We start from the raw sequence: 57671 nt of genomic DNA on the forward strand, positions 1-57671 counted from the left end.
GTTCGATTCGCTGCCGATGACGGCTTCCTGCCATGCGGCCACGTTGCCGTTGGCCTTCAGCTTGATGGGCAGGCTGGCCGTCTGCGGCTTGGCCGTGGTGACGGTGAGCGCCGGTTTTTGCGCCGCGTTTTTATCCTTGGCGTCGTCGGCCGCCGTGGAGGAAGGGGAGTACAGGGCCACGCCGGCGCCCAGCGCCACAACGAGGGCCGCAAAGGCGAGCGCCATCGGTTTCAAGGTCATTTTTTTCATGTTGTCGTATCCGTCAGGGGGCGTTGTTGGCGATGGCGCTGCTGGTCCAGCCGCCGCCGGCGGCGCGGTACAGCGCTACCCAGGCGGCGCTGCGTTCGCGCTCGAGGTTGACCACCGTGTTTTCGGCGGCCAGGCGCGTGCGGCGCGCGTCCTCCAGTTCGATCAGGCTGGCCAGGCCATTCTTGTAGCGGTCTTCCGTGGCGACAAACGACACGCGGTAGCCTTCCAGTGCCGTTTTCGCATGGCTGCTGCGCTCGTCCGTGCTGGCCAGGTTGACCAATGCTTCTTCCACTTCGCGCACGGCCTGGCGCACGCCGGCGCGGTATTTCACCACGGCTTCGTCGTAGCGCGCCGTGGCCGCATCGATCTGCGCGCGGCGCGTGCCGCCGTCGAAGATGGGCAGGCTGACGGCCAGCGGGCCGATGCTCCAGGTGCTGGCCGTGATGCTGGTGCCGCCGGCGCGGATATTGCCCTTGCCGATGGAGCCGGCCAGGCTCAGGCGCGGATAGCGCTGCGCCTGCGCGCCGCGCACTTCGAAGCTGGCGGCCGCCACTTCGCGTTCGGCGCTGTAGACATCGGGGCGCTGGCCCAGGGTTTGCGCCGGCAGTTCCGCGATCGCCACGGGCGAAGGCAGGATGGCGGGGCTGGCGGCCAGCTTCTCGCGCAGCGACGCTTCCGGCATGGCCGACAGGGCCACCAGCGCCTTGATATTCACGTCGCAGGCGGCCCGCTGTTCGATGGCGCGGCTGGCGCCTTCGGCGGCGCTGGCGCGGGCCAGCGCTGCATTGGCGGGCGGCTGGAGGCCGGCGCCGGCGCTCAGTTCCGTCAGGCGCGCCGAGTCGCGGCGCGAGACGGCATCCTGTTCGGACACGACTTGCAATTGCTGACAGGTGCGCAAGGCGTAGTACTGGTTCGCCACTTCGGCGGCCACCGAGACGCGCGCTTCATGCCAGAGCGCGCGGGCGCTGTCGTAGCGCTCCTGGGCCGCATCGCGCGTGGCGCGGTTGGCCCCAAACACATCGATTTCCCACGACGCCTGCAAGGCCGCCTGCGAGGTGGTGCCGCTGGGCTGGGCCGATTGCTGGCTGGTGCGTACCACGCTGCCTGTCGCGTCCAAGGTGGGCGCCAGCGCGGCGCCGCTGGCGATGCGGTCCGCGCGCGCCTGCACGATGCGCGTGCCGGCGGCGGCGATGGTCGGGCTGACCTGCTGCGCGTCATTGATCAATTCCACCAGCAGGCTGTCGCCCTGGCCCTGCCACCAGCTGGCCAGGTCCGTCAGCTTGCCGTTGTGCGGCAGCGGCGCCTGCCACTGCGCGGGCGCGCTGGCGGCAACCGCCGCGGGCGGCCCCTGCAGGGCGCAACCGCCCAGCGCCAGCACGATGCTGGCAGTCAGGACGCGTTGAACGGTGCATCGAATAGTCGTCATGCTGGTCCTTCTGCTTGTCGTTGAGGTGTAGAGGGTGAGGGGGGGATGGCCAGGCGCCGGCGCTCGACGTCGGCCATGGCCAGTGCGTAGTCGGTCAGGCGCGCCAGCCAGGTGTCGATGGCGTGCGGCGATTCCAGCAGTTGCGGGCGCAAGGTGTGCAGCACCTCGGTGCCCACCATGTGCTGCAGGGCCAGCGAGGCGATGGAAAACGCCAGCCGGTGCATGTCGTCGCTGTTGTCGGGCGCGCCCAGGTGGCGCGCCAGCACGCGCGTGAGCGCTTCGTGTTCGGGGCGGATGTTCTGGTCGATCTCGCGCGTCCACAGGCCCGTCGGTTCGAGCATTTCGCGGCACCACAGGCGCATGCAGTCGCGCGCGATGTCGCCCTGCTGCATGGGAGCGAGCAATTGCGCATAGAAGCCTTGCAGGCTTTGGCGCAAGGTGAAATGCGGTTGCTCGTACAGGGCGATATTGTCTTGCGGGTCCGCTGACTGCTGCGCAAAGGCGGCGCGGTACAGTCCCGCCTTGTCGCCAAAATAGTAGCTGATGGCGGCCGCGTTGGTGCCGGCCGCCTGCGCCAGCTCGCGCGTGGACGTCTTGGCGTAGCCTTGCTCGGCAAACAGGCGGATGGCGCTATGCAGCAGCCGCTCGCGCGACTGCTCGCCGTCGGAACGGGGCTTGCGCCCGTCGTCGGCATGGGAAGTGGGGATGGCGTTTTTTTCAATCATGCCGGGGATTTAATCATATATCTCAAACGATTGATATAACTAAGCCGGTTGATTTAGTTAAGAAAGGATGAAGATAATGAAAAACGCAGGCAAAAAAAAGCCCGCGGTTGTATTCGCGGGCTGAATCCAATGTTCGGAGAACGAATTGGAGGAGACAGTTCTACTATAGCGCTGAAAATGGTGCGGTGCAATACCGTAGAACTACTGTATCGGTCTCTTTTCGAGGGCCAAAAGCCCGTATTCCATGTTGCGGCGCACAGAAGCTCAGTCCTTGCTGCGCAGGGCCAAGGTAAACGTGCTGCCCGAGCCGTAGTCGCTGTTGAAGAACAGGGCGCCGCCGATGGCGTTGGCCAGGTTCTGGCACAGGTACAGGCCCAGTCCCGCGCCTTCCACGTGGCGCGTGGAGGTGGAATCGAGCTGCGAGAAGGCCTGGAACAGCTTGGCCTGGTCTTCTTCCTTGATGCCGGCGCCGCTGTCGGCGATGCTCATTTCCGTCACCAGCACGCCGTCTTCGTCGCGCTGGGCCAGGCTGATGCGCACCGTGCCCTGTTCCGTGAACTTGATGGCGTTGTTGAGCAGGTTGATGAGGATCTGTGTCAGTGCGCGGCGGTCCGTGTCGATGATGGCGGGAGATTGGCCCGGCTCGCCCAGTTCGAGTTCCAGCGCCAGGCCTTTTTGCTGGGCCAGGGGACGCAGGGTGTCGGCCACGTCGGCCATCAGTTCCTGGCAGTGCACGGGTTCGATCGACAGGGTCAGCTTGCCCGCCTCGATCTTGGCCACGTCGAGGATGTCGTTGATCAGCGAGAGCAGATGGCGCGCGCTGGCGCGGATGGTGTTCAGCTGCTTGTCCTGGTCCGACGTCAGGGGGCCGGGCAGTTTCATCAGCAGTGCGCCGGTGAAGCCGATGATGGCGTTGAGCGGCGTGCGCAGTTCATGCGACATGTTGGCGATGAAGGCGGACTTCATGCGGCTCGCTTCGGCCAGTTCCAGGTTTTTCAGGGCGATTTCGCGGTTGATGGTTTCCAGTTCGGCCGCATGGTGCGCCAGGCGCATGTTCAGCTCGATCACCTGGCGTTCGCGCGCCTGCAGTTCGCCGTTGACCTGCACCGCCTGTTCATACGTGGAGATCAGCAGGTCGAGGATTTGCTGGCGTTCCGCATTGATGAAATGCTTCTGGTCGCCCAGGTACAGGGCGATGCCGATTTCCACGTTCTGGTTCTTGCGCAGCTTCTGGTTCATCAGCATGTGGCTGATGCGGTTGAGCAGGTAGTCTTCCGCGTAGGGCTTGCGGATGAAATTGTCGGCACCGCACTCGATGCCGCGGATGATGTCCTTCGGATCGTTGAGCGAGGTGACGAGGATCACGGGGATGTCGCGCAGGGTCGGATCGGACTTGATGGCGCGGCACAGGTCGTAGCCATTCATTTCAGGCATGACGATATCGGACAGCACCAGGTGCGGCTTGCGCTCGCGGATGGCGGCCAGGGCCAGCTGGCCATTCGCAGCCACGCGCGCGTTGTAGTGCAGCGACTGGATCAGGCGGCGCAAGCGCTCCGCCTGGGTCGGGCTGTCCTCGACGATCAGGATCTCGATTTCGTCAGGCTTGATTTGGTTGTTGGAGTCCACAGACCTCTCCTAGGATTTCAGTGTGGTGATGCTGGGCGCCGTGAGCGCGCAATATCGACATCGTATGACTATATCGGATTTAGGTCTGCAAAAGTAACTTCCAAGTAACTATTTTGGCCACAGGCAATGCTGTGGCCGCCTGTCAGTTTTCGCCCTGGAACTGGCCTGCGCGATAGGTCAGCACGAGAGTGTCGCGGTGGCCATGCTCGCCGACGGGCTGGATCGGCGTCGATTCGTGGATGACGGCAGCGTCGTCGAGCAGCAGCAGCGACCACGGCTCGGTCAGGGTAAAACGCTTGCCGTTGGGGCCATCCGCTTCGAAGATGCGCGTCTCGCCGCCCTTGACCTGTTCCCGCCCGATCAGCAGGACGGCGACGAAATCGACGCCGTCGCGGTGTGCGCCTTCCGGCGTGGGGCGGCCGATGCCGTCGGTCGTATCGATGCGGAACTGGTGCGCTTCGATGAACCACGGCTGGCTGCCCTTGACTTGCGAGCAGACGTCACCGAGCGCGCGAATCAGCTGCTGCCAGGCCGCTTGCGCGACGATAGCCGCTTCGACCGGTTCGAACAGGCGGTGCATGCCGCCGTGCAGGGCGTTGTATTCCACCGGCTGCCAGTGCGGACGGTGCGCCGTCTGCGTCAGGCGCCCGCCATCCTGCACGAAGCACGAGTGGCGCCGGCGGCGATAGCGGCCGCCATCCTTCAGGTAATTGTCCAGCGCCAGGGTATTCCAGCTCCCTTCCAGCGCGCGCAACGCGTCCAGCGGGCAGCCGGCCAGCGCGGCCACGTCCTGCGGGCGCAGGACGGCATAGCCGTCATCGCGCAAGGCTTCCTTGACGTGGGACGGGTCGGTAAAGATCGGTGCGGAAGTGCTCATGGCGGTGCGGCCGCAACGCGGCCTGTCTCAGTTTATCCAGCCTGGCATTCTACGACTTCGCGGCGTTTCCTGTGCAGTCCGATAAGAATTATTCTTGTTTACTTAAAAATTCTTTACCAGGGTCAGGCGCAGCGAGCGCGATTCCACCGGATGGAAGTGGATGTCGTCGACGGGCTGCGCTTCGCCGGGCAGGCGCGAGGCATAGTAGTAGTCGATGGCCGAGTCGCGCCGGTTGGCCAGGTTGTAGCCTTCGACTTCCACGCGCAAGGTCTTGTCGATCTGGTAGGCGATACGCCCGTTCAAGCCCACGCTGGCCGACGAGCGCACGCTGTTGTCTTCCATCAGAGGGCGCGGGCCGAAGTAGCGCAGGCGCAAGGAGCCCGACCACGGCCCTGGCGGCGTCACTGTCAGGGCCAGCTGGGCCACGCCTTCGATGGCGCCGGGGATGAAGTCGCCCGCCGGGTCGCTGCCGCGCGAGCGCGCGCGCGCATACGCGAGGTCCAGGTCCAGCGACAGCCATCTGGCCGCCTTGTAGTAGCTGGAAAACTCGATGCCGTAGCGGCGGCTGGGGCGGCCCGCCTCGGTGGCGCCCGCGTCGCCGATGAACAGCAGTTCGGAATCGAAGTCCAGCCGGTACAGCGACAGCGACGTTTGCAGGCCGGCGATGGCGGCGCTGCGCAAGCCCAGTTCCAGTCCGCGCGAGCGCACCAGTGGCGTGACCTTGTCGGCCGCTTCGCCCGTCTTCGGGTCGACCGTGATCGTCGTGCCGCGCGCGTCGTTGCTGTGAAAACCATTGCCAATGTTGATATACGCTTCCGTATCGCGCCACGGTCCGGCGATCACGCTCAGGCTGGGGCTGAACAAATGGTCGCTGGCCTTGCCCGAATTGGCGGCGCGGTCGCTGCGCACGTCGAAGCGGTAGGCATCCGCGCGCAGGCCGGCCACGGTGCGCAGCCAGCGCGACCAGCGCGTGCTGTTTTCGCCATACACGCCGATGCTCGATTCGACGATATGGTCTTGCCGCGTGGTCGACATGGTCTGGCGCTGCCGCGTGTTGTACAGGCCATTGTGGATATTGTCGTTCTGTAGCTGCAGGCCGATGGTGGTGTCGCTGCTGCCCCTGTCCGTGTGGCGGTGCCAGGTGTGGCTGGCGTGGAGGCCGGCCGTCACGCGCCGGTCGGGCTGGGCGAACTGGTCGCCGTTATCGGGGTCGTCCATCGCATACGTAAAATTCGAGAACAGGGCCAGGCGGTTGGCGATCACATACGCGCTGACCCTGGACGACATGTCGTCCGTCGTCTGGCGCCAGGCGCCCGACAGGCTGTAGCGCTGGGCCTTGCCGCCGTCGCTGGCATCGACGGCGTCGAAGCGGCCCAGGGTGCCGTCCTGCACGGCGCGCAGCGGAATCTGGTTGGTGGCGTTCCAGCTGGCGTCATACGCCATGGCCGTGACGTTGAAGCCGTTGTTGGCATAGCCTTCGCTGTAGCGCAGCACGCCATTGAGCTTGCGGTAGCGGTCCGGCTGCGTGAACGGGCCGTCGTTGCGCTGCGCTTCGAGCGCGTACAGCAGGCTGCCGTCGCCCGCATCGAGCGTATCGGCCAGCAGGGCGCGGCGAAAACCGTTTTGTCCGACGCCCATGCTGGCGATGCCCTGCGTCAGGCGGTTCGCGTAGACGACGGACGCCGCGCCCGCCGAGGAAAAATCGCCTTGCGCCGCCGAATACGGCCCCTTTTTGTATTCGAGGCGCATGGCCAGTTCGGGGATCAGAAAGTTCAGGTCCGTCCAGCCCTGTCCGTGGCCATGGCTGCGCTGGTTGACGGGCATTTCGTCGACCGTGGTGCGCAAGTCCGTGCCATGATCGAGGTTGAAGCCGCGCAGGTAGAACTGGTTGGCCTTGCCTTCGCCGCTATGCTGGCTGACGATCAGTCCCGGCACGGCTTCGAGCAATTCGCCGGGCCGGTAGCTGGTGCGCGCATCGAGCTGCTGTTGCGTGACGCTGCCCGCGTTGGCCGAATCGGCCACGCCCAGCTGGTTCAGGCGCGAACCGTCGATCAGCACGCGCTGGAAGATGTCGTCGGCGTGGGCGGCGGTGGCTGAAAACAGGGCGGCGAGGAGCAGGGGAAGAGAGCGTGGCGTCATGGATGTCTGGGTGTGGCAGGGCTTAGCGGATCGGCAGTTCCGTGTTCTGGCGGTCGAAAATCAGCGTCTGGATGGTGCCGCTGTCCTGCACGTTGAGGGTATTGCGCTGGCTGGGCAGGAAGTCGATCAGCAACTGGTTATGGATGCGCGTGGCGGGGGCCAGGCGCGTGCGTTCGATCTCCTGGAAGATGACCACGTTGTCGGCGTTGACCTTCATGCCGACCCAGTTCAGGCGCAAGCGTTTGCCGTCCGGCCCCACCAGGTAAAACTGTTTTTCGACATAGCGGCGCAGCGCCGCTTCGCTGTCTTCCTGGCCCAGGTCGAACTGGCGCTGGTACAGGTTCGTCAGCAGCGCCTCGACGTCGTGGCCCGTGTAGGTGTGCACCACTTCCGTGCTGCCGCTGGCCGCGTTGTAGCTGATGTCGGCGATACCCATGTGGAAATTATGGGCGCCGGCCGCCATGCTGGCGCAGGCCAGCAAGGCGGCGCCCAGCGCGCGCCAGCGCTTCATGCCTCGTCGCCCTTGGACGAGCCGCCGTTCTGGCCTTTCAGCGGCGTATGGAAATCGCGCATCAGGTTATCCTTGGGCGACTTCTCGCTCTTGAACAGCTCCAGGCGCGATGGCGTGATCTTGCGCGGCCAGCTGTTGTTGCTCGTGTCGATGTCGGCCGTTTCCCAGTACGGGTCCTGCACCAGGCCCACCATCGGCTCGTCCGTGATGACGACCTTGGTGATTTTCTTCGGCGAGTAGCGCCACACTTCGGCCGGCACGCGCTCGACGTATTTCTTGCCGCTTTTCAGTTCGATCTCGAGGATCAGGGGCATGACCATGCCGCCCACGTTCGACAGGTCGACCAGGTACAGGTGCTTGCCCTGTTTCAGCAAGTCTTTTTCCCACGGTTCCAGTGCGGCCAGCGCTTCGGCGTAGGCGTTGCGGTCTTTGTTGGTCACTGTGAAATCGTCGTGCTGATTATAGAAATCCTTGAGCTCAGGATGCGCATCGACGCGGCGCGGCATGCCCTTGTTGGCGCGGCTCGTGACGGATTCCGGCTGGGCCTCTTTCTGCGCCTTTTTCCACGCTTTTTCCGTTGCCGGATCTTTCGAGCTCACGCCGTATTCGCTGATGCCGTCGATGCTGATGTCGACCGGCTCGGTCGTATAGAACCAGCCGCGCCAGAACCAGTCCAGGTCCGTGCCGGACGCGTCTTCCATGGTGCGGAAAAAGTCGGCCGGCGTGGGACGCTTGAACTTCCAGCGTTGCGCATATTCCTTGAACGCGTAGTCGAACAGTTCGCGCCCGAGGATGGTCTCGCGCAGGATGTTCAGGCCCGCCGCCGGCTTGGCGTAGGCGTTGTTACCGAACTGCAGCAGGGACTCTGAATTGGTCATGATGGGCACCTGGTCGCGGCTACGCATGTAGTCGACGATCTCGCGCGGTTCACCCCGTGAGGCCGGATAGTTTTCTTCCCACGCCTGCTGCGCCAGGTATTGCACGAAGGTGTTGAGGCCTTCGTCCATCCATGTCCACTGGCGCTCGTCCGAGTTGATGATCATCGGGTAGTAGTTGTGGCCCACCTCGTGGATGATCACGCCGATCAGGCCATACTTGGTGCGCTTCGAGTAGGTCAGCTCGCCCGTCTTCTTGTCTTTCACCGGACGGGGGCCGTTGAACGAGATCATCGGATACTCCATGCCGCCCACGGGGCCGTTGACGGAAATGGCCGTCGGGTACGGATAGTCGATGCTGTACTTGTTGTACTGCTCGATCGTGTGCACGATGGCTTGCGTGCTGTATTTTTCCCACAGCGGATTGCCCTCCTTCGGATAGTAGGACATGGCCATCACATCGCTGCCGCCCTTCTTGTAGCTCTGCGCATCCCAGATGAACTTGCGGCTCGAGGCCCAGGCGAAGTCTCGCACGTTGGCCGCCTTGAAGTGCCACGTCTTTTGCGCGCGGCTGACGGATTTCTCGGCCGCTTCCGCTTCCTTTTGCGTGACGATGACGACAGGCTTGTCGCTGCCGCGCGCTTTTTCCAGGCGCTCGCGCTGCGCGGACGACAGCACGTCCTGCGGGTTTTGCAGCTGGCCCGTGGAGGCGACGATATGGTCGGCAGGCACCGTCAGCTGCACGTCGTAGTCGCCGAACTCCAGCGTGAATTCGCCCGAGCCGAGGAACTGCTTGTGCTGCCAGCCGGCCGCGTCGTAATAGGCCGCCATGCGGGGGAACCACTGCGCCACTTCGAACAGGGCGTTCTTGTCGTCGAAGACTTCATAGCCGGCGCGCCCGCCCAGCACCTTCTGTTCGTTGATGCGGTAATCCCAGTCGACCTGGAAGACGAAATCCTGGCCCGGTTTCAAGGGCTGCGGCAGGTCGATGCGCATCATGGTGCGGTTGACAACGTACTTGAGGGGCTGGCCATCGGCGCTTTTCAATGCGCGGATATTGAAGCCGCCCTGGAAGTCGCCGCGCGCGAGGATGCCGCGCAAGCCTTCGAATTTCATCGTGTCTTCGCCCGCCGTCTTGGCCCACGCCTGGCGCGAGGGCGCCGTGGCCATGCGGCGCGCGTCGGAATCGGGCTTGTAGATATTCTGGTCCAGCTGCACCCACAGGTAGCCGAGCGTGTCGGGCGACTGGTTGTGATAAGTGATGGTGCCGCTGCCGGCGATTTCGCGTTTGGCTTCATCGAGGGTGGCGCGGATCGTGTAGTCGGCGCGCTGCTGCCAGTAGGCGTGGCCTGGCGCGCCGGAGGCGGTGCGGTAGGTATTCGGGGTCGGCAGCACTTCTTCGAGCTGGCGGAACTTGTCGTCGAATGGCTCGGCGGCAAAGGCCGATACGGTAAAGCACAGAGCCAGCGAAGCGACGGAGCCGAAAGGTATGCGCATGATCACCCTGATGTTGTTGTAAGGAAATAGTGGCAACTATTCTATACGCAGGGTGGGGCCATCCATGTATCGATTTGTAATAAAGAAAGGCGGATTTCGCGCCAGCTTTTGCGTGGCGCTGTCAGGGCGATGCTTTGCCTGATTTTGCTCGGAAAAGCGGTGCTTTCACTCACTTTTCATCAGGCTGTCGCGCAACTGGTTCAGTTGTTGTTTCATGTCCACAACCTGCTCCACGCTGCAGTGGCTGGCCGCCAGGATGGCCTCTGGCAGCAGGGCCGCCTCGTGGCGCAGCTGGTCGCCCTGCGGCGTGAGGGAGATGATGACCTGGCGCTCGTCGCTGGCGGCGCGCGTGCGCGTGAGCAAGCCCGATTGCTCCATGCGCTTGAGCAAGGGCGTCAGGGTGGCCGAGTCGAGGAACAGGCGCTCGCCCACTTCCGACACCGTCAAGCCGTCGCGCTCCCACAACACCATCATCACCAGGTATTGCGAATAGGTGAGGCCGAGCTTGCGCAGCAGCTTGCGGTACAGCTTGTTCATGGCAAGCGAGGTCGAGTACAGCGCAAAGCATAGCTGGCCGTCCAGGCGCGGCACCTGGTGCAAGGGGTTGGGAGCGGTAGTGGTATCCATGGGTACAGTATATATAGTGCGCTACTTAGTTGCAAGCGACCTCAATGCCGCCAGCGCCTGCGCATCGAGCCTGAGCGCGCCGGCCGCGACGTTTTCGCGCAGATGCGCCACCGATGAAGTGCCGGGAATGACCAGCATGTTCGGCGCGCGCTGCAGCAGCCAGGCCAGCGCCACCTGCATCGGCGTGGCTTGCATGGCGGCCGCCACCTGGTTCAAGGTATCGGACTGCAGCGGCGAAAAGCCGCCGAGGGGGAAGAAGGGCACATAGGCGATGCCTTGCGCGGCCAGGGAGTCGATCAGCGCATCGTCCGCGCGGTGCGCCAGATTGTAGTGGTTCTGCACGCAGACGATGGGGCTGATGCGCTGTGCCTCGGCCACCTGGGCCGCATCGACATTGGACAGGCCGATATGGCGCACCAGGCCTTCGCGCTGCAGCTGCACCAAGGTGTCCAGCGGCCCGGCAAGCGACGAGCCGTCCGGGCCGGCCATGCCCGGTGCGCGCAGGTTGACCACGTCGAGCACGTCCAGGCCCAGATTGCGCAGGTTGTCGTGCACGGCGTCGCGCAGCTGCTGTGGCGATGCGGCAGGCAGCCAGGACTGGTCGGCGCCGCGCATGAAGCCGATCTTGGTGACGATGGTCAAGCCGTCGTGGTAGGGATGCAGCGCTTCGCGGATGATCTGGTTGGTGACGTGCGGGCCGTAAAAATCCGACGTGTCGATATGGTTGACGCCCAGTTCGATGGCCTCGCGCAGCACGGCGACGGCGGCGGTGCGGTCTTTCGGCGGTCCCCAGACGTGCGGGCCGGCCAGTTGCATGGCGCCGTAGCCGAGGCGGTTGAATACGATGTCGCAATGGGCGGGCGTGAATTGGTCGCGGGCGGGGGAAGGCGTGTGCATGGCAGCTCCTGTGTGGTGGTCGAGTAAGGGAGCAGCCATCGTAAGGCCGATTGCGCTGTATGATAATCGGGTCAATCCGGCACAGGCTGTACTCATTTACGCACAATGAAAGCGCTACTCATGCATGCAGACAACCCTTCCATGGCCGATCTGGCCGCCTTTGCCCTGGTGGCCCGGCACCACGGTTTTCGCCAGGCCGCGCGGGCCAGCGGGCAGTCCGCGTCCGCCATGAGCGAAGCGCTGCGGCGGCTGGAACAGCAGCTGGGCATCCGCCTGCTGGAACGCACGACGCGCAGCGTGACGCCGACGGCGGCCGGTGCGCTGCTGCTGACGCGTTTGCGCCCGGCGCTCGATGAAGTGAGCAGCGCGCTCGATGTGCTGAACGACTTGCGCGACAGCCCGCGCGGCACCTTGCGCCTGAACGTGCCGGTCAACGCGGCGCGCTTCTTTTTGCAGCCCATGGTCGACCAGTTCTTGCGCGCCTATCCGCAGATCAGGGTCGAGCTGGTGGTCGATAATAATTTTGTCGATGTCGTCGCCAGCGGCTGCGACGCGGGCATCCGCTATGGCGAGCGGCTGGAGCAGGACATGATCGCCATCCCCATCGGCCCGCGCACGCAGCGCTTCGCGGTGGCGGGCTCACCGTCCTACCTGGCGCAGCGCGGCGTGCCCGTGCATCCGCGCGACCTGCTGCGGCATGCCTGCCTGCTGGGGAAATTCCTCAGTGGCGCGGTTCCACCGTGGGAGTTCGAGCGGGACGGGCAAAAGGTCAGTGTGGAGCCGGACGGCCCCGTGATCGTCACGCCGACGGCGGCTGATTTTGCGGTCAGCATGGCCATCGCCGGCCATGGCCTCGTCTATCTGTTTGAAGAGTGGCTGCAGCCATATATCGATGCGGGTCAGCTGCAGCCCGTGCTGGAAGACTGGGCGATGCCCTTTCCCGGCCCGTTTTTATACTATGCGGGCCGGCGCCATTTGCCAGCGCCGCTGCGTACCTTCATCGATTTCGTGCAGGCCAATTTTGCGCAGTTTCCTTAATCCGTCGGATAGCGCTGGCGTAAAAGCTGCAGCATCGCGACATTCTGCTCCCACGCGTCGCTCACGGGCTGCTGCGTCCAGGGCAAGGTTTGCGTGTACGGCGCGGGGCCGAATTCCGGCGTGAACGTCATGCGCTCGGCGCCGGCCGCGCGGCGCAGGGCGACGATGGCGTCCCACCAGGCCAGGTGGGCGTCGAGCGCAGGTTTCGCTTCCGGTGCGCGGAAGTCGGCTACTTGCGGACCCTGCGCATGGCCCACGCGCGCGTGCACGTGGCGCACCAGCGGCAGCACTTGCGCCAGCGTGTGCGGCTGGTCTTCCAGCAGCGATTCGCAGGCGCAGCACCAGTGCGACAGGTCGGCCGTCAAGGGCAGATCGGGATACTGCTGCAGATACGGCAGCAGCAGCATCGGGTGGCCGCTGAAACGGCTGCGGTGGATTTCATGCACGATGGGCACGCCGTGCCTGGCCGAGATGGCGGCGGCCAGGTCGAGCAGTTCTGCGTTTTGTGCCTGCGTATAAAAATCCTTGCCCGTGTGCGTGTTGACCAGCACGGGGCGCGCCAGGCAGGCGTTTTCCAGCAGTTCGGCGAGAGCGGCGCGGTGCAGCTCGAAGTCGCTGTGGAACACGGTTTCCCACTGCGCGGCGATCAGTTGCAGTCCCGCCTTGGCGATGCGGTCCGTCCATTCCTCGCGCAGGGCGGCGTCCAGCGGCAGCGACATCTCGATGCCATCGAAGCCGGCATCGAGCACCTTGTCGATGAAGACGTCGGGCGGCAGCGCGTTATTGCCCCAGTGGGCGGCGAAGACGTCGATGCGCATCAGACGAAGCCCCGCACGGGGAAGGAGTCGTCGCGCTGTATCCAGTTGTGGGCCGCGTACTGTGTCCGGCCGTCGGTGGCGTGCAAGGTGTAGGCGTGGCGCGACACGGGCGAGCGGTTCGGCGCGCTGTAGTGGGGCAGCAAGCCGTGGAAGCAGACGAGGGCGCCCGCCTTCACTTCCAGCGGCACGGCCGTGCTGTCGTCGGGCCACGGCGTGGCGTCGAGTTTTTCCACTCTTACCTGGTCGCCGTTGCGGATGAAGCGTTCGCGCAAGGGGCCGCAGTGGCCGCCCGGTTCCGCCCACAGGCAGCCGTTGTCCAGGGTGGCGTCTTCCAGCGCGAACCAGAACGTGGTCACGCTGATGGGCGTGGTCTCGAAATACGTGGCGTCCTGGTGCCAGCGCACTTCGCCGCCGATGCCGGGCTGCTTGAAGATGTACATCGATTGCCACACCTGCGCATCCGCCAGGCCCAGGTCGCGCGCCACTTGGGCCAGTTTCGGATCGGCCGAAAAAGCGCGGAAGACGGGGTCCAGATCGTGCATGGCATGGCCGATCTTGTTGATCGACAGCGATTTCGCCTGTTTCAACTGGCCGTCCGGACCGAACGCTTCTTCCTCGAAGAAGCAGCGGATGGTGTTGTCGGACGCGAGGAAATAATCGTTGGTGTTCTTTGCCTGGTCGCGCGTGGTGAAGATGGATTGACTCTGGCTGGGATCGAATTCGTTGACAATCTGCTCGGCGCGCGCGCGCAGGGCGGCGATGTCGTCCGCACCCTTGAAACCGGGCAGGATGATGTAGCCGTCGCGTTGATACTGTTCTTGTTGTTCGATCGTTAGCATGGCGGCGGCTCCTGAAGTCAGTGGAAAGCGCCATTGTAGGATGGGCGAGGGCGGCAAACAATCGCCCAGCGGTTGACAGATTGTCGCCAAAACGCAGACAATCTTTGACATGGATCAATTAAAAGCGATGGAAATCTTTGTCGAGGTGGCGCGCCAGCGCAGCTTCACGCTGGCCGGGCAGCGCCTGGGCCTGACGCGGGCCATGGTCAGCAAGACCATCATGCAGCTGGAAGAACGCCTGCATGCGCGCCTGCTGCACCGCTCCACGCGCGAAGTGAGTCTGACGGACGCGGGCCGCGCCTACCTGGCGCCGTGCATGGCCACCGTCAGCCAGGCGCAGGAAGCGGCGCGCATGGTGGCGCACGTGGCGCAGGCGGGAGCGGGAGCGGAGCTGGCCGGGCCGCTGCGCATCCAGGCGCCGTCGAGTTTCGGCAGCGCGTGGCTGGCCGATGCCGTCGCCCGTTTCAGCCTGCTGCACCCGCAGGTGCAGGCCGAGTTGTTTGTCGACGATGCGCTGCTCGACCCGATACGCCACGGATTTGACTTGACGATACGCGTGGGAGGTATCCCGGACAGCAGCGCGCTGGCCATGCGGCCGCTGGCGCCGTGCCGCGCCGTGCTGTGCGCCAGCCCCGCCTACCTGGCGCAATGGGGCGTGCCGCATACGCCGCAAGAGCTGTTGCGGCACCAGTGCCTGCATTTCAGCCACCTGACCGATGGCACGAACTGGCATTTCCAGCGTGGAGAGGGAGCGTCGCGCGAAGACGTGAGCGTGCGCGTGCAGGCGGGTTTTACAGCGAATAACGGGCTGGTGCTGCACCAGGCGGCGCAGCGGGGTCTCGGCATCGTCTACAGCACCACCTTCCTCGCCTGGCGTAATCTGCTCGATGGCAGTCTGGTGCCAGTGCTGACGGACTGGGAGCTGCCGCTCAATCACCTGAGCGCCCTGTATCCGGCCAGCCGCCAGCCGTCGCCCAAGGTGCGCGCGCTGATCGATTTCCTCGTGGCCGAATACCAGCCCGTGCCGCCATGGGACCGCGAGCTGGAAGCGGCGGGTTTTTTTAACTGAAGGCGACCGGCTCCACCGTCCACGCGCCATCGGCGTACACGCGCTCGTCGTCCAGATAAACTGCTTCGGTGACGGCGAAGATATCGACGTGGTAGCGCGCATCCTTGCGCTTGAATTGCGGTTTCGTGTAGACGCCGTGCTTGGCGCCCAGCGACAGATGGATGCCGCACATGCGTTCATACGTGCCGATGTCGTTGACCAGCTGTTCGCGCGAAAAGGCGCGGTTCATGCCGAAGCCCAGTTCGCGCACCCACACTTCGCCTTCGTGCGCGCGGATGATCTCCAGCATGGCGGTAAATTCCGGCGTGGCGTTTTCCGTCCCCGTCACTCTGCCCTTGTCGATAATCAGCGTGATCGGCGTGTCGGGGCGGTTGACCATGAAGTGCGTGTCGCCAAAAACAAAGATGCGCACGCGCCCGTTCACGGCTTCCAGGTCCTGCGCTTCCGTGAATACTTCGCCCAGCGGGAACTGGCCGCCGATATTGTTCATGCCGCTGTAGTCGCCGATATTGAGCTTGGCGCCCTCGAATGGCGAGGCGAACACGAGCTGTTCGCCGCCGCTGTCGACCATGCCGTGGCGGGCCGTGTCGATGCGCGCTTTCAAGGCGTGGCCGACGCCGCGATAGTAGGCGGGGTCGTAGGCCAGCGAGGCGATGTAGTGCAGTCCCTGCACGCCGGGCATGCGCGACAGGTGCACGTGCTCGATCACTTTCAGGCCCCGTTTGAACAGCTCGATGCGGATGCGGAACGCTTCCAGGCGGAAGCTGGTCGACTGTATCAGCACGACGAGGCTGCCAGCCGGCAGTTCGGCAAACGCGGCCAGCACGGCGTCGGGCGTGACCTCGTCGAAATCGATGAAGGTGGCGTCCGGCAAGGCCTGGCGATACGCTTCCGTCAGCACGACGTTGAGCCAGCTGCGTTTGTCGCAGACGATCAGGGACGGTTCGTCCGGGCGGTGGCAGATGGCCATGGCCAGCAGGTCGGCCACGTTTTGCGCGGCCACTTCGGTGGCGGCGGCGCTGATGGCGTCGAGCCGGCTGGTGTCATTCTCGGGAAGCGTCATGGTGCGAAGGTGGGGACGTGAAGTAAACACGGCATTATAAGGCGATTGCTGCGGGTGCCGCCATTCGCCATCGGGCGTAGGGCCGCTTGCCTGTGGCGCGGGTGATCTTGTGTAGTGCCACACGGCAATGTATTATTGATAAACCGCTTGACGGCGAGCTTGGACAGAGCGGGAAGCAGCGGTAGAGCCCGTTTGCGCCCGGCGCGGTTCCACAGAATCATATCAATACAACAGGCTGACAAGCCAGAATTAAGAGTGTGATGCGATGAGCATAATCGGACAAGATATTCCCATGGAGCGGCCGGATACGGATGGGCGCGCCGCCGTCTTCGTTCCCGTCACGGGCGTCAAGGAAGATGTCCTGTTGACCATACGCAAGGGTGCGGCCATCGTCGGCTTTGCCAACCACGACCGCACCATCACCGTGTATTTTGAAAGCAACCGCTTTGACGACCCCGTGCTGGCCAAGTGGGAGCACAAGGCGCGCAAGGCCTACGACCGCCTGGTTGACAATGCGCCCACCGTGTCGAAACTGACCACCAGCCCCGCCAATTTCGAGCAGATCGGCTATATCAATGGCAAGGGCATCACGATTCGCCGCATGGAAAGTCTGCAACGCTGGCTTGCGTATTCGGATGCGATGGATACTTGCCCGGCGACGGATATTATTCCGCGCACCCTCATTGCCAAGGCTGAAAGCGTCAAGGTGTAGGTGTGCATACGGGAGCCAACAATGTTGTCGGATTACGCGGGGCTTTGCCCCGCTAATCCGACCTACTCGACCTACGCCTGACCTCGCTTCTTACTACACCACGACGATATTCGCCTGCGCCTTGAGCGGGCAGGGCAGGGTGTCGTCGAAGGTGATTTCGATGGCGCTGGCGACGAACATGCCGCCGATGTGCTGGGCGGCGATTTCGGGCGGCGTGCCGGGCTTGGTCAGGTTGACGTCCTGGGCGAAGACGAAGACTCGCCACGTGCCATAGACCTTTTGATCATATTGCAGCAGGGTGCGGTAAGCGCGCTTCAAGTCCAGGCTGCCTGCGTAGACGCCATCGTTGGCGCCCGGGTCGAAGCCCAGGCCGTCGTCGGTCAGCGATTCGACGAAATACAGGCCTTGCGGCGCCTGGAACAGCACGAAGGCATACAGTTCCGTGCCGCGGAAGACATTGCCATTGTCGCGCTTGAAGCTGGCGCGTATCCACAGCGGTTCGTAGGCCTGCACGACGGCGGGCGTATCCGTTTCCACGGGCCCCGCCACGTGGATGTTGACTTGCGTTTCGGTGACGGCATGCTGGTAGGTGGCGCCCGTCGTGAAACGCTGATATTCCCAGCTGATGTCGGCCGTGTAGGGCAAGCCCGCGTTCGGCGCTTCCGGCAACACCCATTTCGCTACCACGCGCTCGGCCAGGGTCAGTTCGCCGGCGGCCGGTGGTGTTGCTTCCTGGCCACGCCAGAACGGGTCCGCGATATCGGAGCAGGCGACGGCGATGGCGCCCGAGGCGATGGCCGAAGCCACGCCCGCCACCGTGAATTCGGGCTGGCCCGAGCCGGCCCCCTCGAGTGAGCAGCAATCGACGCTGGGATCGGTTTCCTCGAAGGTGCCGCCCACGCTGAAGCTGGCCTTGCCCGAACCGAGCGCGGCGGCAATGATGGCCACCAATGCGGCGATGATGGCAATGATGATGGCGAGCACTTTCCACCACGGGTCGGAAAACGGCAAGTCTCCGTGCGTGCCCGCATAAGCGGGGTTCGGCGTCCAGACGAGGGTCATGCCGGTCGGCACGATGGGACCCAGGCCGGGCGGGCAGCGGCACTCCTTCCCATCCGTGCCCGTGCTGCCCCAGCGCTTGCCCGGCAGGTGGCCTTGCGGTTTGGACAGTTCCAGCGTGCCTTCCTCGACCGTGCACGTGTAGGTGTTGGTGGCGCTGTCGAAGCGCGTCTGCGACACGAAGATTTGCTGGATCGAGCGGTGCGGCGTGTGGCCGTCCGCCTTGGCGACAAAGCTGACCAGGCGCTTGCCGGGCGCCGCATGCTGGAAGTCGGCATCCCACATGACCAGCATGGCCGCGCCGGCGGGAATGCTGGCAAAGAAAAAGGTGTGCGCCACGGGCACGATGCCGGGGTCGCCCACGCTTTCCAGGTACACGGTGACATTCGTCAGGGCGCTGCCGGACATATTGGTGACGTGGGCGGCGATGCGCAAGCCATAGATGGCATTGTCGAAGATGCCATCGGGCAGCATGATATTGGTGACGGGCTCGATCGCGAACGGCCGCGTCAGCACCTGCAGGGGGGTATCGCTCATGATGCTTGCTCCTCGGGGCTGTGCTGTTCTTGCGCGGGCTCTTGAGCTTGCTCGTTCTCGAGATCGGTGACGACATACGTAACGCCACCCATGACCTTGCCGTCGCGCGTTTCCAGCACGCGCAGCAGCGCATACTGGCGTGGCGGCAAGGCTTCGGCGCGCACGCTCAGGTACACGGCCTGCGCCTGGCCGCGCGGCACTTCCAGCACCAGCTTTTGCTCGCCGGGCGCATCGCCATTGCAATGGGGCGTGCGCACCAGGCCCGCTACCAGGCGTGCGTCCCTGGCCGGCTGCCACCGCTCCAGCCCCAGGGTGGCCAGCAGGCGCTCGGGCAGCTCGCCGCCATATTCAATCTGCAGCTCCACTTTTTTCGTCGCACGGGGCAGGGCCGCCACCGCGATGCTCAGCAATTGCGCGCGTCTTGCCGCCAGCACCACGGTGACATTGCGCTGGGCGATCTGCTCGTGCTGCTTGGGCTGAAAGGGAAAGCCGTTGGGCAGGGGATCGGGCAGCGGGTTGACGTCGCCCGGGCCATGGGCCACGGCCAGCAGGCATTCGTGGCCGCCATTGACGATGACGGGGATCCACGGCACCAGACACAGCACTTCCTGCGTGGCGCCGGGCGGCAAGTCCGCAAACGCGGAACCGACCTGCGTGGCGGCGCCGACGGCGATCTGGCCGGAAGGATCGGCCCAGTAAAAATCCACGCGCACGCCGTTCGAGGCGCTGTTGCCCGTGTTGTGCACGCGGCCCCACAGGTAATTGCTGGTGCCGGCGATGGGCGCACCCGGCGGGCCATTCGGATCAGTGCCCGGCACGACCCAGATATCGGCGCTGTCCCACCAGGGCTGGCCGTCTTCGATGATCAGGTGGGCTGGCATGGCGTTCTCCTTGTCCTTGGCCGGTGCTTCCAGCTTAGGCCGCGGCGGCCGATGCTTTTTGATCGGTATCAAGGCTGTGGAACACGGTGCGGGTGCGCCGTTGTGATGCTTGCGTAAGGTAATATTGCGGCAGAACGCAGTGGAATGACTCCAGGAAAAGGTTGGAATGTGCTTGAAACAGTGAATGACGTTTGCATCAACGCCGCGTGCGGCCAACCCTTGCCGCTGCGCGTGGCGCATTGCCCGTTTTGCGGCGCGCGCCAGGTGGCGCAAGCGCCTGTTCTGGAGAAGGCAGTGGCGCCGCCCCCGGTGCCCGTAGCTCCGCCCATTCCCATGCCGCAGCCCGCGCCGCAGCCCGCTGCCGCGCCTGCTCCCAAGCCTGTCCCTCCAGTACCCTTGCCGCCAGCGCCTGCCGCGCCGGTCAAGGCGCCGCCCGCCAAGCCTGCCGGCAAGGGTTCGGTGCCGCCGCCGCGCCCGCCCGTGCGCTTGCGCACATGGATTGCGGCGGCGGTGGTGCTGACCGGTATCTGGTTTTATAACAAGCCCGCCGACAAGCCGGCCAGCGTGGCGGAACAGGTCGAGGCCGCCACTGCGCTGGCGGCGCAGTGCGACCTCGATGGGGCGCGCAGCGCGCTGGCCGTGCTGAAAAGCGCCAAGGCGCCCGCCGCCCACATCAAGCGCTTGCAGGCGAGCATTACCAAGTCCGCCGCTACTTGCGAGAAGCAACAGCAGCGGGCGCAGGCGTGGACGGCGCTGCAGGACAGCGTCAAGCAGGCGCTCGATGCGGGCAAGCCGGATCTGGCCGCCACGCGCCTGGCCATCTACGTGAAACGCTGGGGCGACGATCCCGACACCCTGGAACTCGACGCCAAGGTGAAAGTGGCGCAAGCGAGCGCCCAGCTCGACCTGGCCGACGCTTGCCTGGCCAGGGGCGACCGCGTCTGCCTGGAAAACAGCCTGATCGCCGCCGAGCGCTACAAGCGGCCGGAACTGGCGGCGCGCACGCAGGCGCTGCGCACGGCGCTGTCGCAATTGCTCGAACGCTCGCTGCTCGATGCGTCACCGGGCCAGTAGCGCCAACAGGTAAAACGCCCGCCGCGGTCAAACCGGGCGGGCGAATTTTTCAGCCTTACTCAGCCTTACTCTTGCGGCACCAGCGCCAGCGCGGCGCTGAAGTCGCCCATCGGCTTGCCGCCATTGGCCACCAGCGCCTTGTCGCGCGTGCTCAAGCCATCGAGCACGGGCAGGGCGAAGCGGTGCGTGATGGCGCGCAGGATCGAGGCTGAATCGTATTGCGTATGGTCGACCAAGCCCTTTTTCACGTATGGCGAGACGAGGATGGCCGGCACGCGCGTGCCCGGACCCCAGCGGTCGCCCTTCGGCGGCGCGGCGTGGTCATAAAAGCCGCCGTTCTCATCGTAGGTGACGATGACCAGCATGTTTTTCCATTGCGGACTTTTCTTCAGCTGGGCGATGACGCTGGCGATGTGCGCGTCGCCATCGGCCACGCTGGCGTAGCCCGGGTGCTGGTTCAAATTGCCCTGCGGCTTGTAGAAGGTCACGGGCGGCAGCTTGCCGGCGCCCGCGTCGCTGAGGAACTGGCTGTCGAAGTCGCGCAGGTGGGCGGCGCGGTAGGCGGGCGCCTTTACGGGGTCCATGTTGGCAAAGTAATTGAACGGCTGGTGGTGGAACTGGAAGTTCGGCGGATTCGGGAAGCTGCCGGCGCGCGCGCCGGCCGTGGCCAGGGCCGTCGTATCCTTCCAGGCGCCCGCATACCAGGCCCAGTCGATGTTCTTGCCGGAGAGCAGGTCGCCGATATTCGTCTGCGTTTGCGGCGGCAGCGTGTTGGCCTTGCCCGTGTCCGCATACAGCTTGCTGCTGTCGCCCGAGGCGGGCGCGTTGCTGCTGGGCTGGAACGGCGGCTGCATGGTATTGACGGCGTAGAACATGCCCGAGCTGTCGGCCGGCGTCAGCGCGCCGTCGTTGGCATAGGCGGGCGCGCCGTTCAAGACCGTGCTTGGCGCCGAGGCGGATGGCGTCAGGCGCACGAAGTTGCCGTTGGCGTCGACGTCGATCTTGGCGATCGAGCCTTTCGCCACCGAGGTGGCGGCGTTCGGGTAGGTGGGCGCGCAGGCGCAGATCAGGTACTGGTGCGTGAGGAAGGAGCCGCCAAACGCGCCGATGAACAGGTTGTCGGCCAGCGCATATTGTTTCGCGATGTCCCACAGCTGCATCTTGCTGCCGTCGTAATAGCCCATCGACAGGCCGCCCGCATCGGAATACGCGGCGAACTTATCGTTGGCGCCGCCGTTGATCTGCATCTGGTTGTTGTAGAAGCGGTGCACGAGGTCGCGCGTGATCACCGATTGCGGCAGGTACAGCGGGCTGCTGGCATCATCGATCTGGAATGGCTTGTTGGGCAGGTTGGCCGATTGCGCCTGCGTGATGACGGTGCTCTGGCCGGCCGCCGTCATGCCGCCCCAGGTGGGCGGCAGCACGGGCAGGGTGCTGCCGTCGATGTCTTTCTGCGGCACATAGGCGGCGCTTGACGTGGGGTTGACGCCCGGTACGCCGTTCGCGCCGGGGAACAGGCCGTACAGATTGTCGAAGCCGCGGTTTTCCGCATAGATGACGACGATGGTCTGAATATTGTTCAGCGCCAAGCTGCTATTCAGTGCGGTCAGCGCATCGGCGGGCGCTGCCTGCGCGCTGGCGCTGGCGATCAAGGCCGTCACGCTGGCGTTTTCCGCCTTCAGTTTCGCCAGTTCGTCGCCGCTGGCCTTGTTGAAGTCCGACGCCAGGCCCGCTTCGGACACGCCGATGCGCGCGGCCAGCTTGCCGCTGGCGGACGCAAAGTCGCCGCCATTGCCATCCATGACTTGCGCCAATTCCGTCGACAGGGCGCTGACGAAGGCGCTGTGCCCGGCGGGGGCGCGCAGCAGCAGTTTTTGCGTGACCTTGGTGCCTGCGTCGCCGACGACTTCATGGCGGATGGCGTCCGTGCCGATGGTCACCAGCACGGCGCCCTGGCCGTCGAGTGTGTAGCTGCCGTCGGCGGCCGTGCGCACGGGGCTGGATGCGCTGTCGCACGTGAGTTTGGCGCTGGCGCTTTCCAGGCACACCTGGGCGTTTTCATAATAGCTGCCGATCACCTGGCCTGTGGTGCTGGGCGTGATCGCATAGTTGCTGCCGCAGGCGGCCAGGCCCAGCGACAGCAGGATAGGCAGGGGACGTAAGACAGGGTGGGAGTGCGGTTTCATGTGCATGCCTTTTGGGTGGAAAACGTCGCATGCTAGGCAGGCAATATGTCAGCTGCGTGACATGTCAGCGCCTGTTACATGACGTAATGTACGGACCTGATACATTAGGTTTTGCAGGGTTTTGTCACGCAGCTGTCACATGCCATTGCTACGCTGCCAGCCCATGATGAAAACGAACTCCACCTTGCTGCTTGCCGCCGTGGCCGCCTGTCTGCTGGCCGCCTGCCATCCTGCAGCGCAAAAAGAAGCCGTCGCCAAGCCCGCCTATCTGTCGGGCGCCTACGCGCCCACCCTGCAACGCCAGCCTTCCGTGGCCCAGATGACGGCCATGGGACGGGCCATGTTTTTCGAGCCCAGCCTGTCTGTCTCAGGAAAAATGTCGTGCGCCAGCTGCCACAGTCCCGAGCACGCGTATGGCCCGCCGAATGGCTTGGCGGTGCAGCTGGGGGGACCAGAGTTAAAAGATGCGGGCACGCGCGCCGCGCCCTCGCTGCGCTACCTGCAGACGGCGCCCGCCTTCACCGAGCACTATCACGACGACGATGGCGATGACAGCGTCGACGCGGGTCCCACGGGCGGGCGCAACTGGGATGGCCGCGCCCAGTCCGGCCACGAGCAGGCGCTGGCGCCCTTGCTCTCCAAACGCGAAATGGGCAACCGCGATGCGGCTGCCGTCGTCGCCAAATTGCAGGCCGGCCCCCTGGCGGCGCAGTTCCGCCAGACGTATGGCGCCGATATCTTCGCGCAGCCGGGCCAGGCGCTGCGCTGGGCGTTGATGTCGCTGGAAGTGTTCCAGGAAAGCCCGTTGGACTTCTATCCATATACGAGCAAGTACGACGCCGTGCTGCGCAAGCAGGCCGTTTTGAGCCCGCAGGAAGCGCGCGGCCTGGCCCTGTTCAACGATGAGCTCAAGGGCAATTGCGCGTCCTGCCATATCAGCCAGATTACTTCCGGCGGCGCCTTTCCCCAGTTTACCGATTACGGCTTGATCAATATCGGTGTGCCGCGCAATGGCAAGCTGCCTGTCAACGCGGACCCCGCGTACTTCGACATGGGCTTGTGCGGTCCGGACCGCACCGACTTGATGGAACATAAAGAGTACTGCGGCAGCTTCAAGACGCCGTCCCTGCGCAACGTCGCTCTGCGCAAGGTGTTCTTCCACAACGGCAGCTTTACCAGCCTGGAGCAGGTGCTGCGCTTTTACGTGCAGCGCGATACGGCGCCGCAAAAATGGTATCCGATGGATAAAAACGGCAAGGTGCGCAAATACGACGACCTGCCGCCCGGCCTGGCGGCGAACGTGAACGTGGAAGCGCCGTTCGACCGCCAGCCGGGCCAGGCGCCAGCCCTGAACGACAGGGAGATCGCCGACGTGATCGCCTTCCTGCACACCCTGACGGATGGCTATCGGGAACCTCGCCCGGCACAGGGAAAACATGGCTAAAAGATATCAAGATACCATTGCTTACAACTACGCCACAAAAGCCTGTTTTTATGTGCGTTAGCGCACGCTAGAAAATTTTAGGCAGGTGTATATTGCGAACTGATCTGTGTCTTTTGATAACAACGAAAGGGAATACCATGAAAGCAAGCAAAAATTGGATGACCGTGTGCGCCGCCGGGATGATGGTTGTGGCACTGGCTGCCTGCCAGAAGAAGGATGATGTCGCCGCCGCCGGTCCTGCGGAACAGGCTGGCCAGAAGATCGATGCGGCCGCCGCCAAGGCTGAAGCCGACATCAAGGATGCCGCTACCAAGGCCGACGCTGCCGTGAGCCAGGCCGCTGCCGATACGGGCGCCAAGATGGACCAGGTCGCCGCTGACGCCGACAAGAAAATGAGCGAAGCGGCCGATGCCGTGGGCAAGAAAGTGGAAAAAGCCGGCGAAAAGATGCAGGACGCCGCGCACAAGTAAGCACGCCATCAGCGCTCCCCGCAGCTGCCGTCAGGTGATGGCGGCTGCGGCGACGCCTTCGCTGGCCTGGCCGCCTGATACGGCCGTCCCTGTCTTGTCCATCCCGTCCGTTCCCCCCAGCACCACGCTCAAATCGACAAAGCCGTCGCGCCATGCGCGTTCCAGGTCTTGCTCCACCGCTTCCAGTGTCGTTTTTTCCACCTGCCGAAAACCGCGCAAGCCATACGCCCGGTTGCGCCCGTGCGCCTTGGCCAGGTACAGCGCCATGTCGATCAGGTTGACGCTGCGCTCCCACGTGAGGGGCCGTCCCAGCGGCGCCAGCGGATAGGGCGCAAAGCCGACGGACACGTGCACCTGGATGGCCTGTCCCTGGTAGTCGATGCTTTGCGCCGCCATGCCGTTGAGGATGCGCCGTGCGATGTCGTCGAGCCCGTCGCGCGCGACGGCCGGCAGGAAGGCGAGGAATTCCTCGCCGCCCCAGCGCACGATCATGTCCGTTTCGCGCAACACGTCGTGCAAGGTTTCGGCGATCGTCGTCAGCACGAGGTCGCCCGCCGCATGGCCGTAGCCGTCGTTGATGTGCTTGAAATGGTCGACGTCGAGCAGGAACAGCGCGCCCACGACATCGCCGCCGGCATAGGATGGCTGCGGCTTGCCCGCATGGCTGCGCATGAATTCCTGGAAATGGCGGCGGTTGTACAGGGCCGTCAGCGGGTCGCGCGAACTCTGGCGCTTGAGTTCCTGGTTTTTCACCTTCAGCTGCACGTTCGCGTGGCGCACCTTGCGGTATAGCAAGCCGACGATGGCGGACGCCATGGCCAGTACCAGCGCCAGCAGCCACCACACGCGCTGCTGCAGGCGGCGGTTGTCGATTTCCGTGCTCTTCAGCTGATTTTCGCGGCTCAGCAGTTCGATCTGGCGCTGTTTCTTTTCCGCCTCATACTTTTCTTGCAATTCGTACACGGCCTTTTGCCGCTGCTTTTCGAACAGCTGGTTGGAAATGCCGCGCTCGCGGTGGTACGCCGTGACGGCGCCGCGCAGGTCGCCCGCCTTTTCCAGCGCCATGCCGTATTCCAGTAACACGGCCTGCATTTCCGGCTGGTTGGCCGTGCGTTCGTAGTAGGCCAGACCCGTGGCCACGCTTTGCTTGCCTTCCTGCAACCGTCCCTGGCCGATCAGCGCCTGGCCGATATTGAGCCTTGCCGTCGCTTCCACCTGTTCATCGTTGACGAGGCGCGCCGCCGTGATGGCTTCATTCGCGTAGCGCAAGGTTTGCGCGTAGTCGTCTTCCTTCAGGTAGCTGTCCGACAGATTGACGAGGGTGACGGCGACCATGCCGCGCGCGCCCAGCTGGCGTTCCAGCGCCAGGGCCGCCAGCAGGGCGCGCTGGCCCCGCCGAGGCTGCTGCGCGTCGAGCGCCAGCCCGTATTCCGTATTCTTCGCCTGCGCCATGCGGCCCGGCGACGCCAGGGTGCTGGACACGGCCAGCAATTCATCGAGCACCTCGAAACCCTTGTCGTATTCGCGCATCTGCGTGTACAGCAGGGTGAGGGCATTCAGGGCGGCGGCCAGGCTGGACGGGGATTTGCTCTGGCGCGCCAGGTCGACGGCCGCCTGCAGCTTGGTCAGCGCAAACGGGAAATTGCCTTCCTCGGCCCACGACTGCCCTGCGCTGATGGCCGCCTGCACGCGCACGGGCAGGTCGTCCGTGCGGTTGGCGATCTTTTCCGCTTCAAAGGCCAGCAGGTGCGAGGCGCGGCGCTCGTTCCGGGCAAACGTGATGTAGGCCTTGTTGAGCATGCCCTTCGCCAGCGCCACATCGCTCTTGTTCTGGCGGGCGTAGGCGATCAGCTCCTCGGCCAGCTGCATGGCGATATCGTTCTGCCCCAGGCGCATGCGGGCGTGGCTCAGTTGGGTCAGGAATTCCGCGCGTACGGGCAAGGGAGCGCTGCGCGCCTGCGTTTCGACTTCTTGCAGGCGCTGCAGGGCGCGCGCGGGCACGAAGCGGCCATCGTCGCGCACGGCGGTCAGATACTCCTCGAGGTTGCTGCCGGCCTGGGCGTGCGCGGCAGGCGGCAGCATGCAGGCCAATACCAGCAGCCAATGCGCCTTTCGCCATGATGCCCGTCTCTGTCTGCCTGCCAACGTCCCGCTCCCGCAATGACCACCTGTCTGTAACAGATTATATTCTGTTGCAATCAAGAAATATCATGCGCACCGCAGAAATTTGCGAAAGTGCACACGGCGGGCGTTGACAAGGCGCCATTACTGCGCCAGCTGCTGCAGCAGGTACAGGCGCTGGTACAGGCCGCCTTCAATCTGCATCAGGGCGTCGTGCGGCCCCGCTTCCGTGATGCGGCCGTGATTGAGCACGATGATACGGTCGGCTTCGCGGATGGTCGACAGGCGGTGGGCGATGGCGATGATGGTGACCTTGCCGCGCAACTCGTTGAGGGCCAGCTGCACGATCTGCTCCGTCTGGCTATCGATGCGCGACGTCGCTTCGTCGAGCAGCAAAATGCGCGGCTGGCCGGCCAGCGCGCGGGCAATGGCGATCAGCTGCTTCTGCCCCGACGACAGGCGCGAGCCGCCTTCGCCCAGCGGCGTATCGTAGCCGTGTTCCAGCGCCGCGATGAAGTCGTGCGCATGCGCGGCGCGCGCGGCCGTCTCGATCTGTGCCTGCGTGTAGCCGCGGCCCATGTCGATGTTTTCGCGCGCCGAGGCGGCCAGCAGGAACGGGTCTTGCGGCACCAGGCCCACGTCGGCGCGGAAGTGCTCGTTGTCGATGCTGTCGAGGGCGACGCCATTGATGGCGATGCTGCCCTGCGTGACGGGGTAAAAGCGCAGCAGCAAGGACAGCAGGGTCGACTTGCCGCTGCCTGTGTGGCCGACGATGCCAAAGAACGCACCTTGCGGTATCGTCAGCGACAGCTCGTGCAGCACGGGCTGGTTTTCCACGTAGGCGAACGTCAGCTTCCTGATGTCGACGGCGGGCAGTTCGCTGCCCGTTTGCGCCTGCCGCAGGGCCGGAGTTTCCCGCCCCTGCGCATGTTCGAGCGCCTGTGCTTCGTCGAGCAGGGCCGAGACGCGCGCCGTGGCCACCACCGACTGCTGCAGCTGGCTGAACTGCATGGTGATCTGGATCAGCGGTTCGATCACGCGCGCGATGTAGCTGATGAACGCATACAGCACGCCCACTTCCACGGCGCCCATCTCGCGCCGGCCGAAGCTGAAGATGACGACGGCCAGCAGCACGATGTTGAGCATGTCGAGCGCGGGGCGCAGCAGCCAGGCGTTGGCGCGCAATTCCTGCATGCGCGCCGTGTAGTGGTCCTGGTTGATGCCCGTGAAACGCGCGCCGAAGCGCTTTTCCGCGTTATTCGCCTGCAGCACGCTCATGCCGCCGATCGATTCGGCGATCTGGCCGTTGATCTCGCTGCGCAGGGCGCGCGCGCGCGTGACGGCCGGCGCGCTCCAGCGCTGGTACAGGAAGACGATGACCAGCACGGCCGGCAGCAGGGCCAGCACGATCAGCATCAAGCGCCAGTCGAGGAAAGCCATGGCGGCCATGGTGCCGACCAAAACGATGGAGCTGTCGAGGATGACGAACAGCACCTGCACGTACAGCGATTTCACGGCTTCCGTGTCGTTGGTGACGCGGCTGACCAGTTGCCCCGTGATGGCGCGGTCGAAAAAACTCATCGGCAGGCGCAGCACGTGCTGGTACACGGTTTCGCGCAGGCGCTGCACCGAGCGCATGGCCAGGCCGGATAGGCGCACCAGCTGCAGATAGCGCAGGCCGGACGCGACCCAGCCCGTCAGCAGGCAGCCGCCCAGCAGCAATGACATGCGCGTCCAGTCGAGGTGGCGCGGCAGCAGATGCTGGTCGATCAGGGCCTTGCCCAGGATCGGTCCCGTCACTTCGAGGGCGGCGGCGATGATCAGCCAGAACGTGGCCCAATACAAATGGCGCAGGTCGGGCGCGGCGGCGCGGCGCAGCAGGCCGATCGCTTGCGCGGCCTGGCGGCGCACGGATTGGGTGGCTGTATCTGTTTGTACTGTCTTAGATGGCATCGAGGCTGGCCTCCAGTTGTTGATAGCGCCACTGGCTGGCATACCAGCCGTCGCGCTGCATCAGCGCGTCGTGGTTGCCCGTTTCCGTGACGTGGCCGTCGCGCAGCACCAGGATCAGGTCCGCGTTGACGACGGCGCTCAGGCGGTGGCTGGCGATGATGGCGCTGCGCTCGGGGCGGCGGGCGCGCAGTTCTTCCAGGTGCTGCAGGATGCGCGTTTCCGTGCCCGTGTCGACGGCGGACAGCGCATCATCGAGCAGCAGCAAGCCGTTGTCGGCCAAGAGCGCGCGGGCAATCGCCACGCGCTGGCGCTGGCCGCCGGACAGGGTGATGCCTTTCTCGCCCACGTGGGTGGCATAGCCTTCGGGAAATTGAAGGATATCGTCGTGGATGTCGGCCAGCTGCGCTGCCCGTTCCACTTCCTCGCGCGTGGCGCCGGGACGGGCCAGGGCGATATTGTCGGCGATGGTGGCGGAGAACAGGAACGACTCCTGCGGCACCCAGCTGATGGCCGCGCGCAGCGCGTGCAGGGTGTAGGCGTCGAGCGGCTGGCCATTCCACGTGGCTTGGCCTGATTGCGGCGTCACCTGGCGCAGCAGCACGCGCAGCAGGGTCGACTTGCCGCTGCCCGTCGGGCCCACCAAGCCCAGGGTCTGGCCCGGCTGCAAACGCAGCGAGATGCCGGACAGTGCCGGCACCGTCTGGCCCGCGTAGGCAAAGCCGACGTCCTGCAATTGCAGGGGGCCGGGCGTGAGCGTGGCGATGGTGCCGTGGTCGTCGATGGCCAGCGGCGCATCGAGCATCGGCTGCAAGCGCTGCCAGGCGGCGCGGCCCCGTTCGATCAGGGACAGCACCCAGCCGGCGGCGAACATGGGCCAGATCAGCTGGCCCAGGTACATGGAAAAGCTCGTCAGCGCGCCGATGGTCAGCTGGTCTTGCCACACGAGGTAGCCGCCCAGCCCCAGGGTCAGCGCCGTGGCGGCCGTCAGGGTCAGGCCGACGGCCGGTTCGTACGCCGCTTCCCAGCGCTGCGCCGTCAGGCTGGCGTTGGCTGCATGGCCGGCCAGGGTGGAGAACTGCTTGCTGCTGCGCTCTTCCAGGCCCAGCGCGCGCAAGGTGCGCACGCCCGACAGCGATTCCTGCACATGGTCGTTCAGCGCGGAAAAACGTTTGAGTGAATCCGTCGACGCCGTGTGGATATGGCTCGAGATGCGCCAGAAGGCCAGTCCCATCAGCGGGAAGGGCAGGAGGGCGATGCAGGCCAGGCGCCAGTCCACGCCCAGCAGCATGATGCCGAGCACCATCAGCAGGGTCAAAGTGCCATCGAAGCCGGCCAGCATGGCTTCGCCGGCGGCCATTTCGATGGCGTCGATGTCGTTCGTCGCCAGTGCCATCAGGTCGCCCGTGCGCTGGTTCTGGTAGAACGACGCGCCCTGCTGCGACATGCGCGTGTAGAAGCGCGTGCGCAGCATCACGCCCAGCTGGTAGGCGGCCTTGAACAGGGTGATGCGCCAGCCCACGCGCAGGAAGTAGATGACGACGCCGACGGCGAGCAGGGTCAGCAGCTCAAGCCACAGTTCGGCCGCCGTCATGCGGTGCGCGGCCAGCGCGTCGATGATGGCGCCCACGCGGCGCGGGATCCAGACGGTCAGTGTTGCCACGCCTGTCAGCATGACGGCAGCGGCGGCATACGCCGGCCAATGCTGACGCACGAAGCCGGCGATGAGCCTCGATAAACTCATGGTTACCTTTTGTTTTTAGTAATGGGGTGTCGCGGGGCGGAAGGACGGGCACGCGGACGGAAAGTACGCGTAGGATACAACAAGGTGGAAAAGCGCGCTGTGGACGGGCACGCAAAAAACGGGCCGTAGCCCGTTGTTTTGCTGCGTCAGTGCTGTGCGCGAGGCTTACTTGCGGCCGCTGCCTTTAGCGCCACCCAGCATGTCGAGCTGTTTCGATGGCGTGCCTTTGGGCGCTGCCTTGGCTGCCGGCTTGGCGGCTGGCGCAGGGGCGTGCTTGACGGCGGCCTTGGCTACGGTCTTGCCGGCGGCACTGGCTGGCTTGGCGGCCGGTTTGCTCGAAGGAACTGGCTTTGCAGCTGGCTTGGCCGGTGCCGGCGCGGTGGCTTTCGCCGGTGCTGCGGCGGTGTGCGCCTGTGCGGGCTTGGCCGCTTCCGGCTTGGCTGCCGGCTTGGCTTCCACCGCTTTCACGGCTGGCTTGTCGGCGGCTTTCTCGGCAGCCTTGGCAGGCGCTGCTTCTGGTTTGGCCGCCGGCGCGGCGGCAGGCTTGGCGACAACGGGCGCTGGTGCCGCTGCTGGCGCTGGCGATGGTGCAGGCACAGCGGCAGGCGCAGGTACAGCTGCCAGCGCAGGCTTGGCTGCGGCAGGAGCGGGTGCGGGTGCGGGTGCGGCGACAGGCGCGGCTTCGTCGAGGCGGGCCTTGGCCGAAGCCAGTAATTCCGCCTGGGTGCTCGAGGCGATGCCGAACAGCTGGCGGCTGTAGGCCAGCACGCTCTCGATGTTCGGTTGCGCCTGGCTGGTGCTGTAGCTGAAAAAGTCGCGCGGGTCCTGCGTTACCAGTAGCTGCTGCGCCGTTTCCGCCGTCTGCGAGATGGCGGCCTTGCCGGCGTTCAGGTTCAGCGCGATGATTTTCTCGGCGCTTTCAAAGACTTTGCTGGTGAGGGTGCTGAAGATTTGCAGCTGGCTTTCCAGTTGCGACTTGGCGGCGCTGGAAAATTGTTCAGGAAGCGGAAACATATTTACTCCTTTGTACGGATTAAAATGCTGGCAAAACGCTCTGCAAAATCCCGAAAACCAGAGTTGGCCGCGTTTTGTAAAGTAGGTAGCGTGCTAAACAGCTGATCATAGACTTTTTATGATGCAACGCAATATGAATATTCTAGCGGTGATTCGAGTTAGTTGAAAGCTATTTTCTCAAGGGCGTGTACCGCGTGCCGGCTTCATTCATGCGCCTGGCAGCATTTGCGGTAAGTTTGCGCGTGCGCAAAGCGTTGTCAGGGAATCTATGGCTACGCTTTTGCCAGTGACTGTATTCTTGCACTGCAGCATGCTTGAAAAGATACGATGACAATGCACTCGAAACACCAGGTACCGTAGTCAACCGAAGGAGTGTCCGCATGGACCTTGTCATCCGCAATGCCAGCCTGCCCGACGGGCGCCGCGCCATCGATATTGCCATCGAGGGCGGCCGCATCGCCGCCGTCGGCCCCGCCTTGCCTGTGACGGGCGCGCAAGAGATCGATGCCGCCGGCGACCTCGTCACGCCGCCGTTCGTCGACGCCCACTTCCACATGGACGCCACGCTCAGCTATGGCTTGCCGCGTGTGAACGCCTCCGGCACCCTGCTCGAAGGCATCGCCCTGTGGGGCGAGCTGAAACCGCAATTGACGCAGCAGGCGCTTGTGGATCGCGCCTTGCAGTATTGCGACTGGGCCGTGGCGCGCGGCTTGCTGGCCATCCGCTCGCACGTCGATATCTGCGACCCGCGCCTGCTGGCCGTCGAAGCGCTGCTCGACGTCAAGCGGCAAGTGGCGCCATATCTCGATTTGCAGCTGGTGGCGTTCCCGCAGGACGGCATCCTGCGCAGTCCCGGCGCCTTCGATAATCTGAAGCGCGCGATCGCCATGGGCGTCGACGTGGTGGGCGGCATCCCGCATTTCGAGCGCACCATGGCCGATGGCGCGGAATCCGTGCGCCTGCTGTGCGAATTCGCCTGCGAACGGGGGCTGATGGTCGATATGCATTGCGACGAATCGGACGACCCGCTGTCGCGCCACATCGAAACCCTGGCCTTCCACAGCCAGCGCCTTGGCATGCAGGGCAGGGTGACGGGCTCGCACCTGACGTCCATGCATTCGATGGACAATTATTATGTGAGCAAACTGCTGCCCCTGATCCGCGAGGCGGGCGTGGCGGCGATCGCCAATCCCCTCATCAACATCACCCTGCAGGCGCGCCACGATACGTATCCGAAGCGGCGTGGCATGACGCGCGTGCCCGAGATGCTGGCCGCCGGCATTCCCGTCGCCTTTGGCCACGACTGCGTGATGGACCCATGGTACAGCCTCGGCTCGGGCGACATGCTGGAAGTGGCGCACATGGGGCTGCACGTGGCGCAGATGACGGGACAGCAAGCGATGCACGACTGCTTCCTTGCCGTGACGGAAACGCCGGCGCGCATCCTGGGCCTCGATGGCTACGGCATTGCGCCCGGCTGCCATGCGGACTTGCTGATCCTCGATTGCGGCAGCACCGTGGAAGCGCTGCGATTGCGCGCGGCGCGGCGCCTGGTGCTGCGGCGCGGGAAAATCGTCAGCGAAGCGCCGCGCGCGCAATCGCGCCTGCACCTGCCGGGGCGTCCGGACAGCGTGAACTTCCGCCTGGGCCGCTGATACAATCAGCCATCACTTGTTATCGGGAGCACCGACTTGAAAGAAATTGATATCCGCCCGGCCAGCGAAGCCGATTTCGACGCCATGTGGCCGATCTTCCAGACCCTGGTGGCCGGCGGCGACACGTATTCCTTCCCCGCCGATACCACGCGCGAAGCGTGCCACGCCTACTGGTTCGGCCCCGGCGTACAAAGCTTTGTCGCCACCATGGGCACGGAGCGCCTGCTGGGCATGTACAAGCTGGTGGCGAACCAGCCTGGCCATGGATCGCACGTGGCCAATGCCTCGTTCATGGTCGACCCGGCCGCGCAGGGCGTGGGCGTGGGCCGCCTGCTGGGCGTGCACTGCATGGAAGAAGCGCGCCGCGCGGGCTACCTGGCGATGCAGTTCAACTTCGTCGTCAGTACCAACCTGGCCGCCGTCACCTTGTGGAAAAAACTGGGCTTCACGGTGGTCGCCACCTTGCCGCTGGCCTACCGCCACGCGCAGCTCGGCTATGTCGACGCCTACGTGATGTACCAGCTGCTGACCGACCCGATGCAGTGGCCGGCATGAGCGGCGCCGTCACCGTGATCGAGACGCCCCGTCTGCGTCTGCGCACCGCCAGCGTCGATGACGCGGCGTTTTTCCTCGGGCTGGTAAACGAGCCGACCTGGCTGGCGACCATCGGCGACCGTCAGATCCATACCGTGGACGCGGCGCGCGCGGCGCTGGAAACGGGGCCGATCGCGCAGCAGCAGGAACTCGGCTACTCTTTCTATATCGTCGAGCACCGCGCTGACAACGTGGCAATCGGCATGTGCGGCCTGATCAAGCGCGCCACCATGCCGGGCCCCGATATCGGCTACGCGCTGCTGCCCGCGTATTGCGGCCAAGGCCTGGCCTGGGAGGCTGCAGCTAGCGTGCTGCGCCATGCGCGCGACGTGCTGTGCCTGCCGGCCGTATATGGTCTCGTGTCGCCGCAGAACCAGCCTTCGATCAACTTGATCAACAAGCTCGGTTTGCGCTTCGAACGCTTTTCGCGCCAGCCCATCGTCGGCAAGGACATCAATATCTATCGCAAGAGTTTTTCTTAATCAATTCTCAGGCACCGCGTCCAAGTCGAACCATCGAACTGCATGACATCCTTGGCTCCGATGGACCACATGATGCCGTCGGCCGCGCTCAGGTGATAACAGGTCAGCGGCACGTCGTCGCCGAAGTCGACGGGCCTGAGCTTGCCGTCCTCGAGCCGGTAGACGCAATGGGTGGAAGACACATAAAGCTGTCCATTGAACACCTCCATGCCCCAGAGGTCTTCCTGCGTGCTTTCATGTTCGATCATTTCCCATTGGTCATGGCGTCCGCGTAGCAAGGTGCCCAGCTGTCCGCAGGCGTAGACAAAGCCATCGGGTGCGCAGCGAACCTTGTGGAGAGCGAGCTGGGTCGGGCTGTTCTGCCGGGTGAAGAGGGCGCCGTCGTATTGCCAGATTTCGCCTTCCCAGCCGACGGTGTAGATTTCCTGTTCGCTGTAGCCATCGATGGACTCGAAGCTGGTGTCGGTGATCGGGGTGTCGCCGACCTGGGCGCTCTGGTCGATGCATCGCCACTGGTCTTCGCCTTCGCGCACATAGGCCTGCCGGCAGGTGCCCACGGCATAGGCCCGACCGTTGGCGATGCCGCGGATTTCACGCAGCGGGCCGCGTTTTTTGGGGTCTGCGCCACAGCTGGCAATGGATTCTTCCAGTACAGTGCCGCCACCACTGGCTTCTACTGACCCATCGGTCCCCAGCGCCAGGTAACGTTCGGCCGGCACATGGCAGACTGTTCCGGAACAGGCGAGCCATGGCACTGTGCCGGCGCCCCAGGTTCCACAATCCAGAGAAATCAGTAACGAACCAGTGTAACCCTCGCTGATAGAGAGGTCGTCCGTGGTAATCAAATAGCCGAGGTCTGAGTAGCGAACGACTCCGGTACCAATGCTGAGTCCGCTGAATCGCGGGTCTCGAGAGTCCATGTTGGTCTCCTGATATGAGTAATTAAGTTCTTGCTTTCACGAAACCTTGACGGACTCGGTGGCGTGACAGCACCGCGTCCGTCTTGATCGGTATAAACCGCATGCCGGGCCGGGTCACCGCTTCGCAGATCGCTTGCGCATCGGCAGCATTGTTCGTCTTGACGTGCGGCTTGACGAATTGCGGCGCCATCAGCTTCCATCTTCATGGTAGCCGCTTCTTTCGTTTGGAGCCGGATACGCCCCCTGTTTGGGCACCTCAATACCGTTTGAAGGAGGGCGTCCGGTCCATTAGAACATTTACTTGAGGAACAGGTCCCGGTCCGGTGCGAAATGCGCGTACAGGGGCAGGAAGGCGCCGCCAACGGCGCGCGCGTCGGAGCCGACGGTGCCGCCGAGCACCTGCGGCCGGGCGATGCCCTCCCAGCTATAGCATTCCAGCGCGCGCTCGACCTGGGCCAGCAATTGTTCGAGCAGGCCGCGGTCGAAGGAGCCGTCGATAATCACCCCCTCCAGGTCGAGCAGGCAGGTGGCGCTGGTGATGCTCAGCGCGATGGCCCGCGCCGCGTCGTCGAGCCAGGCCGCGGTGTGCGTGACGAACGGTTCCTGCAGCGCGCGCGCGTCGTGGGCGGCGGCCGGATCCAGCCCGGCCAGGGTGTACAACTGCTCGAGGTTGAACAGGGAAGCGTCGCCCAGCAACTGGCCCGGCGGGTTCCTGGCGCCTGCCGTGGCCATGCCGAGCGGCAAGGAGCCGACCGCGCCGGCGTTGCCGTGCAGGCCGCTGTGCAAATGGCTGTTGATGACCAGGCCGCCACCGATGAAGATGTCGACGAAGATGTACAGGAAGTTCTTGATGCTGCGCCCGCGCCCCAGCACCAGCTCGGCGACGCAGGCGGCGGCCGTATCCTTGGCGAACTCGACCGGCAACGCAGTCATCGCCTGCACGCGCTGGCCGATGTCGATGCTGTCCCACGCGTTGGCCTGCTCCGGCGCCATCTCGAGCAGATTCTGCCAGCCGCCCAAGCCCAGCGGCGCGGCGATGCCGACGCCGCACAGGCGCGGCAGCAACTTCGGTCCCAGCAGCACGGCCATGCTTTTGAGCGCCGACTCGATCTGGCCGAACACGGTGTCGGGGACGGGAAAGGAGTAGGGAAACGACAGGCGCTCGCGCGTCTTGCCGACGAAATCGACCAGCAACACGTCGAGGCTGCGCCGGCCGATCTTGATGCCGATCGAGAAGGCGCCGTCCGGATTGAGCATGATGGGCACCGACGGCTGGCCGACCTTGCCGCGCACAGGCGCGCGCTTGCTGACCAGGCCGTCGTCCAGCAGGCGGTTGATGATCAGGGATATCGTTTGCGTGCTCAGATTGGTCAGCCGGGCCAGGTCGGCCTTGGGCATGCTGCCGTGCAAGCGTACGGCCTGCAGCACCACCCGCTCGTTGAACTGGCTCATGCCCATCTGGTTCGAGCCGCGCGGCTGCAGCCATGGAACATCGTCGATGGCTGCTTGCGGCGCGCACGCCTCTTCGGTAAAGCTGTCTGACATGGCGGGGCGGGTCCGGTTTCTACAGGCGTAAAGAAGGACATTTTATTACATATCCGACGCCCCGCCAGTGAAGCAGCTTTAGCGCTTGGCCCAGATCGACTTCAAAGGCCAGATGGTCAGCTCTTTCAGTGTTGCCGCGCCGCCCACGGCGAACAGCGCGACACCGTTGCTGGACGGTTGCGGGAAGATCTGGTCGGTCAACACCACTTCGTTGCCCGCAAATACCATCACCGACGAGGTATCGACCACGATGCGCAGGTCCACCGTGCCGGTGCGCAGGGGCAGCGGGGCGGTATGGCGGGCGGCAAAGCTGGCGTTGAAGCTGGCGTCGCCCGATTTGCTGCGGTCGATGTAGACCTCGCCCGCCACCGCGTCATAGCCGATGACGGTTTCTTCGCCATTCGTGCCGGTGCGCACCTTCAGGCCAAAACCGGTGGCGCTGCCCGGTTGGAATTTGGCCACGATGTCCAGGGCCTGGCCCGGGGCGGGGGCGATAGCGAGTGCTTGCACGCCGGCGGCCACCGAACGGTCCTGGGCGCTGTACAGCGCTTTGCTGCGCAGTGTGCTGAAGTTGTCCACCGGCTGCTGCACCAGCCGCACCTGGCCGGCTATGGTGCGCAGCGTGAATTCCCGGGCGAAGGTCTGCGCGCTGCGCCATGGGGTGGTGGGCGTGTTGCCGGCGTAGTCCCAGTTGCTCATCCAGCCCAGGCCGATGCGCTTGCCATCGGGTATGCCGTTCCAGGTCACGGCGGCATAGAAGTCGGCGCCGTAGTCGAGCCAGTTGGCCTCTTCCTTGGCGCTGTCTGAAAAGACGATATGGTCGACCAGGATATGGCCCCAGCCGCCCGTGTTGTTGTCCACCACCTGGATCTGCGCGCTCTTGCCGCGGTAGGCGTCCACGTTCCAGCTGCGCCAGTTCAGGGTTTCGGCATTGGCGCCGGTTGCGCTTTTGACCACCTGGCCGTTCACCAGCAGGTTGACCGTCGTTTCATCGCTGACGGGCTTGGCCGGCTGGTCCGATGCCTCGAACACGTCGGCAAGGATGTGTCCCCAGGCGCCGTCGTTGTCGTCGATGATGACGATCTGGGCCTGCTGTCCGGCGAACTCGCGCACGTCCCAGTTTGTCCAGTTCAGTTCAGAGTCCGCCCCGGTGGCGCTGCGCACCACCTTGCCGTTGACCTTGAGCACTACCGCCACAGGATTCGGGCTGTCATAGGGATGGTTGCCGCCCCCGACGAGGAAGTTGATATAGGCCCTGGAAATGGTGAAGGTGGGCGACGTCAGGCTGCCCTTGGGCGTGTCGCCGGCACCGAAGAAGGAATTGAACACACCCGCGCCCAGCTTGCCAGCTGCCGCTTGCCGGTCGGCGTCGCTTCCGGCGGCAACCTTTTGCCCCACCAGGTCGCCGGCGGGCGTCCAGCCCAGGTCGGCGTAGGTGGCATTGGCCGGGCCTTCAAAACCGGCGCCCGGGAACAGCAAGGTTCCCGCAGGCACCGTGCCATCGCCCGCACCGGCCAGACGCGGATGGCGCCCGCCGCCGACCATCAGATTGATGTACTTGCTGGTGACGGTAAAGGCGGGCGAGGTGAGCGTGCCCGTGGCGCCGTCATCCTTGCCCAGCCGGTAGGTGTCGAGCAACTGGCTGCCTTGGTTGTCGGCCACGCCATGCGAGGGGACCACGGGCGTCTTGCCTGCAAAGTCGCCCGTCGATGCCCAGCCGGTGGCATCGAAGCTGGCCGCTTCAAAGTCCTGGTAGACGGTGCCCGTGGGGGGCTTCTTGTCGATCATGCTGTTGGCGTCGGCCACAAAGCGCGTGCCGTCGAATTTCCCCACAAAATAATGCGCTCCGGAACCACCGGCCACCGAGCCAGGGTTGATGTTGATGTTCATCACCCATTTGCGTTTGCTGGCGTCGCCATCGACGGGCAGCTCGAACAGGTCGGGACATTCCCAGATGCCACCGACCGCGTTGGCCGGGCCAAAGGCGCTCATGTAGGTCCAGTCGCGCAGGTTTTTGGACGAGAACAGCAGCGCCTGGTGCTTCTCCGAGGCCACGGCAACCATGACCCATTTTTGCTCCGGTGCATACCAGAAGACTTTTGGATCGCGGAAATTTTGCCCTTCGGTTTCAAACGGCGCCGGTGGCGCGGCAATCACCGGGTTGGCGGCGTACTGCGTCCACGTGCGTCCCCGGTCCAGGCTGTAGGCGATGGACTGGGACTGGGTGTTGGGGGCGAGCACCTGTCCGTTGGCCAGCGTTTTTCCTTGCGGGTACACACTGGTATAGATGGCCACCATGGCAGGCTTGCCGGCGCTGCCAAGGCCGCTGGTATTGTTGGTGTCGACCACCACGCTGCCGGAGAAGAACATTTGCGTGAGCTTGCCGCCAGCGTCTTTTTCCGCCGTCAGGGCGACGGGCAGCTCGTTCCAGTGCAGCAGGTCGGTGCTGACGGCGTGGCCCCAGGACATGTCGCCCCAGGTATTGCCGTTCGGGTTGTACTGGTAGAACAGGTGGTATTCGCCGTCGTGGTAGACCAGTCCGTTAGGATCGTTCAGCCAGTTTTTGGCGGCGGTGTACGAGAGCTGGGGGCGGTAGGTTTCCAGGTAGATGGACTGGGGCGGCCCGCTGGTGCTGTCGCTATCGCTGCCGCAGCCCACCAGCAGGGTGGCAAGGCAAGAGGCGAGAACAGGGAAGTGCTTTGACATGGTTGTCTCCTTATATTGTATGTTTTATGCCAGCTGCACGTTCCTCAGCCCGCCAGCGGATCGCTGATCACACCCTTCTTGAACAGGAAATTGGCGTACGGTTGCATTTCGCCCGTCTGCACGATGGCGTAGGCGCCCTTGACGCGTTCGTAGAAGGCGAAGCGCTCGACCGCCTCGCATTGCTCGGGCGTGGCGGCGCCGCTGGCGGCGATCTGCTCGAGCATGGTGCGCTGCAGCGCCGACAGGTAGCCGTCGGCGGTGTTGCATACCTTCATGAAGGCGACCGGCTGGTCCACCATGGCGTCGAGCGGAAACACCGACAGCAGCGCCGCGCTGGCGCGCTGCAGGTCGATGCCGGGCAGGCGCACGAGCGGCTTGCCCTGGCCCAGGGTCTGGCTGGTGAAGTTGGCGTCGACCAGCACGATTTCCTCGCCATGCCCCATTTCGCACAGGATCTTCAGCAATTCCGGGCTGAGCAGCGGATCGATTCCCTTAAGCATGGGCTTCCTCCGGAAATTCTTCGGCGCTCTTCGCGCCCGTCATCACTGCCACGGTGTCGGACATGCTGATGTGCTTCGGGTTCAGCACGGCGACGCGCTTGCCCAGGCGCTGCACGTGGATGCGGTCGGCGATCTCGAACACGTGCGGCATGTTGTGGCTGATCAAAATTACCGGCAGGCCGCGGTCGCGCACATTGCGTATCAGTTCCAGTACCATATTGCCCTCCTTTACGCCGAGTGCGGCGGTTGGTTCATCGAGAATCACGACATGTCTGGCAAACGCCGTGCTGCGCGCCACGGCCACGCCCTGGCGCTGGCCGCCCGACAGGGTGCCGACGGCTTGCTTCATCGAGCGGATGCCGATTTTCAGATCGCGCATATGGGCTTCCGCCTCGGCCAGCATCCGCTTCTTGTCAATGCAGCGCAGGAAGCGCGACAACATGCCCTTGCGCAGCAGTTCGCGGCCGAGGAACAGGTTCTCGGCGATCGTCATGGCTGGCGCCACGGCCAGGTCCTGGTACACCGTCTCGATACCGTAGCGGCGGGCGTCGATCGGCGACTTCAGATGGATCGGCTTGCCGTCGAGCAGCATCTCGCCCTCGTCGGGTACGAGGGCGCCCGACAGGGCCTTGATCAGCGAGGACTTGCCGGCGCCGTTGTCGCCGATCACGGCGAGTATTTCGCCCGGCAACAAATCAAAATCGGTGCCGTCGAGCGCGGTCACGCTGCCGTAGCGCTTGACCAGGCCGCGGGCCTGGAATACCGGTTGCACATGCGTCGTCATGTTCATCAACCTTTCTTGTGTGTCAGTTGATCGGTGGCCACGGCCAGGATGACCAGGATGCCCGTCACCAGGATCTGGTACACCGAGGACACTCCCATCAGGGTCAGGCCGTTGCGGAACACGCCGACGATCAGCACGCCGACCAGGGTGCCCATGATCGAGCCACGCCCGCCGAACAGGCTGGTGCCGCCGAGCACGACGGCGGTGATGCTGTCGAGGTTGTCGGTCTGGCCGCCCTGCGGGTCGCCCACGCCCATGCGCGCCACCGACATCAGCGCGGCGATGCCGTAGCACATCCCGGCGATCATGTAGACGCCCAGCAGCACTTTATTCGTGGCGATGCCGGTCAGGCGGGCCGCCTCCGGATTGTTGCCGACGGCGTACAGGTGGCGGCCAGGCGCGGTCTCGCGCAGGTACAGCCAGGTCAGCACGTACATGCCCAGCATCAGCACGGTGCCGTAGGTGAAGGTGGCCTGGCCGAGCTGGAAGGTGTTGCCGAAAAATCCCATCGCTTCCGGCAGGCCGGTGACGGTCTGGGCTTGCGAATACAGCTGCGTGACGGCGAAGGCAATGTTCATCGTGCCCAGCGTGACGATAAACGCCGGCAGCTTGATCGAGGTCACCAGCGCGCCGTTGATGAAGCCGATCAGCACGGTGACGGCGATGCCGCACCCGATCGCGAGATAGGGGTTCATGCCGAGGTCGACGGCGAATTTGGTCATGATGACCGAGCCCAGGGCCATGGCCATGCCGCAGGACAGGTCGATGCCGGCGGTCAGGATGATCAGGGTCTGGCCGATGGCGATGATGCCGACGACCATGACTTGCTGCAAGATCAGGGAAAAATTCTGGCTGCTGAGGAAGCGGTCGCTTTGCGACGCAAAGAACACGCAGGCGGCGAGCAGGGCAATGACCGGGCCCAGTTTAGAGAGCGGCGGCATAAATGTCGGAACGGTGGAACGCATCTGTTATCCATATTCAAGAGGGGAAAAAGGAGGCGCGCAGGCGGCCGCGCGCCGGCAAGGCAGATCGCCTTGCCGAACGCGGCTGACTGCGTGGATTTATTTACCCCAGCAGGAGTTCAGGCCGAACGCCGTGTCGCGGCTCTCGACGCCCGCTTGCTGCTTGTCGCTGATCAGGGTGACGCCGGTATCGACGTAGCCGCTGGCCTTCTTCCCGTTCTTGGCGTACTCGACGCCGGCTTCGACGCCCAGGCCCGCCATGTTCAGCGGATACTGCTGCGAGGTCGCCGCGATGACACCGGCCTTGACGTCGCGCACGCCGGCGCAGCCGCCGTCGACCGAAACTATCATCACGTTCTTTTCCTTGCCCAGGGCCTTGAGCGCCTTGTAGGCGCCGGCGGCGGCCGGTTCGTTGATGGTGTACACGAGATTGATGTCGGGATTTTTCTGCAGGCAGTTTTCCATCGCCGTCTGACCCTTGCCCTGGTCGCCGAAGCTGTCGGCCATGCACACCACGTCGGCGGTTTTCGCCGGCCCGACCGTCTTGGCGCTGATGCCCGGCGCGCCATAGCCGGCCAGGAAACCGTTGTGGCGGGCTATCCCCACCGGATGGCCGGGGAACAGGTCCAGCATGGCGATCTTGACGGGCTTGCCGGCGAAGGCGGCCTTCGCGTATTGGCCGATCAGCAAGCCGGCCTTGTAGTTGTCGGTGGCGAACAGCGCGTCGGTGGCGTCCTGCGGCTCGGTCGGGCTGTCGAGGGCGATCACCAGCACGCCGGCCGCGCGCGCCTTCTTGATGGCCGGCACGATGGCTTTTGAATCGCTCGGCGTGATCATGATCGCCTTGGCACCGGCGGCCACCATGTTTTCAATCGCCGTCACCTGGCCGGCGTTGTCGCCGTCGGCGCGTCCGGCCGCCGTCAACAGCTTGGCGCCTTTCAGTTTCGCGCGTTGCTGCGCGCCTTCTTTCATCTTCACGAAGAAGGGGTTGGTATCGGTCTTGGTGATCAGGCCGACGATCGGTTCCTCGGCCATGGCGGCGCCGCCGGCTGCCGTCAGGACAGCCAGTGCGATGCATTGTTTGACGTTCATTGTGTTGTCTCCAGAATCTATTTATTTTTTACCGGGAGGCGATTGCCTCGGCCTGGGGGCGGCCGTCAATGCGGTGCCCGAGCCAAATATACGCCCGGCTGATTAATAAATCAAGCGGCTTTATATATTGTGTGTGGTAAAAAAGATCAGCCCATCGCGGCCGGCATGGAGGCCGTTTTGCTGAAAAATAGTATTTGAAAACTGGCCGCTTTTGCAGTGGTGGCAGATGGACTTTGTTTTTATAGTTGGCATACCGGTGGAAAACCGCCGGACTATAAAAATGGAGACGTGTTATGAAAATCATGACTGCTGTTGCATGGGGCACCCTCATGTCCGCCGGGTTTGCAGACGCCTCGGCGCAAAGCTGCTCGGTGCCCGTGATCAAGGTGCTGGCGCAAAAAAGCCTGGGCCTGACGGTGATGGAAAAGACCCTCGCCGAGTATGAAAAGAAAAGCGGCACCAAGGTACAAATCAGCTATTTCGGCGAAAACGACCGCCGCTCGAAAGCCCGCCTCGATGCTTCCACCAAGGCCGGCTCCTACCAGATCTATTACATCGACGAAGCCAACGTGGCCGAATTCGCCACGGCCGGCTGGGTCGTCCCCCTGCTCAAATACCTGCCCAAGGACGCCGACTACGACGACTTTCTGCCGGGCCGCCGCGCCGTCGCCTCGTACAAGGGCGTGGCGTATTTCGCGCCCCTGATCGGCGGCAGCGATTTCCTGTTCTACCGCCGCGACCTGCTGGAAAAAGCCGGCATCGCCGTGCCGAAGACGCTCGATGAACTGGTCGCCGCCGTCAAGAAAATGAATAATCCGCCGAATGTGTATGGCTGGGCGGCGCGGGGCCAGCGCGGCTCGGGCATGAATGTGTGGCGCTGGGCGCCGTTCATGCTGGCCGCCGGCGGCAAGTGGGAAAACAACGGCGTGCCCGCCTTCAATTCGCCGCAGGCCGTCAAGGCCACCACCCTGTACCGCGAGCTGTTCAAGTATTCGCCGCCGGGCGGCGCCACCTACGACTGGAGCAACGCGCTCGAAGCGTTCAGGTCGGGCAAGGTGGCCTTCATGATCGAGTCGACGCCGTTTGCCGACTGGATGGAAGACCCGAAAAAATCCTCGGTGGTCGACAAGGTCGGCTATGTGCGCCCGCCAGCGCCGCTGCCATCGGCCGCGTATGGCCACGGCCTGGCCATCTCCGCCACGGGCGCGAAAGATGAATGCACGCGCCAGGCGGCCGGCAAGTTCATCGCCTTCGCCACGGGCAAGGAGCAGGAGCAGGCGCGCCTGAAGGACAACGTCTTCAGCGACTATAACCGCACGAGCACCATCAACAGCGACTACTTCCGCAAGCACGTCAAGCCGCAGATCCAGGCGGGCCTGACGGACACCACGCCCGTCTCGCGCGTCACCATCTGGCCCAGCCCCGAGTGGCCGGACATCGGCGACAACCTGGGCGTAGTTTTGGAAGAAGTGTTTACGGGCACGCGCGGCGACGTGCAAAGCGCGTTGGATGAGGCGAATGAGTATGCGACGGAAGTGATGCAACGGGCTAAGAAACGTCAGTAAGCCCGTATCGCCGACGACTCCGCTAGCTTAAATCAGGGGTCAGACCCGGCGGGTCTGACCCCAGCTCTTCGGTTCCAAGCCCCAACGGCGAAACGCTGGGGTCGGACCCTCAGGGTCCGACCCCGGTACTCGCCTTTTGGGTGAAAAAATGAAGCTCGAAAGCCATCCTATGCCACACTCCATCCATAAAAAACGCCACACCTGGCTGCCGGCCGTCTTCCTGACCTTGCCGCTGCTGGTCCTGCTGGTACTGGGCCTGGTGCCCAGTATCGCCGCCATCAACCTGGCCCTTCAAAACCGCGTGCTGCGCTACAGCGACAGCGATTACGTCGGCTTTGCCAATTTTCTCCGCCTGTTCGGCGACCGCCGTTTCCTCAATGCCGTGCAGGTGTCGGCCATCTGGGAAGTGGTGACCGTGGCCGGTTCGCTGATCGTCGGCGTGCTGCTGGCCGTGTTCCTGTTCGAGAAAGTCAAGGGCCGCACGCGTGACATCATCGCGCTGCTCTTGATCGTGCCCGTGCTGCTGCCGCGCGTGTCGGCCGCCTTCATCTGGAAGTTCATGTATTCGCCGTTGATGGGCATCCTCAACTGGATGCTCGAATGCGTGGGCCTGGGCGGCACGGCCTTGCTGTCCGACCCCGCCACGGCCCTGTATGCGGTGGCGCTGGTCGACATCTGGCAGTGGGGCCTGTTCTTCGGCGCCGTCATCCTGAAGCTGCTGGAAACCCTGCCCGGCGAACCGCTGGAAGCGGCGCGCCTCGACTATGCCAGCACGCTCCAGGTGTATGCCTACATCGCGCTGCCCATGCTGAAGGTACCCATCATGAGCCTCGTGTTCATCAAGATGGTCGAGTCGCTGCGTTCGTTCGACCTGATCTACGTGATGACCAAGGGCGGCCCCGGCATCTCCACCGAAACCCTGGACATGTACGCGTATGCGCAAGGCATCGGCCTGATGGGCAAGGTGTCGTACGCATCGAGCATGGCCGTGCTGATGATGCTGGCCACGACTGTCATCTTCACCTTACTCTGGAAGCGGGTCGCCAAATGGGAAAACTGACTAAGAACACCCTAACCAAACCTACTGCGCAGCGCGATTTGCGGCCTCCGATGCTCACTGTGCATGCGCACAGCTCCGCTTCTCAGCCACAACTCACATCTGCTCGCAACGGTTTTGTCAGGTGTCTTAGGGTGCTGCGCACCCCGGGCGGCATTGGCGCCATCACCACCACCGCCATTACCACCATGATTATCCTGGTGGCGCTGTTCCCCATCCTGTGGGCCGTGCTCAATTCCTTTAAGGAGCTGATGGACATCGTCACGCCCGTGCCGCGCTTTTTCTTCAGCCCGACACTGGCCAACTACAAGCAGGTACTGGCCAGCCCGGAAGTGCTGACGGGACTGGGCAACAGCGTGGCCATCGTCGGCGTGGCCGTGCTGCTGGGGGCCGTGCTGGGCGTGCCGGCCGCGTATGCGATCGCCCGCTATCCGATTCCCGCCAAGAAGGATATCCAGTTCTTCCTGCTGTCGCTGCGCTTTTTGCCGCCGGTGGCCGTCGCCATTCCCTTGATCTCGATCTGGATCGACCTGGGCCTGTACGACTCGCGTCTGTCGATGGTGGTGACGTATCTGCTGGTGACCCTGTCGACCATCATCTGGCTGTCGATTCCCGCGTTTGCCCGCATCCCGAAAGAGATCGAGGAAGCGGCCGCGCTCGATGGCTACGGCCCTTACCAGGTGTTCTGGTACGTGGCCCTGCCGGTGGCCTCGAAAACCCTGATGGGCGGCATTGTCTTCAGCTTCGTGCTGGTCTGGAATGAACTGATGATCGCGCTGGCGCTCACCTCGTCGAAAAGCATGACCCTGCCCGTGGTGGCATCGGCCTTTACCTCGATGGGACAGGAAGTGCCATGGGGCGTGGTGAACGCTTCCACCGTGCTGCTGGCGCTGCCGCCGCTGCTGTTCGTCGGCATCCTGGGACGGCTGCTCAACTCCATGCTCAAACATAAATAAGGAAATCCATCATGCAAGCACTCGTACTGGAACAAGCGCATTCCATCACCTTGCGCGACATCGACCTGCCGCTGGCCGTCGGCCCGCGCGACGTGAAAATCAGGATTCACACCGTGGGCATCTGCGGCAGCGACGTGCATTATTTCAAACATGGCAAGATCGGCCCCTTCGCCGTCGAAGCGCCAATGGTGCTCGGCCACGAGGCGTCCGGCGTGGTGGCCGAAGTGGGCGATGACGTGACGCACCTGAAGGTGGGCGACAGGGTCTGCATGGAGCCGGGCGTGCCGCAGTTCGATTCGCCGGCCACCATGCGCGGCCTGTACAACCTGGACCCTGCCGTGCGCTTCTGGGCCACGCCGCCCATCCACGGCTGCCTCACGCCGTATGTCGTGCATCCGGCCGCCTTTACCTTCAAGCTGCCCGACAACGTCAGCTTCGGCGAAGGCGCCATCGTCGAACCGCTGGCCATCGGCCTGCAGGCGGCCAAGAAGGCGGCCATCAAGCCAGGCGACGTGGCCGTGGTGATCGGCGCCGGCACCATCGGCGCCATGAATGCGCTGGCCGCGCTGGCGGGCGGCTGCTCGCGCGTGATCCTGGCCGACCTGGTGCCGGAAAAGCTGGCCCTGTTCGCGGAAAATCCCGCTGTGACCACGGTCGACGTGCGCCACGCCAGCCTGTTTGATAGGGTGCGCGAGCTGACCGAAGGCTGGGGCGCCGATATCGTCTTCGAAGCTAGCGGCAGCATGCGCGCCTACGACAACATCGTCGACTTGCTGTGCCCGAACGGTTGTCTGGTGCTGGTCGGCATGCCGCCCGAAAATGTCCCTTTCGATATCGTCGCCATCCAGGCCAGGGAAGTGCGCATCGAGTCCGTGTTCCGCTACGCGAACATCTTCCCGCGCGCGATCGCCTTGCTCGCCTCGGGCAAGATCGACGTCAAGCCCTTCATTTCGCGCACCTTCGGCTTTGCCGACGGCGTGCGGGCGTTCGAGGAAGCGGCCCAGGGCCATCCGCGCGACGTCAAGATCCAGATCGAACTGGCAGGAGACTAACCATGGCAAACATCACTTGCAGGCAGCTGCACAAGACTTATGACGAGAAGACGGCCGTGCTGCAGCCGTTCGACCTGGAAATCGATGACGGCGAATTCATCGTCCTGCTGGGGCCATCGGGCTGCGGCAAGTCGACCCTGCTGCGCATGATCGCGGGCCTGGAAGACATCAGCGGCGGCGAGCTGCACATCGGCGGCGCCATCGTCAACGATTTGCCGCCCCGCGCGCGCAACGTGGCGATGGTGTTCCAGAACTACGCGCTGTATCCGCACATGACGGTGTACGACAACATCGCCTTCGGCCTGCGCCGCCTGAAGGTGCCGAACGACGAGATCGAGCGCCGCGTGCGCGAGGTGGCGGCCATCCTCAGCCTGGACAGCCTGTTGGAACGCAAGCCGCGCGCCATGTCGGGCGGCCAGCAGCAGCGCACGGCCATTGCGCGCGCCATGATCAAGACGCCGCAAGTGTTCCTGTTCGACGAACCGCTGTCGAACCTGGACGCCAAGCTGCGCGCGCAGCTGCGTGCCGACATCAAGCGCCTGCACCGCCGCCTGCGCACCACCACCCTGTACGTCACGCACGACCAGCTGGAAGCCATGACCCTGGCCGACAGGGTGGTGCTGATGAAGGGCGGGCATATCGAGCAGATCGGCACGCCGGCGGAACTGTACAACCATCCGCGCACCCTGTTCGCGGCCGGCTTCATCGGCACGCCGGCAATGAACTTCATCGATGGCGTCGTCGAAAAAGAGGGCGGGCAAACGGTGCTCGTCTGCGCCGGCTACCGCTGGCCATTGATATCGCCCCGCTTCACCGCGCTGGCCGAGGGCACGCGCGTGGTCTTCGGCCTGCGCCCGAATCACTTGCGCGCGGCGCTGCCGCAGGAGCAGGCAGGCACGCATGGCCTGGCGTGCGTGATCGATCTGGTCGAGCTGCTGGGCGCCGAAGCGCTGATCAGCTTCCAGTGCGGCGCCTTGAGCCTGTCGGCGCTGCTGCCGGCGAACGCGGCCAACAGCGCGGCGCAGGTGGGCCAGACCCTGGCGCTGGCCTTCGATGAAGAGCACATGCACCTGTTCGACGCCGACAGCGGTCTGGCTTTGGCGCTCAATGCCCAGGTAAGTGGTTAGAATAGCTGGCAACGAGACCGCGTAAGGAACTGCCGTGACGCCTGACCTGGAACTGATCCACAAACCGATCCATGAATCGTTTCGCGCGTGGGCGCACGGCTTTCCGCACACGGTGGCGAAATGGCATTTTCATCCCGAGTACGAACTGCACTTTATCATCACGTCAAACGGAAAATTTTTCATCGGCGACCATATCGGCAGCTACGGGGCGGGCAATCTGATCCTGACGGGGCCGAACCTGCCGCACAACTGGGTCAGCGAACTGCCGGAAGGCGTGGTCTTGCCCGAGCGCGACCTGGTGCTGCAGTTTTCCGGCGACTTCATCGAACGCTGCGCTCTGCTCTTCCCTGAAATGGCGCCCCTGAAAGCGCTGCTGGGCGAGGCTGCCAGGGGCTTGCAATTTCCCGATGCGCTGGGCCTGCGCCTGGTGCCGCTGATGAAGGAATTGACGACGGCACAGGGCTTGCGCCGGGTTGAACTGTTTACGCGCCTGTTCGGCGAGCTGTGCGAGTGCCGCGAGCGGCGCCCGCTGGCCAGCGTTACTTACCTGGCACAGGCGGGCCGCTACATGTCGTCGACCATCAACCTGGTGCTGGCGTATATCAAGCAGAACATCACGCTCGATTTTTGCGAGCAGGACGTGGCTGACGTGGCGGAGATGAATACGCTCAAGTTCACGCGTTTCTTCCGCAAGCATACGGGCACCTCGTTCATCCAGTACGTGAACCAGGAGCGCATCGCGCTGGCCTGCGAGCTGCTGATGAACACGGACATGAAGGTCACCGATATCTGCTACCGCACGGGATTCAACAACCTTTCCAATTTCAACCGCCAGTTTTTGGCCCACAAGCAGATGTCGCCGTCGAAGTTCCGCTCCTGCCTGCTGATGAACATGCCCGATCCGTCCGGCGACGGCCATTCTTAACTTTATTCTGGAATCAAATGACTTATCTCGGTATCGATATCGGCACTTCCGAAGTCAAGGCCATCCTCACCGATGACGCGCAAACCATCGTTGCCAGCGCCGGCGTGACCCTGCGCGTGTCCAGCCCCCATCCCGGCTGGTCGGAACAGAATCCCGAAGACTGGTGGCACGCCACCCTGGACGTCATCGCCGCCATCCGCGCCGCCCAGCCGGTGGCGTTTTCCGGATTGCGCGGCATCGCCCTGTCGGGCCAGATGCATGGCGCCACCCTGCTCGACAAGCAGCAGCACGTGCTGCGCGCAGCCATCCTGTGGAACGACACGCGTGCGTTTGCCGAATGCGTGGAACTCGAGGCGCTGGTGCCCGAGTCGCGCGCCATCACGGGCAACCAGGCCATGCCCGGCTTCACGGCGCCCAAGCTGCTGTGGCTGCAAAAATACGAGCCATCGCTGTTCCGCGCCACGGCCAAGGTCTTGCTGCCCAAGGATTACGTGGCCCTGCGCCTGACGGGCGAGTATGTGTCCGACATGTCCGACGCTTCCGGCACCCTGTGGCTGGACGTGGCCAAACGCGACTGGTCCGAGCGCATGCTGGCCGCCACCGGTTTGACGCGCGAGCACATGCCGCGCCTGGTCGAAGGCAGCGCCGCCGCCGCGCAGGTGCGGCCTTCGCTGTGCCAGGAATGGGGCATCGCGCACACGGTGCTGCTGGCCGGCGGCGCGGGCGACAATGCGGCGGCGGCTGTCGGCCTGGGCGTGGTGGAGCCTGGCGCCGGCCTGCTGTCGCTGGGGACGTCCGGCGTGCTGTTTGCCGGCAGCGATGGTTTTGCACCGAATCCCGGCCAAGGCGTGCACGCATTCTGCCATTGCCTGCCCGAGCGCTGGCACCAGATGAGCGTGATCCTCAGCGCCGCGTCCAGCCTCAGCTGGGTGGCGCGGCTGACGCAGTCGAGCGACATCGGCGAATTGGCCAGCCTGGCGGAAAACGTCGAGGCGCGCACGGCCCCCATCTTCCTGCCGTATTTGAGCGGCGAGCGCACGCCGCACAACGACGCTGCCGCGCGCGGCGTGTTTTTCGGCCTGTCGACGGAACACGGGCGCGCCGAGCTGGCGTACAGCGTGATGGAAGGCGTGGCCTTTGCCATGGCCGACGGTAATGCGGCCCTGCGCAGCGCCGGCACACAGCTGGAAGAAGCGTCGTTCGTGGGCGGCGGTTCGCGCAGCCGCTTCTGGGCACAGCTGTGCGCGAATGCCTCGGGCTTGAACGTGCTGCGTCACGACCACGGCGCGGCTGGCGGCACCATGGGTGCTGCGCGCCTGGCGCAGATGGCCGTGACGGGCTTGCCGCCCGCGCAGGTGTGTACGCGGCCAGCCGCGCAGGAGACAATCGCGCCGCAAGCGTCCGCCGTACTGGACGAACGGCTGGCGCGCTATCGGCGTCTGTATCCGCTGCTGCGCGCGGAGTTTGCGGGAGCGGCTGCGGTGTAGCGCTGAAGCGACCGGCAAGATTGCCGGCCTGACCATGCTGCGAGCGCGTCACTATGGCCAGGCAGTCAACCTTTCCTTGTAATTTGTTGTTTCTATGTTGAAAGTGTTTCTCTAGCGAAAGCGTTGCTTGGTTTTTCATGGGGCGCGCCGCATGATTTCCCCATTTGGTGAGAATTGGATAGTTTTGGCGGCGCCTTTGTTGCCATCCTGTTCTTGCCGCCGGGAGAAACCCATGCAACTCGCGAATCTTAAAATCTCCGTCCGCCTCGGTCTGTTGGGCGCCTTCTTCTTTCTTGCTCTGGTGTTCGTCGGCGCGCGTGGCTGGAGCGCGCTCGACGCGGCCAGCGCGCGCAGCGCGGACGCCATGCAGCGCTCCGTGGCCCTGACGGAAGCCATCGATGCGGCGCGCAGCGCGCAGGTGGAATTCAAGATCCAGGTGCAGGAGTGGAAAAACATTTTGCTGCGCGGCGGCGATGCGGCCGCCTTCCAGCGTTACCGTGAAGCGTTTGTCGCCAGCGGCGCGCAGACGCGCAAGGAATTGAAAAGCCTGCAATCGATGATGGCGGCGCTGGGGCTCGACACGGCGCCCGTGGCGCAGGCGCTGCAGGCGCACGATGCGCTGGGCGTGAGCTACCTGGCGGCCCTGCAAAAATTCGATGGCGCGCGCGCCGACAGCGCCCACGTGGTCGATGCACTGGTCAAGGGCATGGACCGCGAACCGACGCGCCAGATCGACGCCATCGTGACGACCATCGGCAAACAGTCGCACAGCCTGATGGCGCAGATGAAGGAGCAGGACGCGGCCGCGCACCGCAGCGCCAGCATCGCCATGCTGGCCACCGTGCTGGTGACCCTGGTCGTCGGCAGCGTCACCGTGTGGTGGCTGATCCGCAGCATCACGGTGCCGCTGGGTGCGGCTGTCGGCATCGCCCAGCAGGTTGCGGCCGGCGACCTGCGCGCCGTGGTGGCCGATGGCAGCCGCGATGAAATCGGCGACCTGCTGCGGGCCCTGAAAGCGATGAGCGGCAACCTGGCCGCCATCGTGGGACGGGTGCGTACCGGTACGGACGCCATCGCCACGGCCTCGGCGGAAATCGCCAGCGGCAATATGGACCTGTCCTCGCGCACGGAAGAACAAGCCAGCTCGCTGGAAGAAACGGCCGCCTCGATGATCGAGCTGACGTCCACCGTGCGGCAGAATAACGACAACGCGGACCAGGCGCGCCAGCTGGCTGGCGGCGCGTCCGACGTGGCGCAGCGCGGCGGCGCAGCCGTGGCGCAGGTGGTGCAGACCATGAGCCATATCAATGCTTCGTCCAAGCGCATCGTCGACATCATCGCCGTCATCGACGGCATCGCTTTCCAGACGAATATCCTGGCCCTGAATGCGGCCGTGGAAGCGGCGCGCGCGGGCGAACAGGGGCGTGGTTTCGCCGTCGTGGCGACGGAAGTGCGCAGCCTGGCGCACCGCTCGGCCGCGGCGGCCATGGAAATCAAGCAGCTGATCGGCGAATCCGTGCGCACGGTGGAAGAGGGCAGCGTGCTGGCCGGCCAGGCGGGGCGCACGATGGATGACGTGGTGAGCAGCGTGCAGCGCGTGAATGCCATCATCGGCGAGATCGCCGTGGCCAGCGTGGAGCAGCGCGACGGCATCGAGCAGATCAGCATCGCCATCAGCCAGATGGATGGCGTGACGCAGCAGAACGCGGCCCTGGTGGAGCAGGCCGCCGCCGCCGCGGACGCGCTGCAGCAGCAGGCGGCCAGCCTGGCCGACGCCGTCAGCATCTTCAAGCTGCACGGCACGCCCGGCGTGGCCGCAGCGGCGGGCGCCGCCCCGGCCCGGACGCTGTCGCTGGCCTGAAGCGGGCGTGCCACGCGCCGCTTGATGCCAGTCAAGCGGCGCCCGATCAGGCAAATATCGCGCCAAAATTCTTATATTATTTCCTTTCAGCATGTATCTGCGCCCGGCCGCATGGCGCACGTTGCAAAGGAAAACCATGTTCCGTACTTTCCGCCTGCCGGGTGACGCATGACGGCGCTGCTGCTGGCGCTGTGCCTGGCCCTGGCCATGGTGCTCGCCGTGCTGCTGGCCTGCCAGTGGCGGGCGGCGCGCATGTGGCGCATGCGCCATGCGACGGGCGTGGTGCTGCAGGCGGCGCAGGCGCAACGCATGGCAGATGCGCTGGCGCTGCTGCATGCGCTGCCGGCGGCCGTCATCGGCACCGACCACGATGGCGTGGTGCGGTACCTGAATCCCCGCGCCAGCGCCATGGGCGGCTTGCAGGGCGACGATGGCCCGGGCCAGGCCGTGACGCAGCTGCTGCCGCTGTTTCATGATGGCACGCCCATCGATGCGGCGCGCCAGGTGCGCGACTGCGTGGCGCGGCAGGAAGTGCTGGAAGTGGCGCGCGGCGCCGTGCTGTTGCGCCATCTCGACGGCAAGCGCATCGACGTGCAATACAGCTGCGCGCCGCTGGCGCAGGGCGGCGCGGTGCTGCTGCTGCACGACGTGTCGGCCCGCCGGCGCGCCGAGCAGCAGCTGGAATTCATCGCCCACCACGACGGCTTGACGGGCTTGCCGAACCGTTTGCATTTCCAGATCCGCTTCGAGCACGGCATTGCCTACGCGCGCCGCCACCAGGGGCTGCTGGCCGTGCTGTTCGTCGACATCGACCGCTTCAAATCCATCAACGACAGCCTGGGGCACGACGTGGGCGACCAGGTGCTGACGGAGTTCGCGCGACGGGTGCAGCAGTGCGTGCGCAAGGTCGATACGGTGGCGCGCCAGGGCGGCGACGAATTCATCATCCTGCTGACGGAATTGCGCACGGCGCACGATGCCGAGCGGGTGGCCGAGAAAATCGTCCGCGCCATCGCCGCCCCCTTCGTCATCGGCGAATACAGCCTGTCGGTGGCAGCCAGCGTGGGCGTGGCCCTGTACCCGGACGATGATGACGACGTCAATGCGCTGATTGAAAAGGCCGACCTGGCCATGTATGCGGCCAAGCGCCACGCGCCCGGTACCTGCCAGCGCTATGCGCCGCGCATGCAGACGCAGTCGTATTCGCGCACCATCCTCGAGACGGCCCTGCGCCACGCGCTCGAACGCAATGAATTCGTGCTGTACTACCAGCCGCGCATGGACTTGAAGACGCGCAGGATCACGGGCGTGAAGGCGCTGCTGCGCTGGAAGCATCCGGAACTGGGCCTGATGATGCCGCTCGACTTTTTGCCGGTGCTCGAGGAAAGCGCCTTGATTCTGCCGGTCGGTGCCTGGGTGCTGGCCACGGCCGTGGAGCAGGCGCGCAGCTGGATCGCGCAGGGGCAGATGCTGACGGTGTCCGTCAGCCTGTCGGCGCGCCAGTTCTACCAGCGCGATATCGCGCGCAATTTCGCCGCCGCGCTGGAGGCGGCCGGCGTGCCGGGCCATTGCATCGAACTGGAAATCGCCGCCGGCATCCTGATCGACAGCAACCAGAACTGCGAGCTGATACTGCGCCAGTTCCGCCAGCTGGGCATGGCGATCGCCATCAGCGATTTCGGCACGGGCGACGCTTCGCTCACTTACCTGAAACGCTTTCCCACGGATGCCGTGAAGATCGAAAAGTGCTTCGTCGACGACCTGGGCAAACCGGGCGGCGATAGCGCCGTGGTGCGCGCCATCGTGGCGATGGCACGCACGCTTGGACTGCGCACCATCGCTGGCGGCGTGGAAAGCGGCGAGCAGCTGGAACTGCTGGCCGAGATGGGTTGCGACGAAGCGTTCGGCTATTTTCTCGGCCGCGCCGTGGCGCCCGAGGACATCGAGGCGCTGCTCAAAAGTAGCGAAGCCATTCAGAACTGATAGCGCAGCGACAGCATCGCGTTGCGCGGATCGCCGTAGTAGCCGCCCATGCCCGTCGAATAGTAGCGCTTGTCGAAGACGTTATTGACGCTCAGTGTCGCCACCAGCTGCCTGCTGACCTGGTACTGCGCCATCAGTCCCGCCACCGCATACGCCTTCTGCGTGAAGCGTTCGCCATTGGGTCCGCGGTCATCCATGTAGATATCGCTCTGCCAGTTCACGCCGCCGCCCAGCACCAGGCCAGGCACGTCTTGCGCCAGGCGCCAGGTGGTCCACAGCTTGGCCATGTTCTGCGGCTGGTTGGTCTGGATGCGTGCGCCGGCGGCATTGCGGATGCGGCTATGCGCATAGCTGGCCGTCAGCTGCCAGTCGGGGCGCAACTGGCCCGATACTTCCGCCTCGAAGCCGCGCGTGGTGGCGCCCTTGACCGTGTGATAGGCGTAGGAGCCGCCGCCCGTGCCGATGATCCAGACATTGCCCGGATCGGCTTCGGCCAGGTTTTCCTGCTTCAGCTGGAAGAGGGCGGCGCTGGTGGTGAGCTTGCCGCCGAAGAATTCGCCCTTGGCGCCCACTTCGTAGTTCTTGCCCTCGAGCGGCGCCAGGAAGCGGCTGTTGACATCGCGCTGGCTTTGCGGCGTGAAGATGCTGGTGTAGCTGGCATAGGCCGACCAGTTTCGGCCCAGGTCGTAGACGAGGCCCGCATACGGCGTGATCTTGCCGTTTTCGCGCATCGCGTCGTACAGGTCCGTGTCGGCATCGTAGTCGCTGCGGATGTCGCGCTTCCAGTACGACAGGCGCGCGCCCAAAATCACCGACAGCGCGTCCGTCGGGCGCAGGCGCAGCGTCGAATACAGGCCGCTTTCGCGCTCCTTGTCGTACGAGCTGCCCAGGCGCGTGCCGCTGTAGTCGGGCACCGGCATGTCGCCATTCCAGGCGTGGATATTCGGCACCGCATGGTCATAGCCGGCCAGGCGCCAGCCCGGATAGATGGGGCTATTCGTCTCGAGTTCCGAGGCGCTTACGCCCAGCACCAGTTCGTGCTGGCGGCCGAAGGCCTGGAACGGTCCGCTGACGTACGCGTCGAGCGAGGTCTGTTGCGGCTTGCTGTGCCAGTTGGCCAGCCACAGCCGCATGCCGCCGCCCGTCATGCGGTCCGGGTAGCCATTGCCGGAAAAACCCTGCAAGGCGTCGTACCGGTTGCTGCTGCGGCTCACGGCCAGCTTGGCGATCCAGTCGTTGTCGAAATAATGGTCGAGCGTGGCAAACAGCATGTTCTGCTCGCGGTCATACGTGCTCCACGCGGCCGTGCCGTTCATCGAGCGGGGGAAGCGGGTCTGCGAGCCGTCGGCATAGAACATGGGGAATTCGCGGCCCGCGCCCTTGAGCTTTTCCTGCTGGTAGTTGATGCCGGCGCTGAGCACCGTCGACGGCGTCAGGTCCGCTTCGACGATGGCGTACAGCACGTCCTTTTTCTGCCGGTAGCGGTCGATGAACGAGCGCTGGTCTTCATGCGCGGCGACGAGGCGCGCGCGTACCTTGCCGTCCGCCGTCAACGGCGTCGAGACGTCGCCTTCGATGCGGTAGCGGTCCCATGATCCCAGCTGCGCGCCGGCCGTGGCGGCAAAAGCGCGGCCCGGGCGCTTGCGCACCAGGTTGACGGCGGCCGACGGGCTGCCCGTGCCGCTGATCAGGCCCGTGGCGCCGCGGATGATTTCCACGCGGTCATAGATGGCCATGTCGTAGGTGCGCGCTTCCAGGTTCTTGCTGGTCGGGATGCCGTCGAACATGTACGACGTCACTTCGAAGCCGCGTGAAAATACCTGGTCGTATTCGCGCGTGCTCGACGAATGGTCGACCGTGATGCCGGGTGCCTGCACCAGCACGTCCTGCAAGGTGCGCAAGCCCTGGTCGTCGATCTGCTGGCGCGTGATGACGCTGACGGCCTGCGGCGTTTCGCGCAGCGACAGGTTCAGGCGCGTGGCGCTGGTCAGGCCCGCGTAGCCGCGCTTGCCTTCCGTGGTGCCGTCGCGCAGGGCGCTGGAGCTGACGGCCACTTCGTCCAGGGTGGCGGCAATCGGCGCGCCGGTCGATGCGGCACCCGCCTTGCGCAGCACGTAGCTGCGTTCCCCGCTGGGCAGCGCCTCGAGGCCCGTGCCGGCCAGCAGGCGGGCCAGTGCCTGCGGCACCGTGTAGCTGCCGCTCAGGCCCGGCGTGCGTACGCCTTGCAGCAGTTCGGCCGCCGCGCCCACGCTCACTTTTGCTTCGATGGCAAAGCTGGCGATGGCGGCGGACAGTTCGCCTGCCGGCACGTGGAAGACCGTTTGCGCGGCGGCTGGCGCGGTGGCATCGGCCGCCATGGCCGGCGCTTGCGCCAGCGACAGCAGGATCAAGGCGCTGCCGATGGCGCGCGCGAGGGGAGTCAAACGGGGTGGGTGCATGGTCTGGCCTTTCCGGTGAGTGTCGTTGTAAGGTATCGTTGTAATACCCTCAGGACAGGTCACGGCGAAAAAAAGGGCCAACTTTTAACAATTATTTTTTGCGGGCCGCGATGGTGGCCCAGTACGGGGTGCGGTACAGCACGTCGACGGGCAGCATGCGCGCCAGGCTGTCCAGCACGGCGCCCGTGTCGTCGAGCTGGAAGGCGCCCGACAGCCGCAAGCCCGCCACTTGCGGCTCCACGCGCAGCAGGCCGGGGCGGTAGCGTGACAATTCGGCAGCGAAGGTATCGAGGCGCATGTCCTGCACCGCCAGCATGCCGCGCGCCCACGCATCGGCTTGCAGCGGCGCCGGCGTGGGCAGGCCCGCGTGATTGGCGTCGAAGCGGCTGTGCTGGCCCGCCACGAGCGTGCGGACGGTGGCCGATGCCGCGTGCGGCGTGATTTCCACCGCGTGTTCGAGCACCGTCACGCGGCTGCCGTCGTCGTCGACGCGCACGGTAAAGCGCGTGCCC

Annotated in this window: 47 protein-coding genes and 1 pseudogene (2 of these 48 cut by a window edge); 18 read left to right on the forward strand and 30 right to left on the reverse strand. The window is 64.6% G+C overall.

Going from position 1 to position 57671, the window contains the following annotated elements:
* The 10 genes from JAB6_RS03390 to JAB6_RS03435 form a co-directional block, all read right to left on the reverse strand.
* Window positions 1-249, reverse strand: partial view of an efflux RND transporter periplasmic adaptor subunit gene (locus JAB6_RS03390; protein ID WP_070301363.1) — the beginning only. The gene continues 918 nt to the left of window position 1, outside the view; only the first 249 of its 1167 coding nucleotides appear in the window; its start codon is at window positions 247-249; its stop codon lies beyond the left edge, outside the window.
* A gap of 13 nt (window positions 250-262) precedes the next feature.
* Complete coding sequence (locus JAB6_RS03395) at window positions 263-1675, reverse strand: efflux transporter outer membrane subunit (RefSeq protein ID WP_254671442.1); 1413 nt, start codon at window positions 1673-1675, stop codon at window positions 263-265.
* On the reverse strand, window positions 1672-2400 hold the full coding sequence (locus tag JAB6_RS03400; protein WP_070301364.1) for a CerR family C-terminal domain-containing protein: 729 nt from the start codon (window positions 2398-2400) through the stop codon (window positions 1672-1674). Before JAB6_RS03400 ends, JAB6_RS03395 begins: the two co-directional genes overlap by 4 nt.
* A gap of 264 nt (window positions 2401-2664) precedes the next feature.
* Window positions 2665-4026: a hybrid sensor histidine kinase/response regulator gene (locus tag JAB6_RS03405; protein WP_070301365.1), complete on the reverse strand. Its 1362-nt coding sequence runs from the start codon at window positions 4024-4026 to the stop codon at window positions 2665-2667.
* Window positions 4027-4168: 142 nt separating this feature from the next.
* Complete coding sequence (locus JAB6_RS03410; protein ID WP_070301366.1) at window positions 4169-4903, reverse strand: 2OG-Fe dioxygenase family protein; 735 nt, start codon at window positions 4901-4903, stop codon at window positions 4169-4171.
* Window positions 4904-5005: 102 nt separating this feature from the next.
* Complete coding sequence (locus JAB6_RS03415; RefSeq protein ID WP_070301367.1) at window positions 5006-7042, reverse strand: TonB-dependent receptor; 2037 nt, start codon at window positions 7040-7042, stop codon at window positions 5006-5008.
* Window positions 7043-7064: 22 nt separating this feature from the next.
* Window positions 7065-7553: a DUF6702 family protein gene (locus JAB6_RS03420; RefSeq protein WP_070301368.1), complete on the reverse strand. Its 489-nt coding sequence runs from the start codon at window positions 7551-7553 to the stop codon at window positions 7065-7067.
* On the reverse strand, window positions 7550-9925 hold the full coding sequence (locus JAB6_RS03425) for a M1 family metallopeptidase (protein WP_070301369.1): 2376 nt from the start codon (window positions 9923-9925) through the stop codon (window positions 7550-7552). Before JAB6_RS03425 ends, JAB6_RS03420 begins: the two co-directional genes overlap by 4 nt.
* 165 nt (window positions 9926-10090) lie before the next feature.
* Window positions 10091-10552, reverse strand: coding sequence for a MarR family winged helix-turn-helix transcriptional regulator (locus tag JAB6_RS03430; RefSeq protein WP_070301370.1), 462 nt, complete (start codon window positions 10550-10552; stop codon window positions 10091-10093).
* Window positions 10553-10573: 21 nt separating this feature from the next.
* Window positions 10574-11449 carry an aldo/keto reductase family oxidoreductase gene (locus JAB6_RS03435; protein WP_083292501.1) on the reverse strand — a complete coding sequence of 292 codons (876 nt, stop codon included), beginning with the start codon at window positions 11447-11449 and terminating at the stop codon, window positions 10574-10576.
* A 120-nt stretch (window positions 11450-11569) separates the two neighbouring features.
* Between JAB6_RS03435 and JAB6_RS03440 the strand changes: the two genes are divergently transcribed.
* The gene (locus tag JAB6_RS03440; RefSeq protein WP_070301371.1) at window positions 11570-12487 is read left to right on the forward strand and encodes a LysR family transcriptional regulator; all 918 of its coding nucleotides are present in this window, start codon (window positions 11570-11572) and stop codon (window positions 12485-12487) included.
* On the opposite strand, the gene JAB6_RS03445 is transcribed toward JAB6_RS03440, so the two are convergent.
* Window positions 12484-13305, reverse strand: coding sequence for a sugar phosphate isomerase/epimerase (locus JAB6_RS03445; RefSeq protein WP_070301372.1), 822 nt, complete (start codon window positions 13303-13305; stop codon window positions 12484-12486). The two genes, JAB6_RS03440 and JAB6_RS03445, sit on opposite strands and share 4 nt — an antisense overlap.
* Window positions 13305-14144, reverse strand: coding sequence for a phytanoyl-CoA dioxygenase family protein (locus JAB6_RS03450; RefSeq protein ID WP_070301373.1), 840 nt, complete (start codon window positions 14142-14144; stop codon window positions 13305-13307). The genes JAB6_RS03445 and JAB6_RS03450 overlap by 1 nt, the downstream gene beginning before the upstream one ends.
* Window positions 14145-14253: 109 nt before the next feature.
* Here JAB6_RS03450 and JAB6_RS03455 point away from each other — a divergent pair, with 109 nt between their 5' ends.
* Window positions 14254-15213, forward strand: coding sequence for a LysR family transcriptional regulator (locus JAB6_RS03455; protein WP_254671444.1), 960 nt, complete (start codon window positions 14254-14256; stop codon window positions 15211-15213).
* Here JAB6_RS03455 and JAB6_RS03460 read toward each other — a convergent pair.
* On the reverse strand, window positions 15206-16276 hold the full coding sequence (locus JAB6_RS03460; RefSeq protein WP_070301375.1) for a hypothetical protein: 1071 nt from the start codon (window positions 16274-16276) through the stop codon (window positions 15206-15208). The genes JAB6_RS03455 and JAB6_RS03460 overlap by 8 nt on opposite strands.
* Window positions 16277-16541: 265 nt before the next feature.
* Here JAB6_RS03460 and JAB6_RS03465 point away from each other — a divergent pair, with 265 nt between their 5' ends.
* A complete protein-coding gene (locus JAB6_RS03465; protein WP_070301376.1) occupies window positions 16542-16988 on the forward strand; it encodes a hypothetical protein in 447 nt (148 codons plus the stop codon).
* A gap of 93 nt (window positions 16989-17081) precedes the next feature.
* Here the strand turns inward: JAB6_RS03465 and JAB6_RS03470 are convergent, their stop codons facing one another.
* Window positions 17082-18584 carry a hypothetical protein gene (locus JAB6_RS03470; RefSeq protein WP_034747262.1) on the reverse strand — a complete coding sequence of 501 codons (1503 nt, stop codon included), beginning with the start codon at window positions 18582-18584 and terminating at the stop codon, window positions 17082-17084.
* Window positions 18581-19465: a hypothetical protein gene (locus tag JAB6_RS03475; RefSeq protein WP_070301377.1), complete on the reverse strand. Its 885-nt coding sequence runs from the start codon at window positions 19463-19465 to the stop codon at window positions 18581-18583. The genes JAB6_RS03470 and JAB6_RS03475 overlap by 4 nt, the downstream gene beginning before the upstream one ends.
* Window positions 19466-19633: 168 nt before the next feature.
* On the opposite strand from JAB6_RS03475, the gene JAB6_RS29235 reads away from it, so the two are divergent.
* A complete protein-coding gene (locus tag JAB6_RS29235) occupies window positions 19634-20539 on the forward strand; it encodes a hypothetical protein (protein WP_175444478.1) in 906 nt (301 codons plus the stop codon).
* 65 nt (window positions 20540-20604) lie between these two features.
* Here JAB6_RS29235 and acpA read toward each other — a convergent pair whose 3' ends face one another.
* Window positions 20605-22725: an acid phosphatase gene (gene acpA / locus JAB6_RS03485; RefSeq protein WP_070301379.1), complete on the reverse strand. Its 2121-nt coding sequence runs from the start codon at window positions 22723-22725 to the stop codon at window positions 20605-20607.
* A gap of 163 nt (window positions 22726-22888) precedes the next feature.
* Between acpA and JAB6_RS03490 the strand changes: the two genes are divergently transcribed.
* Both JAB6_RS03490 and JAB6_RS03495 read left to right on the forward strand, forming a co-directional pair.
* Window positions 22889-24169, forward strand: a complete 1281-nt coding sequence (locus JAB6_RS03490) for a cytochrome-c peroxidase (protein ID WP_083292503.1) — start codon at window positions 22889-22891, stop codon at window positions 24167-24169.
* Window positions 24170-24306: 137 nt separating this feature from the next.
* Entirely contained in the window at window positions 24307-24639 is a 333-nt protein-coding gene (locus tag JAB6_RS03495; RefSeq protein ID WP_034747273.1) for a hypothetical protein, read from the forward strand.
* Between the two features lie 30 nt (window positions 24640-24669).
* Here JAB6_RS03495 and JAB6_RS03500 read toward each other — a convergent pair whose 3' ends face one another.
* The 4 genes from JAB6_RS03500 to JAB6_RS03515 all read right to left on the reverse strand — a co-directional run bounded on the left by JAB6_RS03500 (window position 24670) and on the right by JAB6_RS03515 (window position 31468).
* Window positions 24670-26721: a GGDEF domain-containing protein gene (locus tag JAB6_RS03500; protein ID WP_254671445.1), complete on the reverse strand. Its 2052-nt coding sequence runs from the start codon at window positions 26719-26721 to the stop codon at window positions 24670-24672.
* A 183-nt stretch (window positions 26722-26904) separates the two neighbouring features.
* Window positions 26905-28713, reverse strand: a complete 1809-nt coding sequence (locus JAB6_RS03505) for an ABC transporter ATP-binding protein (protein WP_034747276.1) — start codon at window positions 28711-28713, stop codon at window positions 26905-26907.
* Window positions 28703-30454, reverse strand: a complete 1752-nt coding sequence (locus JAB6_RS03510) for an ABC transporter ATP-binding protein (RefSeq protein ID WP_070301380.1) — start codon at window positions 30452-30454, stop codon at window positions 28703-28705. Before JAB6_RS03510 ends, JAB6_RS03505 begins: the two co-directional genes overlap by 11 nt.
* A 165-nt stretch (window positions 30455-30619) precedes the next feature.
* The gene (locus JAB6_RS03515) at window positions 30620-31468 is read right to left on the reverse strand and encodes a phasin family protein (protein WP_070301381.1); all 849 of its coding nucleotides are present in this window, start codon (window positions 31466-31468) and stop codon (window positions 30620-30622) included.
* Between the two features lie 380 nt (window positions 31469-31848).
* Here JAB6_RS03515 and JAB6_RS03520 point away from each other — a divergent pair, with 380 nt between their 5' ends.
* The 3 genes from JAB6_RS03520 to JAB6_RS03530 are packed head-to-tail and all read left to right on the forward strand — an operon-like array spanning window position 31849 to window position 34199.
* Window positions 31849-33123, forward strand: a complete 1275-nt coding sequence (locus tag JAB6_RS03520) for an amidohydrolase family protein (RefSeq protein ID WP_070301382.1) — start codon at window positions 31849-31851, stop codon at window positions 33121-33123.
* A gap of 36 nt (window positions 33124-33159) precedes the next feature.
* A complete protein-coding gene (locus tag JAB6_RS03525; protein WP_034747283.1) occupies window positions 33160-33678 on the forward strand; it encodes a GNAT family N-acetyltransferase in 519 nt (172 codons plus the stop codon).
* Window positions 33675-34199, forward strand: a complete 525-nt coding sequence (locus JAB6_RS03530) for a GNAT family N-acetyltransferase (protein WP_070301383.1) — start codon at window positions 33675-33677, stop codon at window positions 34197-34199. Before JAB6_RS03525 ends, JAB6_RS03530 begins: the two co-directional genes overlap by 4 nt.
* Here JAB6_RS03530 and JAB6_RS03535 read toward each other — a convergent pair.
* The 8 genes and pseudogenes from JAB6_RS03535 to JAB6_RS03565 form a co-directional block, all read right to left on the reverse strand.
* Window positions 34196-35119, reverse strand: coding sequence for a hypothetical protein (locus JAB6_RS03535; RefSeq protein WP_070301384.1), 924 nt, complete (start codon window positions 35117-35119; stop codon window positions 34196-34198). The two genes, JAB6_RS03530 and JAB6_RS03535, sit on opposite strands and share 4 nt — an antisense overlap.
* A 25-nt stretch (window positions 35120-35144) precedes the next feature.
* Window positions 35145-35315: pseudogene (locus tag JAB6_RS28845) on the reverse strand (IS110 family transposase); the annotation flags it as partial.
* A 101-nt stretch (window positions 35316-35416) separates the two neighbouring features.
* Window positions 35417-36664 (reverse strand): ROK family transcriptional regulator, encoded by a 1248-nt coding sequence (locus JAB6_RS03540; RefSeq protein ID WP_070301385.1) that lies wholly within the window; start codon window positions 36662-36664, stop codon window positions 35417-35419.
* Between the two features lie 78 nt (window positions 36665-36742).
* Window positions 36743-39370 carry a glycoside hydrolase family 32 protein gene (locus JAB6_RS03545; RefSeq protein WP_070301386.1) on the reverse strand — a complete coding sequence of 876 codons (2628 nt, stop codon included), beginning with the start codon at window positions 39368-39370 and terminating at the stop codon, window positions 36743-36745.
* 44 nt (window positions 39371-39414) lie between these two features.
* Window positions 39415-39870 (reverse strand): RbsD/FucU family protein, encoded by a 456-nt coding sequence (locus JAB6_RS03550; RefSeq protein ID WP_070301387.1) that lies wholly within the window; start codon window positions 39868-39870, stop codon window positions 39415-39417.
* Complete coding sequence (locus tag JAB6_RS03555) at window positions 39863-40660, reverse strand: ATP-binding cassette domain-containing protein (RefSeq protein WP_070301388.1); 798 nt, start codon at window positions 40658-40660, stop codon at window positions 39863-39865. The genes JAB6_RS03550 and JAB6_RS03555 overlap by 8 nt, the downstream gene beginning before the upstream one ends.
* Window positions 40660-41595, reverse strand: coding sequence for an ABC transporter permease (locus JAB6_RS03560; RefSeq protein ID WP_175444479.1), 936 nt, complete (start codon window positions 41593-41595; stop codon window positions 40660-40662). Before JAB6_RS03560 ends, JAB6_RS03555 begins: the two co-directional genes overlap by 1 nt.
* A 120-nt stretch (window positions 41596-41715) precedes the next feature.
* Complete coding sequence (locus tag JAB6_RS03565; RefSeq protein ID WP_070301389.1) at window positions 41716-42708, reverse strand: sugar ABC transporter substrate-binding protein; 993 nt, start codon at window positions 42706-42708, stop codon at window positions 41716-41718.
* A gap of 302 nt (window positions 42709-43010) precedes the next feature.
* Between JAB6_RS03565 and JAB6_RS03570 the strand changes: the two genes are divergently transcribed.
* The 9 genes from JAB6_RS03570 to JAB6_RS03610 all read left to right on the forward strand — a co-directional run bounded on the left by JAB6_RS03570 (window position 43011) and on the right by JAB6_RS03610 (window position 54721).
* A complete protein-coding gene (locus JAB6_RS03570; protein WP_254671446.1) occupies window positions 43011-44273 on the forward strand; it encodes a sugar ABC transporter substrate-binding protein in 1263 nt (420 codons plus the stop codon).
* A gap of 169 nt (window positions 44274-44442) precedes the next feature.
* The gene (locus tag JAB6_RS03575; RefSeq protein WP_083292505.1) at window positions 44443-45333 is read left to right on the forward strand and encodes a carbohydrate ABC transporter permease; all 891 of its coding nucleotides are present in this window, start codon (window positions 44443-44445) and stop codon (window positions 45331-45333) included.
* A gap of 185 nt (window positions 45334-45518) precedes the next feature.
* Window positions 45519-46286: a carbohydrate ABC transporter permease gene (locus tag JAB6_RS03580; protein WP_070301493.1), complete on the forward strand. Its 768-nt coding sequence runs from the start codon at window positions 45519-45521 to the stop codon at window positions 46284-46286.
* 11 nt (window positions 46287-46297) lie between these two features.
* Window positions 46298-47338: an NAD(P)-dependent alcohol dehydrogenase gene (locus JAB6_RS03585; protein ID WP_070301392.1), complete on the forward strand. Its 1041-nt coding sequence runs from the start codon at window positions 46298-46300 to the stop codon at window positions 47336-47338.
* A gap of 2 nt (window positions 47339-47340) precedes the next feature.
* Complete coding sequence (locus tag JAB6_RS03590; RefSeq protein ID WP_083292507.1) at window positions 47341-48465, forward strand: ABC transporter ATP-binding protein; 1125 nt, start codon at window positions 47341-47343, stop codon at window positions 48463-48465.
* A gap of 34 nt (window positions 48466-48499) precedes the next feature.
* Complete coding sequence (locus tag JAB6_RS03595; protein WP_034747313.1) at window positions 48500-49390, forward strand: AraC family transcriptional regulator; 891 nt, start codon at window positions 48500-48502, stop codon at window positions 49388-49390.
* Between the two features lie 17 nt (window positions 49391-49407).
* Window positions 49408-50877 carry a xylulokinase gene (xylB, locus tag JAB6_RS03600; RefSeq protein WP_070301393.1) on the forward strand — a complete coding sequence of 490 codons (1470 nt, stop codon included), beginning with the start codon at window positions 49408-49410 and terminating at the stop codon, window positions 50875-50877.
* Between the two features lie 232 nt (window positions 50878-51109).
* Window positions 51110-52738, forward strand: coding sequence for a methyl-accepting chemotaxis protein (locus JAB6_RS03605; RefSeq protein ID WP_070301394.1), 1629 nt, complete (start codon window positions 51110-51112; stop codon window positions 52736-52738).
* Window positions 52739-52906: 168 nt separating this feature from the next.
* Window positions 52907-54721, forward strand: a complete 1815-nt coding sequence (locus tag JAB6_RS03610; RefSeq protein ID WP_083292508.1) for a bifunctional diguanylate cyclase/phosphodiesterase — start codon at window positions 52907-52909, stop codon at window positions 54719-54721.
* Here JAB6_RS03610 and JAB6_RS03615 read toward each other — a convergent pair.
* Together JAB6_RS03615 and JAB6_RS03620 are read right to left on the reverse strand one after the other, a co-directional pair.
* Window positions 54712-57159, reverse strand: a complete 2448-nt coding sequence (locus JAB6_RS03615) for a TonB-dependent receptor (RefSeq protein WP_070301395.1) — start codon at window positions 57157-57159, stop codon at window positions 54712-54714. The two genes, JAB6_RS03610 and JAB6_RS03615, sit on opposite strands and share 10 nt — an antisense overlap.
* Window positions 57160-57250: 91 nt before the next feature.
* Window positions 57251-57671 carry the final stretch of a FecR domain-containing protein gene (locus JAB6_RS03620; RefSeq protein WP_070301396.1) on the reverse strand. The gene runs 533 nt beyond the window's last position, so the window shows 421 of its 954 coding nt (coding positions 534-954); the start codon falls outside the window, past its right edge — the gene reads right to left on this strand; the stop codon is at window positions 57251-57253.

It is taken from the genome of Janthinobacterium sp. HH104 (assembly GCF_001758715.1).
Lineage (GTDB): Bacteria > Pseudomonadota > Gammaproteobacteria > Burkholderiales > Burkholderiaceae_D > Janthinobacterium > Janthinobacterium aestuarii.

Bases quoted from the DNA above. Each gene is read 5' to 3' on its own strand.
- JAB6_RS03395 (WP_254671442.1), bottom strand. From the start codon at position 1,675: ATGACGACTATTCGATGCACCGTTCAACGCGTCCTGACTGCCAGCATC.
- JAB6_RS03400 (WP_070301364.1), bottom strand. From the start codon at position 2,400: ATGATTGAAAAAAACGCCATCCCCACTTCCCATGCCGACGACGGGCGC.
- JAB6_RS03410 (WP_070301366.1), bottom strand. From the start codon at position 4,903: ATGAGCACTTCCGCACCGATCTTTACCGACCCGTCCCACGTCAAGGAA.
- JAB6_RS03415 (WP_070301367.1), bottom strand. From the start codon at position 7,042: ATGACGCCACGCTCTCTTCCCCTGCTCCTCGCCGCCCTGTTTTCAGCC.
- JAB6_RS03420 (WP_070301368.1), bottom strand. From the start codon at position 7,553: ATGAAGCGCTGGCGCGCGCTGGGCGCCGCCTTGCTGGCCTGCGCCAGC.
- JAB6_RS03425 (WP_070301369.1), bottom strand. From the start codon at position 9,925: ATGCGCATACCTTTCGGCTCCGTCGCTTCGCTGGCTCTGTGCTTTACC.
- JAB6_RS03430 (WP_070301370.1), bottom strand. From the start codon at position 10,552: ATGGATACCACTACCGCTCCCAACCCCTTGCACCAGGTGCCGCGCCTG.
- JAB6_RS03435 (WP_083292501.1), bottom strand. From the start codon at position 11,449: ATGCACACGCCTTCCCCCGCCCGCGACCAATTCACGCCCGCCCATTGC.
- JAB6_RS03440 (WP_070301371.1), top strand. From the start codon at position 11,570: ATGCATGCAGACAACCCTTCCATGGCCGATCTGGCCGCCTTTGCCCTG.
- JAB6_RS03445 (WP_070301372.1), bottom strand. From the start codon at position 13,305: ATGCGCATCGACGTCTTCGCCGCCCACTGGGGCAATAACGCGCTGCCG.
- JAB6_RS03450 (WP_070301373.1), bottom strand. From the start codon at position 14,144: ATGCTAACGATCGAACAACAAGAACAGTATCAACGCGACGGCTACATC.
- JAB6_RS03455 (WP_254671444.1), top strand. From the start codon at position 14,254: ATGGATCAATTAAAAGCGATGGAAATCTTTGTCGAGGTGGCGCGCCAG.
- JAB6_RS03460 (WP_070301375.1), bottom strand. From the start codon at position 16,276: ATGACGCTTCCCGAGAATGACACCAGCCGGCTCGACGCCATCAGCGCC.
- JAB6_RS03465 (WP_070301376.1), top strand. From the start codon at position 16,542: ATGAGCATAATCGGACAAGATATTCCCATGGAGCGGCCGGATACGGAT.
- JAB6_RS03470 (WP_034747262.1), bottom strand. From the start codon at position 18,584: ATGAGCGATACCCCCCTGCAGGTGCTGACGCGGCCGTTCGCGATCGAG.
- JAB6_RS03475 (WP_070301377.1), bottom strand. From the start codon at position 19,465: ATGCCAGCCCACCTGATCATCGAAGACGGCCAGCCCTGGTGGGACAGC.
- acpA (WP_070301379.1), bottom strand. From the start codon at position 22,725: ATGAAACCGCACTCCCACCCTGTCTTACGTCCCCTGCCTATCCTGCTG.
- JAB6_RS03490 (WP_083292503.1), top strand. From the start codon at position 22,889: ATGATGAAAACGAACTCCACCTTGCTGCTTGCCGCCGTGGCCGCCTGT.
- JAB6_RS03495 (WP_034747273.1), top strand. From the start codon at position 24,307: ATGAAAGCAAGCAAAAATTGGATGACCGTGTGCGCCGCCGGGATGATG.
- JAB6_RS03500 (WP_254671445.1), bottom strand. From the start codon at position 26,721: ATGCTGCCGCCTGCCGCGCACGCCCAGGCCGGCAGCAACCTCGAGGAG.
- JAB6_RS03505 (WP_034747276.1), bottom strand. From the start codon at position 28,713: ATGCCATCTAAGACAGTACAAACAGATACAGCCACCCAATCCGTGCGC.
- JAB6_RS03510 (WP_070301380.1), bottom strand. From the start codon at position 30,454: ATGAGTTTATCGAGGCTCATCGCCGGCTTCGTGCGTCAGCATTGGCCG.
- JAB6_RS03515 (WP_070301381.1), bottom strand. From the start codon at position 31,468: ATGTTTCCGCTTCCTGAACAATTTTCCAGCGCCGCCAAGTCGCAACTG.
- JAB6_RS03520 (WP_070301382.1), top strand. From the start codon at position 31,849: ATGGACCTTGTCATCCGCAATGCCAGCCTGCCCGACGGGCGCCGCGCC.
- JAB6_RS03530 (WP_070301383.1), top strand. From the start codon at position 33,675: ATGAGCGGCGCCGTCACCGTGATCGAGACGCCCCGTCTGCGTCTGCGC.
- JAB6_RS03535 (WP_070301384.1), bottom strand. From the start codon at position 35,119: ATGGACTCTCGAGACCCGCGATTCAGCGGACTCAGCATTGGTACCGGA.
- JAB6_RS03540 (WP_070301385.1), bottom strand. From the start codon at position 36,664: ATGTCAGACAGCTTTACCGAAGAGGCGTGCGCGCCGCAAGCAGCCATC.
- JAB6_RS03545 (WP_070301386.1), bottom strand. From the start codon at position 39,370: ATGTCAAAGCACTTCCCTGTTCTCGCCTCTTGCCTTGCCACCCTGCTG.
- JAB6_RS03550 (WP_070301387.1), bottom strand. From the start codon at position 39,870: ATGCTTAAGGGAATCGATCCGCTGCTCAGCCCGGAATTGCTGAAGATC.
- JAB6_RS03555 (WP_070301388.1), bottom strand. From the start codon at position 40,660: ATGAACATGACGACGCATGTGCAACCGGTATTCCAGGCCCGCGGCCTG.
- JAB6_RS03560 (WP_175444479.1), bottom strand. From the start codon at position 41,595: ATGCCGCCGCTCTCTAAACTGGGCCCGGTCATTGCCCTGCTCGCCGCC.
- JAB6_RS03565 (WP_070301389.1), bottom strand. From the start codon at position 42,708: ATGAACGTCAAACAATGCATCGCACTGGCTGTCCTGACGGCAGCCGGC.
- JAB6_RS03570 (WP_254671446.1), top strand. From the start codon at position 43,011: ATGACTGCTGTTGCATGGGGCACCCTCATGTCCGCCGGGTTTGCAGAC.
- JAB6_RS03575 (WP_083292505.1), top strand. From the start codon at position 44,443: ATGCCACACTCCATCCATAAAAAACGCCACACCTGGCTGCCGGCCGTC.
- JAB6_RS03580 (WP_070301493.1), top strand. From the start codon at position 45,519: ATGATTATCCTGGTGGCGCTGTTCCCCATCCTGTGGGCCGTGCTCAAT.
- JAB6_RS03585 (WP_070301392.1), top strand. From the start codon at position 46,298: ATGCAAGCACTCGTACTGGAACAAGCGCATTCCATCACCTTGCGCGAC.
- JAB6_RS03590 (WP_083292507.1), top strand. From the start codon at position 47,341: ATGGCAAACATCACTTGCAGGCAGCTGCACAAGACTTATGACGAGAAG.
- xylB (WP_070301393.1), top strand. From the start codon at position 49,408: ATGACTTATCTCGGTATCGATATCGGCACTTCCGAAGTCAAGGCCATC.
- JAB6_RS03605 (WP_070301394.1), top strand. From the start codon at position 51,110: ATGCAACTCGCGAATCTTAAAATCTCCGTCCGCCTCGGTCTGTTGGGC.
- JAB6_RS03610 (WP_083292508.1), top strand. From the start codon at position 52,907: ATGACGGCGCTGCTGCTGGCGCTGTGCCTGGCCCTGGCCATGGTGCTC.
- JAB6_RS03615 (WP_070301395.1), bottom strand. From the start codon at position 57,159: ATGCACCCACCCCGTTTGACTCCCCTCGCGCGCGCCATCGGCAGCGCC.